Source organism: Mycolicibacterium fallax (assembly GCF_010726955.1).
Classification (GTDB): Bacteria; Actinomycetota; Actinomycetes; order Mycobacteriales; family Mycobacteriaceae; genus Mycobacterium; species Mycobacterium fallax.
The window spans coordinates 1,481,446-1,539,116 of record NZ_AP022603.1; the positions used below are offsets into that span (position 1 = coordinate 1,481,446).

44 protein-coding genes, 1 tRNA gene and 1 pseudogene (2 of these 46 only partly in view) are annotated in these 57,671 nt (G+C 72.5%); 13 read left to right on the forward strand and 33 right to left on the reverse strand.

All coding sequences use genetic code 11. From position 1 onward, the window contains the following. Positions 1–1,598, reverse strand: the 5' portion of a protein-coding gene (locus G6N10_RS07020) for an ABC transporter ATP-binding protein (protein ID WP_234810689.1). Its footprint begins 496 nt before the window's first position; 1,598 of the gene's 2,094 nt are visible here — the first part of the coding sequence; it begins with the start codon at positions 1,596–1,598; the stop codon falls past the left edge of the window. Positions 1,599–1,733: 135 nt separating this feature from the next. Between G6N10_RS07020 and G6N10_RS07025 the strand changes: the two genes are divergently transcribed. Further along, positions 1,734–2,183, forward strand: a complete 450-nt coding sequence (locus G6N10_RS07025; RefSeq protein WP_085100551.1) for a MarR family winged helix-turn-helix transcriptional regulator — start codon at positions 1,734–1,736, stop codon at positions 2,181–2,183. Positions 2,184–2,546: 363 nt separating this feature from the next. Here the strand turns inward: G6N10_RS07025 and G6N10_RS07030 are convergent, their stop codons facing one another. Then, positions 2,547–3,044, reverse strand: a complete 498-nt coding sequence (locus tag G6N10_RS07030; RefSeq protein WP_109750638.1) for an LppP/LprE family lipoprotein — start codon at positions 3,042–3,044, stop codon at positions 2,547–2,549. A 46-nt stretch (positions 3,045–3,090) separates the two neighbouring features. Next, entirely contained in the window at positions 3,091–3,324 is a 234-nt protein-coding gene (locus G6N10_RS07035) for a hypothetical protein (RefSeq protein WP_085100548.1), read from the reverse strand. Between the two features lie 152 nt (positions 3,325–3,476). Between G6N10_RS07035 and G6N10_RS07040 the strand changes: the two genes are divergently transcribed. After that, positions 3,477–3,549: transfer RNA gene (locus tag G6N10_RS07040), tRNA-Asn, on the forward strand. 53 nt (positions 3,550–3,602) lie between these two features. Here the strand turns inward: G6N10_RS07040 and G6N10_RS07045 are convergent. The 3 genes from G6N10_RS07045 to dnaG all read right to left on the reverse strand — a co-directional run bounded on the left by G6N10_RS07045 (position 3,603) and on the right by dnaG (position 7,898). Continuing rightward, the gene (locus G6N10_RS07045; protein ID WP_085100545.1) at positions 3,603–5,513 is read right to left on the reverse strand and encodes an acyl-CoA dehydrogenase family protein; all 1,911 of its coding nucleotides are present in this window, start codon (positions 5,511–5,513) and stop codon (positions 3,603–3,605) included. 37 nt (positions 5,514–5,550) lie between these two features. Continuing rightward, positions 5,551–5,853, reverse strand: coding sequence for a DUF7155 family protein (locus G6N10_RS07050; protein WP_085100542.1), 303 nt, complete (start codon positions 5,851–5,853; stop codon positions 5,551–5,553). A gap of 98 nt (positions 5,854–5,951) precedes the next feature. Beyond that, positions 5,952–7,898 carry a DNA primase gene (gene dnaG, locus G6N10_RS07055; protein WP_085100539.1) on the reverse strand — a complete coding sequence of 649 codons (1,947 nt, stop codon included), beginning with the start codon at positions 7,896–7,898 and terminating at the stop codon, positions 5,952–5,954. Positions 7,899–7,965: 67 nt separating this feature from the next. Between dnaG and G6N10_RS07060 the strand changes: the two genes are divergently transcribed. Then, positions 7,966–8,484 (forward strand): hypothetical protein, encoded by a 519-nt coding sequence (locus tag G6N10_RS07060; RefSeq protein ID WP_085100536.1) that lies wholly within the window; start codon positions 7,966–7,968, stop codon positions 8,482–8,484. Between the two features lie 62 nt (positions 8,485–8,546). Here the strand turns inward: G6N10_RS07060 and G6N10_RS07065 are convergent, their stop codons facing one another. Beyond that, positions 8,547–9,806: a deoxyguanosinetriphosphate triphosphohydrolase gene (locus tag G6N10_RS07065; RefSeq protein ID WP_085100533.1), complete on the reverse strand. Its 1,260-nt coding sequence runs from the start codon at positions 9,804–9,806 to the stop codon at positions 8,547–8,549. Positions 9,807–9,842: 36 nt separating this feature from the next. On the opposite strand from G6N10_RS07065, the gene G6N10_RS07070 reads away from it, so the two are divergent. Next, complete coding sequence (locus G6N10_RS07070) at positions 9,843–11,858, forward strand: TPM domain-containing protein (protein ID WP_085100529.1); 2,016 nt, start codon at positions 9,843–9,845, stop codon at positions 11,856–11,858. 11 nt (positions 11,859–11,869) lie between these two features. Here the strand turns inward: G6N10_RS07070 and G6N10_RS07075 are convergent, their stop codons facing one another. Then, positions 11,870–13,267, reverse strand: a complete 1,398-nt coding sequence (locus G6N10_RS07075; RefSeq protein ID WP_085100814.1) for a glycine--tRNA ligase — start codon at positions 13,265–13,267, stop codon at positions 11,870–11,872. A gap of 155 nt (positions 13,268–13,422) precedes the next feature. Here G6N10_RS07075 and G6N10_RS07080 point away from each other — a divergent pair, with 155 nt between their 5' ends. Both G6N10_RS07080 and G6N10_RS07085 read left to right on the forward strand, forming a co-directional pair. Continuing rightward, complete coding sequence (locus tag G6N10_RS07080; RefSeq protein WP_085100525.1) at positions 13,423–13,767, forward strand: ArsR/SmtB family transcription factor; 345 nt, start codon at positions 13,423–13,425, stop codon at positions 13,765–13,767. Next, a complete protein-coding gene (locus tag G6N10_RS07085) occupies positions 13,764–14,156 on the forward strand; it encodes a Fur family transcriptional regulator (protein WP_085100522.1) in 393 nt (130 codons plus the stop codon). The genes G6N10_RS07080 and G6N10_RS07085 overlap by 4 nt, the downstream gene beginning before the upstream one ends. 12 nt (positions 14,157–14,168) lie before the next feature. Here the strand turns inward: G6N10_RS07085 and G6N10_RS07090 are convergent, their stop codons facing one another. Genes G6N10_RS07090 through recO form a run of 3 tightly spaced genes read right to left on the reverse strand, consistent with a single transcriptional unit; the run spans position 14,169 to position 16,264 of the window. Next, the gene (locus G6N10_RS07090; protein ID WP_085100519.1) at positions 14,169–14,579 is read right to left on the reverse strand and encodes a hypothetical protein; all 411 of its coding nucleotides are present in this window, start codon (positions 14,577–14,579) and stop codon (positions 14,169–14,171) included. A 4-nt stretch (positions 14,580–14,583) separates the two neighbouring features. Continuing rightward, the gene (locus tag G6N10_RS07095; protein ID WP_085100516.1) at positions 14,584–15,471 is read right to left on the reverse strand and encodes a decaprenyl diphosphate synthase; all 888 of its coding nucleotides are present in this window, start codon (positions 15,469–15,471) and stop codon (positions 14,584–14,586) included. Then, the gene (gene recO, locus G6N10_RS07100) at positions 15,413–16,264 is read right to left on the reverse strand and encodes a DNA repair protein RecO (RefSeq protein WP_085100811.1); all 852 of its coding nucleotides are present in this window, start codon (positions 16,262–16,264) and stop codon (positions 15,413–15,415) included. The genes G6N10_RS07095 and recO overlap by 59 nt, the downstream gene beginning before the upstream one ends. 107 nt (positions 16,265–16,371) lie before the next feature. Here recO and G6N10_RS07105 point away from each other — a divergent pair, with 107 nt between their 5' ends. After that, positions 16,372–17,787, forward strand: coding sequence for an amidase (locus G6N10_RS07105; RefSeq protein WP_085100513.1), 1,416 nt, complete (start codon positions 16,372–16,374; stop codon positions 17,785–17,787). Positions 17,788–17,799: 12 nt separating this feature from the next. Here the strand turns inward: G6N10_RS07105 and era are convergent, their stop codons facing one another. The 7 genes from era to hrcA all read right to left on the reverse strand — a co-directional run bounded on the left by era (position 17,800) and on the right by hrcA (position 24,825). Then, positions 17,800–18,711 (reverse strand): GTPase Era, encoded by a 912-nt coding sequence (era, locus tag G6N10_RS07110; RefSeq protein ID WP_085100510.1) that lies wholly within the window; start codon positions 18,709–18,711, stop codon positions 17,800–17,802. After that, on the reverse strand, positions 18,708–20,018 hold the full coding sequence (locus tag G6N10_RS07115) for a hemolysin family protein (RefSeq protein ID WP_085100507.1): 1,311 nt from the start codon (positions 20,016–20,018) through the stop codon (positions 18,708–18,710). Before G6N10_RS07115 ends, era begins: the two co-directional genes overlap by 4 nt. A gap of 7 nt (positions 20,019–20,025) precedes the next feature. Continuing rightward, positions 20,026–20,574, reverse strand: coding sequence for an rRNA maturation RNase YbeY (gene ybeY, locus G6N10_RS07120; protein ID WP_085100504.1), 549 nt, complete (start codon positions 20,572–20,574; stop codon positions 20,026–20,028). After that, positions 20,571–21,599: a PhoH family protein gene (locus tag G6N10_RS07125; protein ID WP_085100502.1), complete on the reverse strand. Its 1,029-nt coding sequence runs from the start codon at positions 21,597–21,599 to the stop codon at positions 20,571–20,573. Before G6N10_RS07125 ends, ybeY begins: the two co-directional genes overlap by 4 nt. A 224-nt stretch (positions 21,600–21,823) precedes the next feature. After that, positions 21,824–22,579 carry a 16S rRNA (uracil(1498)-N(3))-methyltransferase gene (locus G6N10_RS07130; protein ID WP_085100499.1) on the reverse strand — a complete coding sequence of 252 codons (756 nt, stop codon included), beginning with the start codon at positions 22,577–22,579 and terminating at the stop codon, positions 21,824–21,826. 4 nt (positions 22,580–22,583) lie between these two features. Continuing rightward, a complete protein-coding gene (gene dnaJ / locus G6N10_RS07135; protein ID WP_085100808.1) occupies positions 22,584–23,738 on the reverse strand; it encodes a molecular chaperone DnaJ in 1,155 nt (384 codons plus the stop codon). A gap of 37 nt (positions 23,739–23,775) precedes the next feature. Next, positions 23,776–24,825 carry a heat-inducible transcriptional repressor HrcA gene (gene hrcA, locus G6N10_RS07140; protein ID WP_163742310.1) on the reverse strand — a complete coding sequence of 350 codons (1,050 nt, stop codon included), beginning with the start codon at positions 24,823–24,825 and terminating at the stop codon, positions 23,776–23,778. Between the two features lie 120 nt (positions 24,826–24,945). On the opposite strand from hrcA, the gene G6N10_RS07145 reads away from it, so the two are divergent. Then, the gene (locus G6N10_RS07145) at positions 24,946–25,290 is read left to right on the forward strand and encodes a type II toxin-antitoxin system VapB family antitoxin (RefSeq protein WP_085100493.1); all 345 of its coding nucleotides are present in this window, start codon (positions 24,946–24,948) and stop codon (positions 25,288–25,290) included. Here the strand turns inward: G6N10_RS07145 and G6N10_RS07150 are convergent. The 10 genes from G6N10_RS07150 to hemW all read right to left on the reverse strand — a co-directional run bounded on the left by G6N10_RS07150 (position 25,276) and on the right by hemW (position 47,504). Next, positions 25,276–26,382, reverse strand: a complete 1,107-nt coding sequence (locus tag G6N10_RS07150; RefSeq protein WP_085100490.1) for an AI-2E family transporter — start codon at positions 26,380–26,382, stop codon at positions 25,276–25,278. The two genes, G6N10_RS07145 and G6N10_RS07150, sit on opposite strands and share 15 nt — an antisense overlap. Before the next feature lie 57 nt (positions 26,383–26,439). Beyond that, complete coding sequence (locus G6N10_RS07155) at positions 26,440–26,652, reverse strand: MbtH family protein (protein WP_085100488.1); 213 nt, start codon at positions 26,650–26,652, stop codon at positions 26,440–26,442. Continuing rightward, positions 26,630–27,931 (reverse strand): NADPH-dependent L-lysine N(6)-monooxygenase MbtG, encoded by a 1,302-nt coding sequence (mbtG, locus tag G6N10_RS07160; protein ID WP_085100485.1) that lies wholly within the window; start codon positions 27,929–27,931, stop codon positions 26,630–26,632. The genes G6N10_RS07155 and mbtG overlap by 23 nt, the downstream gene beginning before the upstream one ends. After that, the gene (locus G6N10_RS07165; RefSeq protein ID WP_234810688.1) at positions 27,928–32,301 is read right to left on the reverse strand and encodes a non-ribosomal peptide synthetase; all 4,374 of its coding nucleotides are present in this window, start codon (positions 32,299–32,301) and stop codon (positions 27,928–27,930) included. The genes mbtG and G6N10_RS07165 overlap by 4 nt, the downstream gene beginning before the upstream one ends. Further along, on the reverse strand, positions 32,298–37,481 hold the full coding sequence (locus tag G6N10_RS07170; RefSeq protein ID WP_085100482.1) for a non-ribosomal peptide synthetase: 5,184 nt from the start codon (positions 37,479–37,481) through the stop codon (positions 32,298–32,300). The genes G6N10_RS07165 and G6N10_RS07170 overlap by 4 nt, the downstream gene beginning before the upstream one ends. Then, positions 37,474–40,503, reverse strand: a complete 3,030-nt coding sequence (mbtD, locus tag G6N10_RS07175) for a mycobactin polyketide synthase MbtD (RefSeq protein ID WP_085100479.1) — start codon at positions 40,501–40,503, stop codon at positions 37,474–37,476. Before mbtD ends, G6N10_RS07170 begins: the two co-directional genes overlap by 8 nt. Next, a complete protein-coding gene (locus G6N10_RS07180; protein ID WP_085100476.1) occupies positions 40,500–41,831 on the reverse strand; it encodes a beta-ketoacyl [acyl carrier protein] synthase domain-containing protein in 1,332 nt (443 codons plus the stop codon). Before G6N10_RS07180 ends, mbtD begins: the two co-directional genes overlap by 4 nt. Next, positions 41,821–42,537 (reverse strand): thioesterase II family protein, encoded by a 717-nt coding sequence (locus tag G6N10_RS07185; protein ID WP_085100473.1) that lies wholly within the window; start codon positions 42,535–42,537, stop codon positions 41,821–41,823. Before G6N10_RS07185 ends, G6N10_RS07180 begins: the two co-directional genes overlap by 11 nt. Beyond that, the gene (locus G6N10_RS07190) at positions 42,534–46,127 is read right to left on the reverse strand and encodes a non-ribosomal peptide synthetase (protein ID WP_085100470.1); all 3,594 of its coding nucleotides are present in this window, start codon (positions 46,125–46,127) and stop codon (positions 42,534–42,536) included. Before G6N10_RS07190 ends, G6N10_RS07185 begins: the two co-directional genes overlap by 4 nt. A gap of 180 nt (positions 46,128–46,307) precedes the next feature. Beyond that, a complete protein-coding gene (hemW, locus tag G6N10_RS07195) occupies positions 46,308–47,504 on the reverse strand; it encodes a radical SAM family heme chaperone HemW (RefSeq protein WP_085100467.1) in 1,197 nt (398 codons plus the stop codon). Between the two features lie 326 nt (positions 47,505–47,830). Between hemW and G6N10_RS07200 the strand changes: the two genes are divergently transcribed. From G6N10_RS07200 to G6N10_RS07210, 3 genes are read left to right on the forward strand one after another with little or no spacing between them, the layout of a single operon-like run. Then, a complete protein-coding gene (locus G6N10_RS07200) occupies positions 47,831–49,510 on the forward strand; it encodes a nitrite/sulfite reductase (RefSeq protein WP_085100464.1) in 1,680 nt (559 codons plus the stop codon). After that, entirely contained in the window at positions 49,510–50,235 is a 726-nt protein-coding gene (locus G6N10_RS07205) for a phosphoadenylyl-sulfate reductase (RefSeq protein ID WP_085100461.1), read from the forward strand. Before G6N10_RS07200 ends, G6N10_RS07205 begins: the two co-directional genes overlap by 1 nt. After that, positions 50,214–50,948: a sirohydrochlorin chelatase gene (locus tag G6N10_RS07210; RefSeq protein ID WP_085100458.1), complete on the forward strand. Its 735-nt coding sequence runs from the start codon at positions 50,214–50,216 to the stop codon at positions 50,946–50,948. The genes G6N10_RS07205 and G6N10_RS07210 overlap by 22 nt, the downstream gene beginning before the upstream one ends. On the opposite strand, the gene G6N10_RS07215 is transcribed toward G6N10_RS07210, so the two are convergent. The 5 genes from G6N10_RS07215 to G6N10_RS07235 form a co-directional block, all read right to left on the reverse strand. Further along, positions 50,912–52,012, reverse strand: coding sequence for a sulfate/molybdate ABC transporter ATP-binding protein (locus G6N10_RS07215; RefSeq protein ID WP_085100455.1), 1,101 nt, complete (start codon positions 52,010–52,012; stop codon positions 50,912–50,914). The genes G6N10_RS07210 and G6N10_RS07215 overlap by 37 nt on opposite strands. A 22-nt stretch (positions 52,013–52,034) precedes the next feature. Next, on the reverse strand, positions 52,035–52,847 hold the full coding sequence (gene cysW, locus G6N10_RS07220; protein ID WP_085100452.1) for a sulfate ABC transporter permease subunit CysW: 813 nt from the start codon (positions 52,845–52,847) through the stop codon (positions 52,035–52,037). Further along, the gene (gene cysT / locus G6N10_RS07225; protein ID WP_085100449.1) at positions 52,844–53,692 is read right to left on the reverse strand and encodes a sulfate ABC transporter permease subunit CysT; all 849 of its coding nucleotides are present in this window, start codon (positions 53,690–53,692) and stop codon (positions 52,844–52,846) included. The genes cysW and cysT overlap by 4 nt, the downstream gene beginning before the upstream one ends. Further along, complete coding sequence (locus G6N10_RS07230) at positions 53,689–54,720, reverse strand: extracellular solute-binding protein (protein ID WP_085100445.1); 1,032 nt, start codon at positions 54,718–54,720, stop codon at positions 53,689–53,691. Before G6N10_RS07230 ends, cysT begins: the two co-directional genes overlap by 4 nt. 252 nt (positions 54,721–54,972) lie before the next feature. Beyond that, a complete protein-coding gene (locus tag G6N10_RS07235) occupies positions 54,973–55,251 on the reverse strand; it encodes a hypothetical protein (protein WP_085100442.1) in 279 nt (92 codons plus the stop codon). 201 nt (positions 55,252–55,452) lie between these two features. On the opposite strand from G6N10_RS07235, the pseudogene G6N10_RS07240 reads away from it, so the two are divergent. Together G6N10_RS07240 and cysK are read left to right on the forward strand one after the other, a co-directional pair. Continuing rightward, positions 55,453–57,360, forward strand: a pseudogene (locus G6N10_RS07240) (glycoside hydrolase family 15 protein); the annotation flags it as partial. A 128-nt stretch (positions 57,361–57,488) separates the two neighbouring features. Beyond that, on the forward strand, positions 57,489–57,671 hold the beginning of the coding sequence (cysK, locus tag G6N10_RS07245; RefSeq protein ID WP_085100436.1) for a cysteine synthase A. 753 nt of this gene lie beyond the right edge of the window; 183 of the gene's 936 nt are visible here — the first part of the coding sequence; it begins with the start codon at positions 57,489–57,491; its stop codon lies beyond the right edge, outside the window.

Below are 57,671 nucleotides of genomic sequence, written 5' to 3' on the forward strand. Positions count from 1 at the left end.
GTGATCAGGCCGGCCATGATCCAGGCCAGCGTCGATTTTCCGGAGCCATTGCCGCCGTGGATGAGCACGCCGTCGCCGGCGGCCACGGAGAAGTCGATGTCGCGCAGCGCGGTCTTGGCCCAGGGGGTGCCCGCGCCGTAGGCGTGGGTGATGCCGCGGCATTCCAGCACGGTCTGTCCGCTGCCGGCGGCCGGGGCCGCCGCGGCGGGCACCGAGGCGGTCTGCACCATGGTGGTGTTGTCCACCGAGTCCGACAGGCTGATGATCCGGTCGGCGGCGTCGGCCTCGCCGGTGTAGTGGGTGATCTGCACGACGCTCATCGCATGGCGGGTGGTGAGCCCGGACAGCACGCCCATCAAGGCGTCCCGGCCGGCCTGATCGACCATCGAGGTGACCTCGTCGGCGATCAGCAGCCGCGGCTCCCGGGCCAGCGCCCCGGCGAACGCCAGGCGCTGCAGCTCACCGCCGGACAGCCCGCCGGTGTCGCGGTCGGCCATCCCCGACAGCCCGACCTCGGCCAGCAGCCCGTCGACGTCGACGCGCTGACCCGGCGGCAGCCCCCACACCACGTCGTCGGCGACCCGGGTGCCGAGCACCTGGGTTTCCGGGTGCTGCAGCACCACCGCGGTGCCGCCGGCCGCACCGAGGGCCACCGCTCCGGGGCGTTCGACGGTGCCCGCGGTCGGTTCGCGACCGGCCAGGATCAGCATCAGGGTGGTCTTGCCCGAGCCGTTGGCGCCGGTGACGGCGACGTTCTCCCCGGCGGCGATCTCCATGTCGATGGGGGCCAGGGCGTCGTGCTCGGCGCCGGGATAACGGAACCGAACCCCGCGCAGGGTGATCGGCACCGGGCCGGGCGGACCCGGCGGCGGGGCGTCGAGCTTGTGCACGTCGGGGATGCCGCGCAGCCGTTCCAGCACCCGCGACAGCGCCCACCAGCCGATCAGCGTCACCATCATGATGGTGAACACCGCATAGCCGCCGACCAGCAGCGGCCAGTAGTTCACCGCGGTCGCGACGAAGGCGCGCAGCGGGTCGGCGGGCGCCCGGATCGCCTCGGCCAGCGCGCTGGACTGCGAGCCGCCTGACCGGTTGGCGGCCCAGTCGGCGGCCTTGGCCATCGCCTCGAGGAATCGGGCGGTGCCCTCGAAGTTCGCGTTGATGGTGGCGAAGATGAGTTCCCGGATCCGGGACAGCGCGGCCAGTGCGGCGACCGCGAAGCCACCGAAGCCGACGCCGGCGACGAACGACGCGGCGATCACCGTCGGGGTGCCGCGCCCGCGGCGCTTGACGATGCCGGTCAGCCCGCCGATGTAGGCGCTGATGACGACGGTCATCATCCCGCCGACCCCGGCGACCAGGAAGGCGATCCCAGCCCCGGCGAACGCCGCCGCGAGCAGCACCCGCAGTCGGTAGCGGTAGGACAGCAGGCCCATCGGGACCATCCCCAGCAGTGCGACCGACTGAGCGAACGGGACGACGACGGCGATGACCGCGCAGGCCGCGCAGAGCGCGGCGGTGACCGCGGCCTGGGCAAGTTCGGCGGGGGTCAGCGACCGCGACGGGCGGCGCTGGGCCGTCGAGCTGTCTGCGATCACCGGCCCAATTCTGCCAGCCCAGAACGACCGCGGCACACGCCCCCGCCCGGCGGACCGCCCCGGCCGGTCGCCTACGGTGAAGAAATCATCGCCGCGACGGTTGATGTACATAGTTTTTCTATGTAGTTTGTGAGCATGACGTTCGATCGAACCGCGTCGCAGCGGGAGCTGGGCCCGCGGCTGCTGTCGGCGGTGACTCGACTGAACCGGCTGGCCACCCAGCGCACCCGACTACCGCTGCCCTGGGCCCAGGCCCGGCTGCTGTCGACCATCGAGAGCTCCGGGTCCGCGCGGATCTCCGACCTCGCCGCGCTGGATCACTGCTCGCAGCCGACGATGACCACCCAGGTCCGCCGCCTGGAGGACGCCGGCCTGGTCACCCGCACCGCCGATCCCGGCGATGCCCGCGCGGTGCTGATCGCCATCACCGACGCCGGGGTCGCCGCGCTGGCCCGCGCCCGCACCGACCGCGCCGCCGGCATCGACCCGCTGCTCGATCAGCTCGACGACGCCGAGCGCGAGGTGCTCGCCGAGGCGACCGAGATCATGGACCGGCTGCTGAAACTGGCCTCGCAGCGCTCGTAGCGGGTGCGGGTGTGCACGACGGGTGCGCTGGGTGCGCGTCGTGGTGCCGGTGGTGAGCGTGGTGCGCGTCCCACCGCGCTGCGCGTGTGCGTCGAGGCCGCCTGGTACGCATGGTGCCGGTGGTGAGCGTGGTGCCGGTGGTGCGCGTCCCACCCGGCCGCCGCGCTGGTGTGTGAAAATATTTTCACTCTCGGCCGCGAAAGTGAAAATATTTTCACACAGCTAGGTGGCGCGGCCCGGTGAAGTGGCGCCGTGAAGTGGCGCCGTGAAGTGGCGCCGTGAAGTGGCGCCGTGAAGTGGCCCGCCCGGTGAGGTGGCGGGCCCGGGTGCAGTGCCCGGCCGGTGAGGTCCCCGGCGCGGGACCTAGTTGACCGGCACCGGATCGAGCGACTTGAGCCGGCCGTCGTCGCCCACCGTGAAGCGCACCGTGCCGATGCCGGTCGGGCAGCAGTTGGGTTCGTCGCCCTGCAGCCACTGGTACTGCAGCGTCACGGTGTCATCGCCGGCGGCCAGCACCGTCAGGTAGGGCTTCGGGTCCGGGGTCGGGGTGCCCAGATAGTTGTTGCGGTCGAAGAACAGCACCTGGCCCGGCGACGACGCCGTCGCGCCGCTGGGACTGACCTGCACCCAGTGCAGCCGGCAGTCCCGGCTGTACCCGCGGCCGGTCTCGGTCCAGCTCGCCTCCCCCGGCGCCGCCGCGAGCCCGTCCATCGCCCGGTTGATGGTGTCGGCCGACGGGGCGTCGGCGGCGGTGCAGCTGTCCGGCGGGGTGGGCTCGGGACCCGACGGGCTCCACCCGCAGCCGGTCAGCGTCAACAGCACAACCGCGGCAAGTCCGACGAGGACACGCAACACACCCATGCCGATCAGCCTAGGAGCTGACCGGCGGACCGTCGAGGGTTGCGGCTCATTTCTCCTTGGGCGGTTCGATGACGGTGATGTCGTCGATCTCGGTGATGGTGGCCATCGGGTCCGGGGACACGCTGCGGGCGATCTTGCGCCGCCCGGCGTCGACGACCGACTTGGTGGCCGGATTGGTCGTTACCGCCTTGTACGCGCCGACGATCTGCTCATATCGGCGACGTCCGGCCTTCGTGCCGAGCACGTAGCCGACGCCCAGCACGGCGACATATCCCAACAAACCACTGCCTCCAGACGACGATCGACGCTGTCCATCCTGCCTGACGATCGCCCGGCAACGCATCCCGGGCCGAGCCCGGTCGATGCCGTTTGGCGTTCCGCGGCGTCGGTGCGCTAGAGTCAACCCTCGTTCCGCGCTTGCGCGGACGGCCTTCCCCTGTAGCTCAATTGGCAGAGCTCCCGACTGTTAATCGGGCGGTTGATGGTTCGAGTCCATCCGGGGGAGCTTTCTTTTTCCGCAGGTTCCCCGAACCGCCCGGCCGGGCGCGAGCAGTCCGACTACTGCCCCGGCGTCAGCATCTCCACCCGCCGGCACTGCTCGGGCACCCCGAAGCCCTCGACCAGCACCTCGGCATGCGGGCGCAGGGTCCGGCAGCGTTCGTTGATCCCGCGGGTGACGGCCTTGGCCCGCTCGGTGGACAGGAAACGGTGCTCCATGAACCAGGCCTTGTCGTCCTCGATCACCGACAGCGCATACAGGTCGCAGACCATCGACAGGATCCGGCGGGCGTCGTCGTCGGGGCAGCAGTCGATCCCGGCGATGAACGCCTCCAGGATCACCCGGTCGATGTGCGCCGAGGCGGCGTGCAGCACGTGGTCCTGCACGGCGTTGAAGGCGTCGAACTCCGACATCTCCTTGGATTTGCCCTGCAGCCGCCGGGCCACCGAGGCCAGCAGGTACTCCTCGCGGTCCTCGAACATGGCCAGCTGGGTGCCCCGGTTGAACAGGCTGCCCTCCTCCTCGTTGTCCTGGCGGGTGTCGAGGATGGTCTGCACGATGGTTTCGGCCGCGGTGCGCTTGAGCACCCGTTCGCCGGCGTAGTTCGCGGCAAAGCGCACCCAGCCGGCCGGGCTCATCGACTTGATGTCGTCGGCGTAGCCGGTGAGCAGTTCCTTGGCGACCAGTTGGGTCAGCACGTGGTTGTCACCCTCGAAGGTGGTGAACACATCGGTGTCGGCCTTCAGCGCGATCAGCCGATTCTCGGCCATGTAGCCGGCGCCGCCACAGGCCTCGCGGGCCTCCTGGATCGCGCGGGTGGCGTGCCAGGTGTTGGCGGCCTTGAGGCCGGCCGCGCGGGCCTCCAGCTCACGCTGCTCCTCGGGGTCGGGATCCGCGGCGGTCTGCAGGTCATGGCACTTGCTCACCAGCTCGTTCTGGGCGAACTGCAGCGCATAGGACCGGGCGATCAGCGGCAGCAACCGGCGTTGATGCACCAGGTAGTCCATGATCAGCACCTCCTGGTCCTGTCCCGGAGCCTCGAACTGCCTGCGCGACAACGCATATCGGGTGGCGATGTCCAGGGCGACGCGAGCGGCCGCCGCGGCGCTGCCGCCCACCGTGACCCGGCCGCGGATCAGCGTCCCGAGCATGGTGAAGAACCGCCGGTCCGGGTTCTCGATCGGCGAACTGTAGGTTCCGTCGGCGGCGACGTCGGCGTAGCGGTTGAGCAGGTTCTCCCGCGGCACCCGGACCTGGTCGAACATGATCCGGCCGTTGTCCACCCCGGGCAGCCCGCCCTTGTACTCGCAATCCGAGGTCGTCACCCCGGGCAGGTCTGCGCCGTCGGCGCCGCGCAGCGAAACCACCAGCGCGTGCACCCCGTGACACTTCCCGTCCGGGGTGATCAGCTGCGCGAAAACCACGGCCTCCCGGGCGGATTCGGCCGCGCCGCCGATGTAGTCCTTGCGCGACGACGGCGTCGGGGAGTTGATCACGAACTCCTCGGTGGCCGGGTCGTACTCGGCCGTCGTCTCGAGGGACTGCACGTCGCTGCCGTGGCCGGTCTCGGTCATCGCGAAGCACCCCAGCAGGTCCAGATCGATGATCCGTCGCACGTAGGCCCGGTGGTGCCGCTCGGTGCCCAGGTTCTCCACGGCACCGCCGAACAGTCCCCACTGCACCCCGGCCTTGACCATCAGGGACAGGTCCGCCATCGCGACCATCTCGATGCCCGCGATGGCGGCGCCGACCTCACCGGTGCCGCCGTGCGCCGTGCCGAAGCTGTCCGCGGCCGCACCGGTGTCGGTCATCAACCGCAGCTGCTCGTTGACCCTGCTCCGCGCGATCATGGTGTTGGGCGTGTAACGCGGACGGAAGACCTCGGTGGCCAGTTCGGCGCGCATTCGGTTCTTCACCTCGCGCCAGCGGCCGTCGAGGGTGTTGCGCAGGTGCTCAGCGATGGTGGCCATACCCGAAGTTAACCCGAATCGGGCCGGGGCCAAACCGCTATCCGATCGGGATCGTGCCGCCGACCGAGCTGCCCGGCATGATCGGGCCGGAGTAGATGCCGCCGTTGCCCAGGCCGATGCCCGGGGTGCCGACGGTGATGCCGCCGCTGTTGGAGTTCGACCGGCCGATGCAGGTTCCGGTGCCCTTGGCGCCCAGCCAGGCCAGGCACTTGCCACCCGGCTGCGCATCGTAGGCCGGGGTATCGCTGCTGCTCAGCGCCGCGATGGCGGGACCCGCGACGGCAGCGGCCGCCAGCGCCGCAACCGCGACGAGACGACGAGCGGCGAACTTCGCGGCCATCGGAGCTTCCTTCCGGTCGAACAGAACGGCCCTCAGCCTAACCGCTGCCCACCGATTCGTCGCGGCGTTGGCCACAGCGGGGCCCGTCTACGCCGGGCTCAGGCGGTCAGATCGTCCCCGGAGGCCTGCTGCAGCAGGCTGCGCCGGTAGGACTCCATCGCCACCAGGTCACCGAACAGCTCGTGATACTCCTCGCTGTCCTCGATCGGCGACATCCGCTGCAGCTTGGACTTCATCTCGGCGATCTGGCGTCCCACCCAGACCTCCTGCAGGCGCGCCAGCACCCCGGAGATGTAGCGCGGCAGCTTCGCCTCGTCGACGTTGATGCTCTCCACCCCGAGCTCGCTGACCAGCGCGGCGGCCGCCGGCGCGGCGGTCTGCGCCCGAACCTGCTCGATCCAGGTCGGCCCGGACTCCCCCGCGGAGCTGCCGCCGGCGGCCACAATCGCGGTGCGGACCGCCAGGTAGCCGGGGTGGGTGAAGCTGTCGGCGTCCAGCGAGTCGAAGACCGGGCCGGCCAGACCCGGGTACTGCAGCGCGGACTTGAGCGCCTCGCGCTGCGGCCACAGCGTCGGATCCCGCGGGTCCGGGCGCCCGGCGGACGGACCGGCCGGACGCTCGGCGACGGTGCCGTCGCGGGCCTCGGCGCGGCCGCCGGCCCGGCCCCGGCCGGACCCGGCGCCCCGGCCGGACGCGGCGGCGCCGGCGCCGCCGCGGGCCACGTCGCGGACCCGCCGGATCACCTGGGCGACGTCGTCCCAGCCAACCCAGCCGGCCAACTGGCGGGCGTACTCGTCGCGCAGCGTCGGATCCTTGATCTGGGCCAGCATCGGCACGCAGCGCCGCAGCGCCGAGACCCGGCCCTCCACGGTGTCCAGGTCGAATTCGGTCAGCGCGGTGCGGATCGCGAACTCGAACAGCGGGGTCCGGCGGGCCACCAGGTCACGCAGCGCCACCTCGCCGTGCGCCAGTCGCAGGTCGCAGGGATCCATCCCGTCGTCGGCCACCGCCACGTAGGACTGCCCGGCCAGGTTCTGCTCGCCGCCGAACGCCTTGAGGGCGGCCGCGCGGCCCGCGGCGTCCCCGTCGAACACATAGATCAGTTCACCGCGGAAGAAGCTGTCATCCATCATCAGCCGGCGCAGCATCGACAGGTGCTCGTCGCCGAAGGCGGTGCCGCAGGACGCGACCGCCGTCGTCACCCCGGACAGGTGCATGGCCATCACGTCGGTGTAGCCCTCCACCACCACCGCCTGATGCCCCTTGGCGATGTCGCGTTTGGCCAGGTCGATGCCGAACAGCACGTTGGACTTCTTGTACAGCACCGTCTCGGGGGTGTTGACGTACTTGGCCTCCATCGGGTCGTCGTCGTAGAGCCGGCGGGCCCCGAAGCCGAGCACCTCCCCCGACGAGCCCCGGATCGGCCACAGCAGTCGGCGGTGGAAACGGTCCATCGGGCCGCGCCGGCCCTCCCGGGACAGGCCCGCGGCCTCCAGTTCCTTGAACTCGAATCCCTTGCGCAGCAAGTGTTTTGTCAGCCGGTCCCAGCCCGAGGGGGCATAGCCGCAGCCGAACTGGTGGGCCGCGGCGGCATCGAAGTTGCGGTCGGTGAGGTACTTGCGCGCGGTGGCGGCCTCCTCCGAGCCGAGCTCGCCGGCGTAGAACTCGGCGGCGGCGGCGTTGGCGGCGATCAGCCGGCTGCGGCTGCCCCGATCGCGCTGCACATTGGTCGCCGAGGCACCGGTGTAGGTGATGGTGTGCCCGACCCGGTCGGCCAGCAGTTCCACCGCCTCGACGAAGCTGACGTGCTCGATCTTCTGCAGGAAGGCATAGACGTCGCCGCCCTCCCCGCAGCCGAAGCAGTGGAAGTGCCCGTGGTTGGGCCGGACGTGAAACGACGGGGACTTCTCGTCGTGGAACGGACACAGCCCCTTCATCGAGTCCGCGCCGGCCCGGCGCAATTGCACGTAATCGCCGACCACGTCCTCGATGCGGACCTTCTCACGGATCGCCGCGATGTCGCGATCGGAGATACGGCCTGCCATGGCGACAGTCTAGGACCCGGGCCCGGATCGGAAACCGCCGTGCTGAACACCCCCTACGCTGTCGAGGATGACCTACCCCGCCGCGCCCCCGGCGCCGCCGCTGCCCCGCTGGTGGCGGTGGGCGATGACGGTGCCGACGGTGGCCGCCGGACTGGCCATCCTGGCACTGCTGGCGGCGGTGCTGGGGCTGGGTGAACCGCTGCTCATCCTGCTGTTCGCGGGCTGCGCGCTGGTCGGCTGCGGGCTGGCCTGGCTGATTCTCACCATCCTCGGGCTGCTGCGCCACCCGGGGCGACGCCATCGCGTGCTGACCCGCGCCCTGCCCGCGGTGCTGATCGTCGCGGTCGCGCTGCCGGCCCTGGCCGCCGTCCCACGCCTGCGGTGGTCACTGTCGCGCGCCGCGATGGAGCGCGCCGCCACCGAGTGCCCGCAGACCTCGTCGCCGCGCTGGGTCGGCACCATCCGGCTGGCGAAGATCCATCGGATGGCCGGCAGCTGCTACCTGTTCGAGGCCGGCTCGTTTCTGACCGAGACCGGTTGGGTGCTGCTGCCGGCGGCGCCCCCGAACCGCCGGGGACCGGCATGACCTACCGGCACCTGGAGGGCCACTGGTACCGGTTCTCCTGGGATCCGTTCTGAGTCCGGCGCTCAGCTGATCAGGATGTGCTCCAGCCGGGTCTCGGTGTACGACGCGATCTGGTCGACGATCACCCGGTGCCGGGCACCGTCGTCGGCGGCGTCGTCGAACATCGGCACCAGCAGCGGATCCAGCCCGCGCGGCGCCTGCGAGACCAGAAATTCATAGACCGCGGCGATCCGTTCACGCTGCACCCGCTGGATCGCCAGGTGCCGCGGATCGCTCATGATGAACTGCAGCGCAAGGGTTTTGAGCGCCGCGACCTCGGCGCGCACCACCGGCGGAACCTCCAGATCGGCGTCGTAGCGGCGCAGCGGGCCCGGCCCGACCACCTCACGGGTCGCGCCGATCGCGGCGTTGGCGAACCGGCCGACCAGCTCCGAGGTCAACCGCTTGAGCGCGCCGGCGGCCCGCTGGGTGCCGTCGTAGCGGCCGACCCCGGCGACCACCGGCATCTTCGAGAGCCGGTCGGCGGCGGCCAGCAGGTCGTCGTAGTCGGCGCCGTGCGTGGAGTCACCCAGATCCGCCAGCGCCGCGGCGGCGTCCGGGTCGGCCAGCACCCGCAGGTCGATCCGCCCGGAGATGACGCCGTCCTCCACGTCGTGCACCGAGTAGGCGACGTCGTCGGCCCAGTCCATCACCTGTGCCTCCAGGCACGGCCACGCCGACGGCGCCCCGTCGCGCACCCAGCGGGCCGCCGGCAGGTCATCGTCGTAGAAGGCGAACTTGGTCGGGCCGGCGCGGCCCGGCTCGCGCGGCCACGGGTACTTGGTGACGGCGTCCAGGGCCGCGCGGGTCAGGTTCAGCCCCGCCGAGCGGCCGTCCGGGCCGAACACCTTGGGCTCCAGCCGGGTCAGGATGCGGAAATTCTGCGCATTGCCCTCGAAGCCGCCGTAGTCGACGGCCAGCCGGTTGAGTTCACGTTCGCCGTTGTGACCGTACGGCGGGTGCCCGATGTCGTGGGCCAGCCCGGCCAGGTCCACCAGGTCCGCGTCGCAGCCCAGCCCGACCGCCATGCCGCGACCAATCTGGGCCACCTCCAGGGAATGGGTCAGCCGGGTGCGCGGGGTGTCGCCCTCGCGCGGGCCGACGACCTGGGTCTTGTCGGCCAGCCGGCGCAGCGCCGCGCAGTGCAGCACCCGGGCCCGGTCCCGGGCGAAGTCGCCGCGCCGCTGATTTCCGGTGCCGGGCAGCCCGGCGGCCTTGGGCGCCTCGGCGACCAGCCGCTGCCGGTCGGCGTCGGTGTAGTGATCCTGGATGTCGGTGTTCACAGTGGCCTCAGTCTGCCAGCGGCCTAGATTTGTCCCATGCCTATCCCCCGACTGCTGGGTGCCCTGCTGGCCGTGCTGATGACCGCACTGCTGATCGCGCCGAGTGCCTCAGCCGAACCGCCGCTGCGGACGCAGACCCAGATCACCGATTCCGCCGGAGTGCTCTCGGCCGCCGACCAGGTCCGGGTGCAGGCGTCGCTGGACCGGCTGTTCGACAAGACCGGCATCAAGCTGTGGGTGGTCTACGTCGACGACTTCGACGGCAAGGGCTGGATGGCCTGGGCGGAGCGGACCGAGCGGCTCTCGGACTTCGGCAACGACGACGCGCTGCTGGCGATCGCGGTCAAGGACCGGGCCTTCGCGTTCAACGTCGACCCGGCGCTGACCAACAACAGCTCCAAGCTGCGCGACGACGTGCGGCGCGACCGCGTCGAACCGGCGCTGCGCGGCGGCGACTGGGCCGGCGCGGCGATCGGCGCGGCCGACGGCCTGGCCGCCGGGAAATCCGCCGGCACCGGCGGCGCCGGGATGTCGCTGACCTCGGTGCTGGTCATCCTCGGGATCCTGGTGCTGCTGGCCGCCCTGACCTGGGGGTGGCTGCGCGTGCGGGGCCGACGCCGTCGTCGCGACGAACTGGCCGCCGCCCGGCGGGTGGACCCGACCGACCCGGCCGCGCTGGCCCCGCTGTCCCTGGACGCCCTCGACGGGCTGTCCCGCGACATCGTCGTCGACGTCGACAACGCGGTACGCACCAGCGAACACGAACTCACCCTGGCCACCGACGAGTTCGGCGCGACCCGCACCGCGCCGTTCCGCGACGCCGTCGAGACCGCGAAAACCGCGCTGGCCCAAGCGTTCACCGTGCGCCAGACCCTCGACGACAGCGTTCCGGAGACGCCGCTGCAGCAGCGCGATCTGCTGAACCGGGTGATCATCGCGGCCGCGCGCGCCGACCGGGAGCTCGAAGCCCAGACCGCCGCGTTCGAGGAACTGCGCAACCTGCTGATCAACGCCCCGGACCGGCTCGACGCGCTGACCCGCGAGACCGTCGCGCTGACCGCCCGGCTGGAGCCGGCCGCGATCACCCTCGACGATCTGCACCGGCAGTACTCCGACACCGCGCTGGCCTCGGTCGCCGGCAACGTCACCGAGGCCCGCGACCGGGTGGCCTTCGCCGACGCCACCATCGCCACCGGCCGCGCCCAGCTGAGCCGGCCGGCCGGCGACCAGAGCGAGTTGATCGACACCATCCACGCCGCCGAGGGGGCCCTCGGGCAGGCCGCCACCCTGCTCGACGCGGTCGACTCGGCCGCCTCCGACATCAACCGGGCGATCACCGCGCTGCCCGCCGGAATCGTCGACATCGGCCGCGGCATCGACGCCGCGGCCGCCCAGCTGGCCGCACCGGACACCCCGCGCGCCGACGAGCTGCGGGCCGCGCGCGAGGCCGCCGTCGCCGCCGTCGCCGACGCCGGGGCCCGCGGCGAGGGCGACCCGCTCGGGGTGTTCGGCCGGCTGACCGCCGCCGACGCCACGCTGGACCAGATCCTGGCCGCCGTCGACGCGCAGCGCGCCGAGACCGAGCAGCAGGCCCGGATCCTGGAGCAGGCGCTGTTCACCGCGAGCTCGCGGGTCAAGGCGGTCTCGGACTTCGTCGACACCCGCCGCGGCAGTATCGGGCCCGAGGCCCGCACCCGGCTGGCCGAGGCAACCCGTCAGCTGGAGGCCGCCCAGGCCAAGCGGGCCGGCAACCCCGGCGAGGCGATCGCGCACGCCAACGGGGCCTCCACGCTGGCCGCCCAGGCCCAGGCGCTGGCCAACGACGACGTGCGGGCCAGCCAGCAGCACTACTACGGTGGCGGCGGCCGGCCGGGATCCGGCGGCTCGGACATCGGCTCGATGATCGGCGGCATCATCATCGGCAGCATGATGCGCGGCGGCGGTGGCAGCTGGGGCGGTTCCTGGGGCGGGGGCCGGTCGGCCGGGCGGCCGGGCTCCTACGGCGGCGCGTCCCGCTCATCGGGCAACCGGTACAGCGGCGGGCGGTTCTAGCGGCTCGTCGTCTAGCAGCCCTTCAGCCGGGCGGCGAGGTAGTCCGACACCGACCCGAGCGCGACCCGCTCCTGGGTCATCGCGTCGCGCTCGCGGATGGTGACCGCCTGGTCCTCCAGCGAATCGAAGTCCACGGTGATGCAGTACGGGGTGCCGATCTCGTCCTGGCGGCGGTACCGGCGGCCGATCGCACCGGCGTCGTCGAACTCGATGTTCCAGTACTGGCGCAGTTCGGCGGCCAGGTCCCGGGCCTTCGGCGACAGGTCGGCGTGCCGGGACAGCGGCAGCACCGCGGCCTTGACCGGGGCCAGCCGCGGGTCCAGCCGCAGCACGGTGCGCTTGTCCACCCCGCCCTTGGCGTTGGGGGCCTCGTCCTCGTGGTACGCGTCGACCAGGAACGCCATGAACGAGCGGGTCAGCCCGGCTGCCGGCTCGATCACGTACGGCACGTAGCGGGTGTCGGCGGCCTGGTCGTAGTAGGACAGGTCGTTGCCGGAGTGCTTCGAATGCGTGGTCAGGTCGAAGTTGGTGCGGTTGGCGATGCCCTCCAGCTCACCCCAGCCGCTGCCGGCGAAGCCGAACATGTACTCGATGTCGACGGTGCCGTCGGAGTAGTGCGACAGCTTCTCCCGCGGGTGGTCGTACAGCCGCAGGTTGTCCCGGTTGATGCCCAGGTCGACGTACCACTGCAGGCGCGTCTCGATCCAGTACTTGTGCCACTCCGGCGCGGTGGACGGCTCGACGAAGAACTCCATCTCCATCTGCTCGAACTCGCGGGTGCGGAAGATGAAGTTGCCGGGGGTGATCTCGTTGCGGAAGCTCTTGCCGATCTGGGCGATGCCGAACGGCGGCTTCTTGCGCGAGGTGGTGACCACGTTGGCGAAGTTGACGAAGATGCCCTGGGCGGTCTCCGGGCGCAGGTAGTGCATGCCCTCCTCGGATTCGATCGGTCCGAGGTAGGTCTTGAGCATCATGTTGAACTCGCGCGGTTCGGTCCACTGCCCCTTGGTGCCGCAGTCCGGGCAGACGATCTCCGCCATCGGCACGTCGTCGGGATCGGTGATGGCCGCCTTGGCGCCCTTGCGCGCCAGGTACGCCTCCTGCATGTGGTCCTGGCGGTGCCGCTTGTGGCAGCTCAGGCACTCCACCAGCGGGTCATGGAAGACGTCGACGTGGCCGGAGGCCACCCACACCTCGCGCGGCAGGATGATCGAGGAGTCCAGGCCGACGACGTCGTCGCGGCCGGTGACCATGGCGCGCCACCACTGCCGCTTGACGTTCTCCTTGAGCTCCACCCCGAGCGGGCCGTAGTCCCAGGCTGACTTCGTTCCGCCGTAGATCTCCCCGGACGGGTAGACCAGGCCGCGGCGCTTGGCCAGGTTGACGACGGTGTCGATGACGGACGCCACGATGCTCGGCACTCCTTAGTCAGGGGATGGCAACCCGATCAGCGTAGACGAGCCCGGTTCGGGCCGGCACCGGCGCGCCGCCTTTGACATGCACACCCGTGCATGTTTCAGTAGAGTTGAAAACGATTTCCATTAGCACCGGAGGTGCCGCGGCGATGACGACCGAACACGGACCCGGCCACGGCACCGCGGTTTCCGAGGCCGCCGCGCCCGACCCGGCGCTGCTGGAGGCCGCGGGCGATCTGCTGCGCGCCCTGGCCGCCCCGGTGCGGATCGCCATCGTGCTGCAACTGCACGAGCGCCCGCGCCGCGTGCACGAGTTGGTCAACGCGGTCGCGGTCCCGCAGCCGCTGGTCAGCCAGCACCTGCGGGTGCTCAAGGCCGCCGGGGTGGTGTCGGGCCGGCGGTCCGGCCGCGAAATGGTCTACCACCTGGTCGATCACCACCTGGCCCACATCGTGCTCGACGCCGTCGCGCATGCCGCCGAGGACCACCCGTGACCGCCGCCCGGGTCCGCTCCACCCGGCAGCGGGTGGCGATCGGCGCCCTGCTGGAGCGCACCGAGGAGTTCCGCTCGGCGCAGGAACTGCACGACGAGCTGCGCCGAGCGGGCGAGAACATCGGGCTGACCACCGTCTACCGCACCCTGCAGGCGATGACCGAGGCCAACCAGGTCGACACGCTGCGCACCGACACCGGCGAATCGCTGTACCGGCGCTGCTCCGAGCACCACCATCACCACCTGGTCTGCCGGGCCTGCGGCGCCACCGTCGAGGTCGACGGGCCCGCGGTCGAGGCCTGGGCCGCCGACGTCGCCGCCCGGCACGGGTTTACCGAGGTCACCCACACCCTGGAGATCTTCGGGACCTGCGCCGGCTGCCGGGACTGATCCGGCGCCGGGTCAGCCCAGCAGTTCGCGGCGCAGATCGGCGCCGGCGGCCAGCACCATCAGGATCAGCGTGCGCAGCGCCTCGGCGGACAGTCCCGAACCCGGGAAGTTGTACCGCAGCAGCACGTCGACGACGGTGCCCGCCGCGTCCGGATCGGGGCGCTCGACCGCCGTGACGGTGCCCAGCATGGTCGCGGCGGCCTGCCGCAGCACCGTGTCGCGGGTCTCGGCGGTGTCGGGCAGGTCCCAGGCCAGCGGCTGATTCAGCGACACCATCTCCAGCCCGTCGGCGACGGTCAGCACCCGCAGCGCGGCGACCGCGCCGGCCACCGCAACGGTCAGCGAGCCGTCCGGCTCGGCGGTCACCGTGGCGACCTCGCCGAGCACCTCGGCCAGGGTCTGCGTCAGCTCGCGGTGGGCCACCGGCTCAGGCCCGGCCGAAGCGCCGATTGCGGTGCACGTACTCCTCGCAGGCCGCCCACAGGTCGCGCCGGTCATAGTCCGGCCACAGCTTGTCCTGGAAGACGTACTCGGCGTACGCCGACTGCCAGAGCAGGAAGTTGCTGGCCCGCTGCTCGCCGGAGGTCCGGATGAACAGGTCCACGTCCGGAATGTCGGAGCGGTTGAGGTAGCGGGCGACGGTGTCCTCGTCGACGCGTTCCGGGTCGATCTTGCCGTCGGCGGCCAGCCGGGCGATCTGCCTGGCCGATTCGGCGATCTCGGCGCGACCGCCGTAGTTCACGCAGTAGTTGACGGTGATGACGTCGTTGCTCAGCGTCATGTCCTCGGCGATCTGAAATTCCTTGATCACGCTGCGCCACATCCGCGGCCGCGAGCCCACCCAGCGCATCTTGACGCCCATGATGTCCAGGGCGACCCGGCGGCGGCGCACCACCTCACGGTTGAAGCCCATCAGGAAGCGCACCTCCTCGGCACTGCGCCGCCAGTTCTCGGTGGAGAACGCGTACACCGAGAGGTGCTTGATGCCCAGCTCGATGGCCCCGCAGGTGATGTCGATGAGCACCGCCTCGCCCATCTTGTGCCCCTCGGTGCGGGTCAGACCGCGCTGCTGGGCCCAGCGGCCGTTGCCGTCCATCACCACGGCGACGTGATTGGGCAGCTGACCGGCCGGAATCAGCGGCGCCGAGGCCTTCGACGGGTGCTGCGGCGGGCGCAGCGGACCGCCGCCGGGCACCGTGGGCAACTCCGGGAACAGCACCGGCCAGGTCGAGACATCCGGGAATACCGGGTAGTCCTCAGGCGCCGGCGGCAGCTGCGGAAACCGCGTGGGTTCCCGGTCCCGTTTCAATGCCATGCGCCATATCCTGCCGGACGGATCCGCCATCGCGCAGATCGCCCCGGTCGGCGCGTTCTCCCCGGGTGCGCTCCACCAGCGGCAGGGTGCGCAGCTTGCGTTCCAGATGCCACTGCAGATGCGCGGCCACCAGGCCGCTGGCCTGGCTGCGGTGCGCGGCGGTGACCGGCTCGGTGGCCGCCCAGTCCCCGTCGTGCAGCGCCGCCATCAGCTCCAGCACCTGCAGCGGCGGGGTCGAGGATCCCGACGGCCGGCAGTGCACGCACACGCTGCCGCCCGCGGCGATGTGGAACGCCCGGTGCGGGCCCGGGGTGGCGCAGCGCGCGCATTCGTTGAGCGCCGGCGCCCACCCGGCGATCGACATCGCCCGCAGCAGGTAGGCGTCGAGCACCAGTTCCTTGGGCCGCGACCCGTCGGCGATGGCGCGCAGCGCCCCGACGGTCAGCCGGTGCAGCGCCGGCGCCGGCGCGCGTTCCTCACCGGCGAGCCGCTCGGCGGTCTCCAGGATCGCGCAGGCGCAGGTGTAGCGGCCGTAATCGCTGACGATGTCGGTGGCGAACGCGTCGATGGCCTGCACCTGGGTGACGATGTCCAGGTTGCGCCCGGGATGCAGCTGCACGTCGATGTGGGCGAACGGCTCCAGCCGGGCCCCGAACTTGCTGCGGGTGCGCCGTACCCCCTTGGCGACGGCCCGGACCAGGCCGTGTTCGCGGGTCAGCAGGGTGACGATGCGGTCAGCCTCGCCGAGCTTGTGCTGGCGCAGCACCACCGCCCGATCCCGATACAGCCGCATGGGCAGACAGTCTCGCACCGGGATCGGACAATCGCCGGGATGCGCGCCGGTGGCCTCGGTCACGATTGCCGACCGGACCCCGCCGGCTGGCTAGGCTCGCAGGCATCATGGCAGCGACCAGTTTCCCCACCGTGCACCAGCAGCTGTATCAGCTGGCGGGCGGTCGGCTGACCTCGGTGGAGCTGACCCGCCGCGCGCTGGCGGCCATCGAGGCCAGCCAGCCCCAGCTCAACGCGTTCAAGGTGGTGCTCGCCGAGCCCGCGCTGGCCGCGGCCGCCGACGCCGACGCGCGCCGCGCCCGCGGCGACAGCGGGGCCCTGCTCGGGATCCCGATCGCGGTCAAGGACGACGTCGACGTGGCCGGGGTGCCGACCGCGTTCGGCACCGACGGCTGGGTGCCCCCGGCCGCCGCCGACGCCGAGGTCATCCGCCGGCTGCGCGCGGCGGGCGCGGTGGTCGTCGGCAAGACCAACAGCTGCGAGCTCGGCCAATGGCCGTTCACCAGCGGACCCGGCTTCGGGCACACCCGCAACCCGTGGAATGCCGAGCACACCCCCGGCGGGTCCTCCGGCGGGGCGGCGGCCGCCGTCGCGGCCGGCCTGGTCGCCGCGGCGATCGGCTCCGACGGGGCGGGCAGCGTCCGGATCCCGGCGTCCTGGACCAACCTGGTCGGCATCAAGCCGCAGCGCGGCCGGATCTCCACCTGGCCGCTGGCGGACCCGTTCAACGGCATCACCGTCAACGGGGTGCTGGCCCGCACCGTCGCCGACGCCGCGCTGGTCCTGGACGCGATCTCCGGGTCCGCCGACGGCGACATCCACCGCCCCGAACCGGTCTCGGCCTACGACGGGGTGTCGCAGGCGCCGGGCCCGCTGCGCGTGGCGGTGTCCACCCGGTTCCCGTTCACCGGGTTCCCGGCGCGGCTGGACGACGAGATCGCCCGGGCTCTGCACGCCGTCGCCGATCAGCTCGGGGAACTCGGCCACCAGACCGTGCTGGGCAACCCGGACTACGGGTTGCGACTGTCCTGGAGTTTCCTGGCCCGCTCCACCGCCGGACTGCTGCCGTGGCGGGATCGGCTCGGCGCCGGCATTCGGTGGGACCGCCGCACGCAGTCGAATTTCCGTATCGGACAGGCACTCTCGCAGCGGGTGCTGGATCGGGCCCGTCGCCAGGAGCCGGCGCAGCGGCGCCGGATCGGCCGGATCTTCGATCTGGTCGACGTGGTGCTGGCGCCCACCACCGCGCTGCCGCCGCCGCGGGTGGACGCCTTCGACAACCTGAGCCCGTCGGCCACCGACCGGGCCATCATCGCCGCCTGCCCGGTGTGCTGGCCGTGGAATGCGCTGGGCTGGCCGTCGATCAACATCCCGGCCGGGTTCACCGCCGCCGGGCTGCCGATCGGCGTGCAGCTGATGGGCCCGGCCAACAGCGAGCCGCTGCTGGTGTCCCTGGCGGCGTCGCTGGAGGCGATCGGCGGTTGGGCGAACCGGCAGCCCGAACCGTGGTGGCAGACCCGCTGACCGGGCCCGGGATCAAAACCCCAGTCGGCCAAGCTGTTTGGGATCGCGCTGCCAGTTCTTGGCGACCTTGACCCGCAGGTTCAGGTACACCTTGGTGCCCAGCAGCTTCTCGATCTGGGTGCGCGCGGCGGTGCCGACCTCCCGCAGCCTGGCTCCGCCCTTGCCGATCACGATCCCCTTCTGGCTGTCCCGCTCGACGTAGATCACCGCGTCCACGTCGACCAGCGGCTGGTCCTCGGGCCGGCCGGCCCGCTGCTGGACCTCCTCGATCACCACTGCCAGCGAGTGCGGCAACTCGTCGCGCACGCCCTCCAGGGCGGCCTCCCGGATGAACTCGGCCATCAGGGTTTCCTCGGGCTCGTCGGTGAGTTCACCGTCGGGGTAGAACGCCGGACCCGGTGGCAGCATGCCGGCCAGCACGCCGATGACGACATCGACCTGTTCCCCGGTGGTCGCCGAGACCGGCACGATCTCCTTGGCGTGCTCACCGAATTCCGCGGCCACCGAAGTCAATTGGGCGGCCACCCGGTCCCGGGACACCTTGTCGATCTTGGTGACCAGCACCACCAGCGCGGTGCGCGGGGCGACGTCGCGGATCTGCTGATAGATCCACCGGTCCCCCGGCCCGATCGGCTCATCGGCCGGGATGCACAGCCCGATCACGTCGACCTCGGAGTAGGTGTCGCGGACCAGGTCGTTGAGCCGCTTGCCCAGCAGGGTGCGCGGGCGATGCAGCCCGGGGGTGTCGACCAGGATGATCTGGAAGTCGTCGCGGTGCACGATGCCGCGGATGGTGTGCCGGGTGGTCTGCGGCCGGTTGGAGGTGATCGCAACCTTGGCCCCGACCAGCGCGTTGGTCAGCGTCGACTTCCCGGTGTTCGGCCGGCCGACCAGACACACGAAACCGGAACGGAATTCACTCATCGGGACTCCTCATTCTCATCGGGGATGGCGGCTGCGGGCACCCGGTGGACCAGCACCGTGCGCACCCGCACCCGACCCCGCTGATCCCAGCCCCCTTCGGCGCGCAGCCGCAGCCCGTGGGTGATCACCTCGGCGCCGGGCAGCGGCACCCGGCCCAGGTCGACGGCCAGCAGCCCGCCGACCGAGTCGACCTCCTCGACCAGGTCCTCGTCGAACTCCACGTCGAACAGTTCCCCGAGGTCCTCGACCGGCAGCCGCGCCGACACCCGGTAGCGGTCGGTGCCCAGCCGCTGCACCGGGGCGGTCTCGCCGTCGTCGTACTCGTCGGCGATCTCCCCGACGATCTCCTCCAGGACGTCCTCGATGGTGACCAGCCCGGCGATCGCGCCGTACTCGTCGACCAGCAGCGCCATGTGGTTGCGGGTGCGCTGCATCTCGTGCAGCAGATCGTCCAGCGGTTTGGTGTCGGGCATGAACACCGCCGGGCGCATCACCTCGGCGACGGCGGTGTCGCGGCCGCCGGTGGTGGAGGTGTAGGTGCGCTCCACCAGGTCCTTGAGGTACACCACGCCGAGCACGTCATCGACGTTCTCCCCGATCACCGGGATGCGGGAATGCCCGCTGCGCACCGCCAGCGTGGTGGCCTGCCCGGCGTGCTTGTCCCGCTCGATCCACACCATCTCGGTGCGCGGCACCATCACCTCGCGGGCCACCGTGTCGCCCAACTCGAACACCGACTGGATCATCCGGCGCTCGTCGTCGGCGACCACACCGCGCTGCTGGGCCAGGTCGACGACCTCGCGCAGTTCGATCTCCGAGGCGAACGGCCCATTGCGAAAGCCCCGGCCCGGGGTCAGCGCGTTGCCGAGCAGGATCAGCAGCCGGCTGATCGGCATCAGCAGCACCGAGATCGCCTGCAGCCCAACGGCTGAACCCAACGCGATGGTGTAGGCGTTCTGCCGTCCGACGGTCCGCGGGCCGACCCCAATCAGTACGAAGCTGCTGACCGACATGACCACCGCCGCCAGGATCAGCGCCGGGCCCAGTGGCAGGTGCTGGGCCAAATAGCCCACCAGCAACACGGTGGCGGTGATCTCGCAGACGATCCGCAGCAACACCACCAGGCTGGTATGCCGGGGCCGCTCGGCGATCACCGCGGCCAGCCGCACCGCCCCGGGGCGCTCCTCGCGGACCATCTCGGCGATCCGCGCCATCGACACCGTGTTGATGGCGGCGTCGATGGCCGAGAACAGCCCGCCCAATATGACCAGTACGATCGCGCCGAGCAGCGGCGCAGGCCCGTTCACCGCCCGCTCACAGGCCTTCGGGCCGGCGGTGGAAGTCGCTGGAGCGGTCCAGCAGCCGGCGGTCGCGCTCGACCTGCCGGTCGCGGCGGTGCCGCGCGGCCTGCTCGATGTACCAGTCCTCCAGCAGTTCGCGCTGCAGCGCGAACATCTCCTTCTCTTCCTCCGGCTCGGCGTGGTCGTAGCCGAGCAGGTGCAGCACACCGTGCACGGTGAGCAGGGCCAGCTCGTGGGCCAGCGGGTGCCCGGCCGCGGCGGCCTGGTCGGCGGCGAACTGCGGACACAGCACGATGTCGCCGAGCATCGACGGGCCCGGATCGGGCGCGTCGGGACGGCCGCCGGGCTCCAGCTCGTCCATCGGGAAGCTCATCACGTCGGTCGGGCCCGGCAGGTCCATCCAGCGCACGTGCAGGTCCGCCATCGCCTCGATGTCCAGCAGGATCATCGACAGCTCGGCGCCGGGGTTGACGTCCATCCGGGCCAGCACGAAGCGGGCCACACCGATCAGCTCGTCCTCGGCCACCTCGATGCCGGATTCGTTGGACACCTCGATGGTCACGGCCTGGCCTCCCGGCGGTTGCGCGGCGCGTGCCGACGCTGCGTGCGGTTGGCCGGGCCCTCGGCGCGCGCGTAGGCGTCCACGATGTCGGACACCAGGCTGTGGCGCACCACGTCGGCGCTGGTCAGCTCGGCGAAATGGATGTCGTCGATGCCGTCGAGGATATCCACCGCGGCGCGCAGCCCCGAGCGCGCCCCGCCCGGCAGGTCGACCTGGGTGACGTCGCCGGTGACAACGATCTTGGAGCCGAAGCCCAGCCGGGTGAGGAACATCTTCATCTGCTCGGCGGTGGTGTTCTGCGCCTCGTCGAGGATGATGAACGCATCGTTGAGGGTTCTACCCCGCATGTAGGCCAGCGGCGCCACCTCGATCACCCCGGCGCTCATCAGCTTCGGGATGGCCTCGGCGTCCATCATGTCGTGCAGCGCGTCATACAGCGGGCGCAGGTAGGGGTCGATCTTCTCGCTCAGGGTGCCGGGCAGGAACCCGAGCCGCTCGCCGGCCTCCACCGCCGGGCGGGTCAGGATGATCCGGTTGACCTGCTTGGACCGCAGCGCGTGCACGGCCTTGGCCATCGCCAGGTAGGTCTTGCCGGTGCCGGCCGGGCCGATGCCGAACACGATGGTGTTGGCGTCGATGGCGTCGACATAGTGCTTCTGGTTCAGGGTCTTGGGCCGGATGGTCTTGCCGCGCCGGCTCAGCACGTCCAGGCTCAGCACCTCGGCCGGGGAGGCGTCCCCGGCGTCGGTGACCATGCCCACGCTGCGGCGTACCGCGTCCGGGGTGAGCGGATGTCCGCCGGCGACCAGCGCGATCAACTCGGTGAGCACCCGGTCGGCCAGCGCAACATCGGCGGCGGGGCCGGTCACGGTGAAGGTGTTGCCCCGCACGTGCAGGTCGGCGGCCAGCTGCTGGTCAAGTACCCGCAGGTTCTCGTCGGCGGAGCCGAGCAGCGCGACCACGAGATCGGCGGGCACGTCGATGGTGGTGCGCACGGTGCTGCTATTCGGTTCGCGGGGCGTCACGGTGGCGACTTTTGCCTGTCTTTCGGGGTTTTCCGGTCAGTCAAGTCTACCGCCGGGACCCCACGCGCATCCCGGTGGACCGTGCGCCGGCCGGCGATCGAGCCGTCGCGGCCGAGGGTCTGCACAGATGTCCGCTGGGAGCGCAGCGAAGTGGATAATCCAGCTGGACCCCCTGATTTCACCCCATTTGTGCAGGCTCGAGCCGAGCATCGGCCGCCGCGGCGCTACCGGCCTTGCCCGCGGAGATCCCAGCGGCCGGTCAGCACCCCCAGCGCACCGAGTGCGACCGCCGCGGCAGTCGAGGTGCGCAGCACCGTCGGTCCCAGCCGGACCGGGCGGGCACCGGCGGCGGTCAGGGTGGCCAGCTCGTCGGCGCCGATGCCGCCCTCCGGGCCGACAATCAGGGTGATCGCGCTCGCCGCGCCGGGATCGAGGTCGGCCAGCGGAACCGCGGACTCCTCGTGCAGCACCAGCGCCAACGCATCGGACGAAGCGATCCGGGCGGCCAGCTCGGTCGTGCCGAGCACCCCCTCGACCGGCGGGACCCAGGCCCGGCGGGACTGCCGGGCGGCCGCGCGGGCCACCGCCGACCAGCGCCGCAGCCCCTTGTCGGCGCGTGGTCCGTCCCAGCGGGCCACGCAGCGGGCGGCCTGCCAGGCCACGAACGCGTCGGCGCCGGCCTCGGTGGCCAGCTCGACGGCCAGCTCGGAGCGCTCCGATTTCGGCAGCGCCTGCACCACGGTGACCGGTGGCTGCGGGGCCGGGACGAACCGGGGGTGCTCAACCAGCGCGGTCAGGTCCTTCTTGTTGACCTCGGTGACCACGCAGTCGGCGACGGCGCCTGCCCCGTCGCCGAGCACGATCGCCTCGCCCACCCGAATGCGCCGCACCGAGGCGGCGTGGAAGCCCTCATCGCCGTCGAGCAGCACCGAGCCGCCCGCCCCGGGCAGCGCCGGAACGTAGAAGACCGGTTTGGACACGGCCTCAGCGGCCGCTGAAGGTCTCGCGCAGCCGGCTGAAGATGCCGCCGCCGTTGTGCCCCGACGCCTCGGTCTGGGTCGAGGTGACCGCGGTGTCCTCGCCGCGGTTGTGCTTGAGCTCGGTCAGCAGCTCGACGTCGCGCGGATCCAGCCGGGTGGGCACCAGCACGTTGACGTGCGCGTGCAGGTCCCCGCGCACCCCGGAACGCAGGTGCGGCATGCCGTGCCCGCGCAGCGTCAGCACCGAGCCGGGCTGGGTGCCCGCGGCGACGGTGAACTCGGTCGGGCCGTCCAGGATGGCGTCGACGGTGACGGTGGCGCCGAGCGCGGCGTCAACCATCGGGACGTCGATCGTGCAGTGCAGGTCGTCACCGTCGCGGACGAAGATGTCGTGCGGCTTCTCGTGGACCTCGACGTACAGGTCACCGGCCGGGCCGCCGCCGGGACCGACCTCGCCCTGGGCGGCCAGCCGGATCCGCATGCCCTCGCCGACGCCGGCGGGCACCTTGACGCTGATCTCCCGGCGGGCCCGCACCCGGCCGTCGCCGCCACAGCTGTGGCAGGGGTCCAGGATCACCTCGCCGACCCCGCGGCAGGTCGGGCACGGCCGCGACGTCATCACCTGGCCGAGCAGCGAACGCTGCACGCTCTGCACCTCGCCGCGGCCACCGCAGGTGTCGCAGCTGCTGGGCCGGGAATCGCCGTGGGTGCCGCGGCCCTGGCAGCGGTCGCACAGGATGGCGGTGTCGACGGTCACCTGCTTGGTCACCCCGGTCGCGCATTCGGTGAGATCGAGCCGCACCCGCAGCAGCGAATCCGAGCCGGGCCGGACCCGGCCGATCGGCCCGCGCGAACCGGTGCCGCCGCCGAAGAACGCCTCGAACACGTCCCCGAGCCCGCCGAAGCCGGCGAAGCCGCCGCCGCCACCACCGGCGCCCGCGCTCTCCATCGGGTCGCCGCCGAGGTCGACGATGCGGCGCTTCTCCGGGTCGGTGAGCACCTCGTAGGCGACCGAGATCTCCTTGAACATGGCCTGGGCCTGCTCGTCGGGGTTGATGTCGGGATGCAGTTCGCGGGCCAGCTTGCGGTAGGCGCGCTTGAGCTCCGCATCGCTGGCGTCCTTGGTCACCCCGAGCAGACCGTAGTAATCCCGTGCCACGCTTTTCTCCACGCCCTCGCAATACCGGGCCCGGCACTCAACGAGTGCCCAGAACCTCACCGATGTACAACGCAACGGCGGCGACGCTGGCCATGGTGCCCGGATAGTCCATCCGAGTCGGCCCAAGCACACCCATGCCGCCGTAGACGGTGTCCATTGTGCCGTATGTCGTGGTCACCACCGACGTGCCGGCCATCTGTTCGGCCCCGGACACCACTTCGGTCTCGTGGCCGATCCGCACCGTGACCTTGCCGGCGTCCTGGGAGGCGGCCAGCAGCTTGAGCACCACCACCTGTTCTTCCAGGGCCTCCAGCACCGAGCGCAGCGACCCGCCGAAGTCGGCGGTGTTGTGGGTCAGGTTGGCGGTTCCGCCGGTCAGCAGCCGCTCCTCGCGGTGCTCGACGAGGGTTTCCACCAGCACGGTGGCCGCCCGGCCGACCGCGTCGGCCAGCGGCGCCCCGGCCGCATCGGCCAGCTGGCCGGCCAGGTCGGCGACGGCGATCGACGCCGCGGACAGCCGCTTGCCCTCCAGCGCCTTGCCGAGCAGGTCGCGCAGCTGGGTCAGCTGGTGGTCGTCGAGCGGGTTGCCGAGTTCGACGATCCGCTGGTCGACCCGGCCGGAGTCGGTGATGAGCACCAGCAGCAGCCGGGCCGGGGTCAGCGCGACCACCTCCAGGTGCCGGACCGTCGAGGCCGACAGGATCGGGTACTGCACCACCGCGACCTGACGGGTCAGCTGCGCCAGCAGTCGCACCGCTCGGCGCAGCACGTCGTCGAGGTCCACCCCGAAATCCAGGAACTCCAGGATCGCCCGGCGCTCCGGATTCGACATCGGCTTGACCACCTCGAGCCGGTCGACGAACTCGCGATAGCCCTTCTCGGTGGGGATGCGCCCGGAGCTGGTGTGCGGCTGGGTGATGTATCCCTCGGCCTCCAGCACCGCCATGTCGTTGCGGACAGTGGCGCTGGACACCCCGAGGTTGTGCCGGTCGACGAGGGTCTTGGAGCCGATCGGCTCGCGGGTGGAAACGAAGTCGGCGACGATGGCCCGCAGCACCTCGAAACGACGATCGTCGGTACCGCCCACCGGATCCTCCTTCGCTCCCCCGCCGCCCAGTTGACCAGTTTACGGCCGCGGCGGGATCCGGCGACCGACACGGGCTAACCTGAGCGCCATGTCCCAGCACCCCGGCCGCGCGGTCCCGCGATGATCTTCAAGGGTGTGCGGGAAGGCAAACCGTATCCCCCGCACGGCCTCGACCACCGCGACTGGGCCCGGATTCCACCCCGCCAGATTCGGCTGGACGAGTTGGTGACCACCACGACCGTGCTGGCGCTGGACCGGCTGCTGTCGGAGGACTCCACCTTCTACGGCGACCTGTTCCCGCACGCGGTGAAGTGGAAGGGCAACGTCTACCTGGAGGACGGGTTGCACCGCGCGGTGCGGGCGGCGCTGCGAAACCGCACCGTGCTGCACGCCCGGGTGTTCGACATGGATTCCGCCGCGGCACCCGCCGGCCCGCCCGACTCGCCGGCGCTACCCCGGCGCTAGCCCGGGTTCGGGGGCGACGCGCAGCCGCCGCAGCGCCGTCACCGATTTGACGGTGGCCGCCAGCACCGGTGCGCCCATCACCATGCCGAGCAGGCCCGCGAAGGTGCCGCCGATCATGGTGGCCAGCAACACCGCGATGGGGTGCAGCGACAGCGAGGAGCCCAGCGCCCAGGAGTTGACCGCGCTCTGGATGGCGCCGTTGGACAGCAGGAACGTCACCCCGATGATGAGCGCTGCGGGTGGACCGCCGGAACCGAGCGCGATCAGCACCGCGAACGCCCCGGTGATCCACGCCCCGACGAACGGGACATAGGACAGGAAGAAATACAGCACGAAGATCGGCACCGCCAGCGGGACGCGCAGCAGCAGCAACGGGATCATGAAGATCGGGGCGGTGACCAGCGCGGTGATCGCCGTGCCCTTGAAGTAGCCGCGCACCGACTGCCTCGACAGCGCGACCACCTCACCGACCTCGACCGGGTCGAACCCGCCGACCCGCGCCAACCAGGACGGGAAGCGGTCCGCGTCGCGCAGCGTGAAGAACAGGAAGAACAGCGCGAAGAACACGCCGATGACCAGCGACACCGCGCCGTAGAAGGTGCTGGTCACCATCCCGACGGCGCCCTGGCCCAGCTCGGCAAGGTGTTCCTCCAGCCGGGCCCGGGCCTGCTCGAGCCAGTGCGCGTCCAGGTCCAGGCTGCGGATCCAGTCCAGCAGCGCCGACCAGCCGCCGAGCAACTGCCGGTGGATCTCCGGCCACTGCGCGACGAAGCCGGACACCACGATCGCGATGGTGCCGACGGCCACCCCGACCGCGACGGTCAGCGTCGCCGCCACCGCCGCGACGGCGGGCAGGCCCAGCCGCTTGAACGCCGCGGTCAACGGCTCCAGCACGATGGTCGCCAGCACCGCCACCACCAGCGGAACCAGGATGCCGCCGGCGGCGCCGAGCGCCATCGCCAGCACGACGACCAGCCCGACGATCCCCAGCGCCGACCAGCTGAACACTCCCGCCCGGCGCAGCAGCGTGCCGGCCGGTCCGGTAGGTTCGGCGGGCGCGGCCAGGTGGCGGACGGTGTCATCGACGGTCATGGCCACCGATCCTTGCACCCCGAACCGGGATCACCCGCGACGGCACCCCGCGCCCGCTCAGCCGGTCAGCGACTGGCGCAGGCTGAGCGGCCGGATGTCGGTCCAATTCTGTTCGACGTAGGCCAGGCAGTCGGCGCGCGGTGCCGCGCCGAAGGCCACCGTCCAGCCGGCCGGCAGGTCGGCGAACGACGGCCACAGGCTGTGCTGTTCCTCGTCGTTGACCAGCACGTGGAACAGACCGTCCTCGTCATCGAATGGGTTGGTACTCATTGGTTCTCCTTGGTAGCGGATCGGGCCGGGTCAGCTCGGCGCCGAGCACCCGGTCGGACAGCAGACCCAGGCAGCTCAGGTTGGGAAAGCCCGGCCCCTGATTGAGCCCGGACAGGTTGGGCAGGAACAGTTTCGGGCTCAGCTGCCCGACCGACAGGTCGTATCCGATGGATTCCTGCAGGCGCTCGCCGGTCATCGGGCCGCCCAGGCTGAGCTCGATCAGGTCCAGCGCGTCCTGGGTGAACAGCTCGGTGAACCACAGCGTGTCGGCACCCGATCCGTCGATCACCAGGTCGAATCCGTGCACGGTCTCCAACGATTCGCCGGCCCGGTCGCTGTGCAGCGTCAGCCGGATCTGGTCGTCGCGGGCCACCGCGTGGGCCACCCGGCCGCGCAGGTGCCGGATCCGGTCGTCGGCCAGCAGCGCGTCCTGCACCCGGGCGGAGAACACCCCGCGGTCGGTGCGCGCGATGGCGTCCCGACGTTCGGCCAGGGTCAGCCCGGCCCAGTGGGTGGGGTCGGAGAACAGCGTGTTCTCAAAGAATCCCTCGCCCCGGGTGAACAGGGTGACCTGGGGCGCGATCACGGTGATCGTCGAAACCCGGTGTGCGAAAAGCTCGTTGAGGATCGCCGCGGCGGTCTCCCCACCGCCGATCACCGCCACCCGCTCGGCGCCGATCCGCTCGTGGGCGGCCGCCCGGTGCCAGAACTGGGCGATCGAGAGCACCCGCGGATTGCCCGGCAGGATGGACCGCTCGGCCTGGCCCGGGCCGGTCGCCATGATCGCGTCGGCCAGCACGGTGCCCGGGCCGTCCTCGGAGTCGGTGCTCAGCGCCCAGCCGTCGCCGTCGATGCCGATGCCGGTGACCTCGCCGCGCAGCACCCGCATCCCGACCTGGTCGGCGACCCAGCCCAGGTAGCGGGCCCAGGTGCGGTGCGGCGGGGCGGGCCTGCCGCGGTCGATCCAGTCGGCGAACTGGCCGGTGCCGACCAGGTAGGACTGCCAGCTGTAGCGCATCATCTGCTCGTCGAGCTCGGCGTTGCGCCGCGGCACCAGCGCCGAACGGTACGGGAACCCGACGTCCTTTTCCGGGCCGGTGCCGAGCCGGTGGTTGCCGTCGGTCCAGCCGCCGCCGGGCTGCCAGTTGGCGGCCACCGCGCTGCGTTCGACGGTCAGCACCTCCGGCGCCGGCACCCCCATGCCGCGCAGCACGGCGGCCTTGGCCGCCACCGCCACGGCCTTCGGCCCGGCGCCGATGATGGCCAGGGTTGCCGTCATGAGACCACCTCTCCGAGCGCTTCCTGCCACAGCGATTGCAGGACGTCGATGTCACGATCGTCGAAAATATCTGGCAGCCAACGCCATTGGGTTGCCAGCACGGGCGCCTCGGTGCCGGCCGGGTCCAGCATGATCGCGGCGATGACGGTCAGTTCGTGGTACACCGCGAGGTTGCTCTCGGGCAGCAGCGAGGCGCCGTTGAGCAGGCTGCGATCCTGGGTGGCGGCACCGCCGGAGCCGATCTCGGTGCGGCCCAGGTAGTTCAGCATCAGCTGCGGCTCCCGGTATTCACCGAGCCGCCGGCCGGTGTCGGCGCGCAGGTAGCGCAGCAGTCCGAAATCGATGCCATCCCCGGGAATTTCCGGTGGTCCGGTCTGCGGGGACACCCGCAGCGGATGGATGGCGCTGAGCAGCCCGAGAGTCTCCGCGGTGTCGGTCCGGCCGCCGGGGTCGACGACGGCGTCCGCGCGGCCGTGGGTCTCCAGGGCCAGCAGCGGCGTCGGTGTCGGCTCGCCGCGGCGCACCCGCCAGGCCGTCACCATCCGCGCTGCGGCGGCCGCCAGCAGGTCGGGCACCGCCCGCCGGTGCGCCAGCAACCCGGCGGTCAGCTCGGTGCCGCTGATCGACAGCGCGATCCGCAGGTCGGCGGCCCGGTCGTGGTCCGGGCGCAGCCGACGCCGGCCCAGCGCCGGGTCCGGCCCGTCCAGCTGGGCCGCCCAGAACTCGGCGCTGTCCAGGGTGCGGGCACGCTCGTGCAGCAGCGCCGACCAGCGCCGGTAGCCGGTCTGCTCGGGCACCGCGGCGATCGGGTGTCCGCCGGCCAGGGTGTGCCAGTGCGCGTCGAGTTCGCCGATCAGGATCCGCCAGGACGCCGGGTCCAGCGCCAGCACGTGGCCGGTCAGCACCAGCACGCCGGGATCGTCGGGGGCGTGCAGCCAAGCCGCGTGCAGCAGCCGGCCCCGCTCGGGATCCAGCGCCTGCACGGCCGCGTCGGTCTGGGCCAGCACCGCGGTGCGTAGATCCCCGCTGACCAGCGTCTCGGTCAGCGTCGGGCCCGCGGCGTCGGGGACCAGGGTCATCGCGTCGCGGTCGAGCCGGCAGCGCAGCACCTCGTGCCCGTCGACCACGGCGGCGAGCATCGCGGTCAGCCGCGCACCGGTGACCCCGGCCGGCAGCCGGATGGCCTCGGTCTGCGCGAGCCGGCGCGGGTCGCCGTGCCGGTAGAGCCAGTGCAGGCTCGGCAGCACCGGGATCGGGCCGGTCCCGGCCGCGGTGTCGGGCCCGGTGGGCGGCTCGGCCCGGTCGGCCTCGGCGTCGATCGCGGCCGCGAGCTCGCGGATCGAGGAGCACTCCAGCATCAGCCGGGCCCGCAGCGGCACCCCGCGGCGGCGGGCGGCCTGCACCACCGACAGCGCGACGATGCTGTCCAGCCCCAGCGCCAGCAGGTCGGCGGCCACATCGACGGCGCTGACCTCCAGCAGCTCGGCGACCACCCCGGCCAGCACCGTCTCGGTCGGGGTCTCCGGGACCGCGGCGGGCGCGTCGTCGGGGCCGTCGGAGCCCGCCAGCGCCCGGTCGTCGACCTTGCCGTTGCCGGTCAGCGGCAGTTCGTCGAGCACCACGATGCGGTGCGGAATCAGGTAGCGCGGCAGCCGGGCGGTGAGCAGGCCGCGCAGCTCGGCGACCGGCAGTTCGGCGCCGCCGGTGCCCACGTAGCCGATCAGCCGGGGCCCGCTGCGGTAGCTCCGCACCGCCACGTGCGCGGTCCGCACCACCGGATGGGTCAGCAGGGCCGCGGCCACCTCGCCCGGTTCGACGCGGTAGCCGCGAATCTTGACCTGCTCGTCGCGCCGGCCCAGGTAGTGCAGGGTGCCGTCGGCGCAGCGGCGCACCACATCCCCGGTGCGGTACATCCGGGCGCCCGGGTTGGCCGGGTCGGCGACATAGCGGGTGGCGGTCTCGGCGGGCCGGCCCAGGTAGCCGCGGGTCAGCTGCTGACCGGACAGATACAGTTCGCCGGCCGCCCCGTCGGGCACCGGGCGCAGCCAGGAGTCCAGGATCTGCATGCCGGTGCCCGCGGTGGGCCGGCCGATGGTGGGCGCGGGGTGCGCGGCGATGTCGGCGACGACCGCCTCGACGGTGGTTTCGGTGGGCCCGTAGCAGTTGAAGGCCGCCATCCCGGTGCGCCGGCAAACCTCGCCGATCGCCGCCCAGCCGGCCATGCCGACCGCCTCGCCGCCCAGCGCCAGCACCCGCAGCCCGACCTCGTCGAGCAGCCCGACGTTGTGCAGCTGGGCGAACATCGACGGGGTGGTGTCGATCAGGTCGATCCGGTGCCGGTCGATCAGCGCGACGAGCCGCTCCGCGTCGCGCTGCGCGTCGTCGCCGACGATGTGCACGCTGTGCCCGTCGAGCAGGCCGGCCAGCGGCTGCCAGGCCGCGTCGAAGGTGAACGACCAGGCGTGCGCGATCCGCAGCGGCCGGCCGGCCCGCGCCGCGGCCGGGCGCAGCACCCGCTCGGCGTGGTCGCGCGCGTAGCCGAGTACCGCCCGGTGGGTGCCGATGACGCCCTTGGGTTTTCCGGTGGTGCCGGAGGTGAAGACGGCGTAGGCGGCGTGCTCCGGGTGCACCGCGGCAGGCCGGTACTCGGCGGCCGGCCGCGGCGCCGGCCCGTGCTCGTCGATGACCAGCTCGGCGCCGGCCTGCGCCAGGATGTCGGCGACCCGGTCGGCGGGCATCGACGGTTCCAGCGGCACGATCATCGCCCCGGCGGCCAGGATGGCCAGCATGGCGATGACGTAGTCCGGGCCGCGGCTCAGGTTGATCGCCACCGGCGCCTCGGGCGCCGCGCCGCGATCGGCCAGGGTGGCCGCCAGCGCCAGCACCGCGCGGTCCAGCTGCCGGTAGCTCAGCTGCCCGCCGTCATAGCTCAGCGCGGTGGCGTCCGGCTGCGCGGCGGCGACGGCGGCGAACCGCGAGTAGATCCCGCCATCGTTGCCCGGCGCCGCGGCGGGCACCGCGGCGGCGGCCGCCGTCGCGGCGGTCTCGGCCGGGGTCAACGCGCCGATCTCGCGCAGCGGCCGGTCCCAGCCGGCGAGCAGTGCCTCGGCGGTGCCGATGATCCGCTCGCCCAGCTCCCGCGGCTCGACCGGACCCAGTGCGCCGTCGAGGGTTTCCACCAGCACGGTCAGCTCGCCGTCGGTGACGTGCGCGGCGATGGTGACCGGGAAGTGCGACAGGCTCTCCAGGGCGGCCGGCCGGAAGGTGGCGCCGTTGGCGTGGAATTCGGCGCCGGTGCCCAGGGCGCCGGGCGGGAAGTTCTCGTAGACCAGCAGGGTGTCGAAGAGTTCCCCGACGCCGGCCAGTGCGCGCAGCTCGTTGTGCGCCAGGTAGCTGTGGTCGCGCAGGGTGGCGGCGGTGTGCTGCAGTGCCAGGCACTGCTCCCCCGCCGTCCGGGCCGGGTCCAGCCGGATCCGCAGCGGGACAGTGTTGACGAACAGCCCCACCATGGTCTCCACCCCGCCGAGCACGTCGGGGCGCCCGGACACGGTCATCCCGAACACCACGTCGCTGCGGTCGGTGTACACCGAAAGCACGGTGGCCCAGGCGAGTTGGATCACGGTGTTCAGCGTGACCCGGCGGCCGCGGGCCGCCTCGGACAGCGCGGTGGTGGCCGCGGCGTCGAGCCGGATCTCGGCGCGGCCGGGCAGCCCGGGCCGCGGTTCGGTGTCGGTCAGCGCCGGGGTGAGCAGGGTCGGCTCGGTGATGCCGGCCAGGTGCCTGCGCCACAGCGCCCGGCTGGCGTCCTGGTCGCGGGCCGCCAGCCAGCCGATGTAGTCGCGGTAGGGCCGCGGGGCCTGCGGCAACGCCGCCGGGTCGCCGCCGTTGCGGTACAGCGTGATCAGCTCGCCGACGAACAGCGGCAGCGACCAGCCGTCGATGATGATGTGGTGGGCCAGGACCGTCAGCCGCCAGCTCGGGCCCACCTCGATGAGCAGGAACCGGATCGCCGGGCCCTGCGCCAGGTCGAACGGCCGGGCGCGTTCGGCGGCCTCCAGCCGGGCCGCCTCGGCGTCGTCGGCCGCCCGGTGTTGCGTCCACGGGACCTCGACGCCGGCCGGCACCACCGCCACGGTGCGGCTCAGGTCGCCGCGGAAGAAGCTGGCCCGCAGGTTGGGGTGGCGGGCCAGCATTGTCGCCGCGCAGTCCCGCAGCAGCGCGACGTCCAGGTCGCCGGTGACCTCGGCGGCCATCGCGATGACGTACGGGTCGGGCCGGCCGCCGGTCTCCGGGCCGGCCAGGGTGGTCATCGAATACAGCCCGTGCTGCAGCGGGCTGAGCGCGATGACGTCTTCGATGGCCGCGGTCACGGCGTGCCGCCCCAGGACGCGGTGAGCGAGGCCAGCTCGTCCTCGGACAGCCCGGAGGCGGCCATCGGTTCGTGGTGGGTGTCCCCGTCGGGGTCGGCTGCCCCGGGCGCCGCGGCCCGCGCGTCGACGGCGGCGGCCAGCTCAACCAGTACCGGGTGCTCGAAGACCATCCGCGCCGTGAGCGCCAGCCCGGCGTCGCGGGCCCGCGAGGCCAGCTGGACGGCCAGGATGCTGTCCCCGCCGAGGGCGAAGAAGTCGTCGTGGCGTGCGACGCCGGCGACGTCGAGCACCTCGGCGAGCAGGCCGGCCAGCGCCCGCTCGGTGTCGGTGCTCGGCGGTTCGGCCCGCCGGGGTGCAGCCGGTGCGCTCGCCGCCGCGGGGCCGGCGGGGCCGAGGATCTCCAACTGCCCGTCGGCGTCCCAGCGGGCCCGCCATCCGGTGCGGTACAGCCGGGAACCGGGCGCACCGGGGACCGGGTTGGCGACCAGCCGGGCGGCGGTGTCGGCGGGCCGGGGCAGCCGGGCCTGCGCGAACAATGCACCCGCGCAATAGAGTTCGCCGGCCACCCGCACCGGGACCGGGTTGAGCAGTTCGTCCAGGACGTAGCCGCCGCCCGCCCCGGCGCCGAACGTCAGGATCTGTTCGCGTTCGGCGTCGGTCAGCACGTCGATGTCGGACAGCCGGACGGCGGGGTTCGCGGCGAACGCCGCGAGCACCCGGGTCAGCCAGTCGGCAAACCGCGCAATGGTGTCCGGCCGGTACAGCTCGCAGCGGTAGATGGCGTGGCAGCGGTAGCCGTCGTCGCCGGCGAAGAAGCTCAGCTGCAGGTCGGCGTGCGCGGCGTCGAAGTCGGGCTCCAGCGCGGTGAACCTGGTCGGGGCCACCCCGGGCCCCGAGCCGGGATCGATCACCCGGTCCGCCGGCAGCGCGTCGCGCAGGTGCACCACGACACCGAACAGCGGGTTGCGCGACAGTGACCGGACCGGGCTGACCGCGTCGACGACCTGGTCGAACGGCAGGTCCTGATGCTGGTAGGCGTCCAACGCCATTTCCCTGGTGCGGCGCAGGATTTCGCGCACCGTCGGGTTGCCGCTCAGGTCGTTGCGCAGCACCAGGATGTTGATGAAGAAGCCGATCAGCTGGTCCAGTTCGGGGGCGGTGCGCCCGGCGACCGGGCTGCCGATCGGGACGTCGAGGCCGGCGCCGGCCTTGTGCAGCGCCACCGCGACCGCGGCCTGCAGCACCATGAACTCGGTGACACCGAGGTCGGTGGCCAGTGCGGCCAGCCTGGCCCGGACGCCGGCGCCGATGTTGAAGGTGATCGAATCGCCCGCGGTGTCGAGCACCGGTGGTCGCGGGAAGTCCGGGGCGAGCCCGGCCTCCTCCGGCAGATCGGCCAGCTGCGCGATCCAATAGTCGCGCTGCGGGTCCAGCACACCGGCGGCGGCCTCGAACAGCTCGCCCTGCCAGCGGCCGTAGTCGGCGTACTGCACCGGCAGCGGCGCCCAGTTCGGCGCCGCCCCGGCGCAGCGGGCGCGGTAGGCGACCAGCAGGTCGGTGAACAGCACGCCGGCCGACCAGTGGTCACCGGCGATGTGATGCAGGGTCAGGGCCAGCACGTGCTCATCGTCGGCCCGCAGGATCGCCGCCCGCAGCGGCCACTGGTTCTCCAGGTCGAAGACGTGGGCGCGTTCGGCCGCCAGCTGCTCGGCAACCCAGTCCGCGCCGCTGCCGTCGGCGACCCGGACCGCCGCGCCGGCCGCCGGGTGCACGACCTGGTGGGGCACGCCGTCGATCTCCCGGTAGCTGGTGCGCAGGATCTCGTGCCGGTCCACCACGTCCCCGACGGCCCGGCGCAGCGCGTCGAGGTCGACCGGCCCGGTCAGCCGGGCGGCGAACGGGATGTTGTTGAGCGTGGAGGGGCCGTCGACCCGGTAGCTGAACCAGGTCCGCAGCTGCGCCGAGGACAGCGGCATCGGGCCGCCGCGCGGGACCGCGACCAGCGGAGGCCGGGGCGGGCCCGCGGTGCCCGCGGCCAGCGCGTCGATGTGCCCGGCGAGTTCGGCCACCGTGGGGTACTCGAAAACGTCCCGCACCCCGATCTCCACGTCGCAGGACGTGCGCACGCAGGCAACGAGTTTGGTGGCCAGCAGCGAGTGGCCGCCAAGATCGAAGAAGGAGTCGTCGGCGCCGATCCGGTCGCGGCCGAGCAGCTCGCCGAACAGTTCGGCGACCCGGTGTTCGGTGCCGGTTGCCGGATCCCGGTAGGCGGTGGCCGCGGGGATGTGCGGGTCGGGCAGCGCGGCGCGGTCGATCTTGCCGTGCGCGGTGATCGGCACCTGCTCGAGCACCAGGTAGCCGGCGGGCACCATGTACTCCGGCAGCGCGGCGGCCACCCGGGTGCGGATCCGGTCGACCTGCACCGACTCCACCGGCGCTCCGGCGACCGGGGTGAGGTAGCCGACCAGGCTGCGGCCCAGCTGCGGCAGGTCGCGCACCAGCACCACGGCCTGGCCGACGCTGGGGTCCACCGAGATCGCCGCGGCGACGTCGCCGAGTTCGATGCGGAAGCCGCGGATCTTGACCTGCTCGTCGGCGCGGCCGACGAACTCGATGTCGCCGTCGGCGTTGCGCCGGGCCAGGTCACCGGACCGGTACATCCGGGCCCCCGCGACATGCGGGTCGGCGACGAAGCGTTCCGCGGTCAACCCGGGCCTGCGGTGGTAGCCGTGGGCCAGATGTGTTCCGCCGATGTAGATTTCGCCGATCACCCCGACCGGAACCGGTTGCAGCGCGTCGTCGAGCAGGTACATGGCGGTGTTGATCTTCGGCTTGCCGATCGGCACGATCCGGGTGCCCTGTTTGCCCTCGACCCGGTAGCGGCTGGCGTTGACGATGGTTTCGGTGGGGCCGTAGAAGTTGTGCAGCAGCGCGTCGAAGGTGGCGTGGAACTTGTCGGCCACCTCGCCGGGCAGCGGCTCCCCACCGATCGGGACCCGGCGCAGGCTGCGCCACTGGCTGACGCCGGGCAGCGACAGGAACAGCGCGAGCAGTGACGGCACGAAATGCATTGCGGTGACGCCCTCGTCGCGCAGCAGATCGGTCAGGTAGCCGATGTCGTTGAGACCGCCGGGCTTGTGCACGATGATCCGGGCGCCGCAGGCCAGCATGCCGAACACCTCGGCGATGGAGATGTCGAAGCTCGGCGAGGCGACCTGCAGCATCCGGTCGGCGGCGTCGACCTGGTATTCGCCCTTGAACCAGACGAAGTATTCGGCGATCGGCCGGTGCGGTACCGGCACGCCCTTGGGTTGGCCGGTGGTGCCGGAGGTGTAGATCAGGTAGGCGGTGTTCGCCGGGCCCAGCGGGCGGACCCGGTCGGTGTCGGTCGGGTTGTCGGTGCGTTCGCCGTCCAGCTCGCCCAGCGGTTCGGTGATGACGAGTTTGGCGTCGCAGTCGGCCAGGATGAACGACAACCGGTCCGCCGGGTAGCCGGGGTCCACCGGGAGGTAGACCGCACCGGCCTTGACCACCCCGAGCGCGGTGATGATCAGTTCGGGGGATTTGTCCAGCAGCACCGCGACCCGGTCCTCGGCCCCGATGCCGGCGCCGATCAACCGGTGCGCGACCCGGTTGGCGGCCGCGTTGACCTCCCGGTAGCTGTAGCTGCGGCCCTCGTAGACCATCGCCACCGCGTCCGGGGTGCGCTGCACCTGCGCCTCGATCAGCCCGCCGAGGGTCTGCGGCTCGGTCTGGAACGGCTCGCCGAGGGACTGCCGGCGCAGCCACGCCGCGCCGGTCTCGTCGAGCAGCGGCAGCCGGGACAGCGGGGTGTCCGGGGCGGCCAGCGCCCCGTCGACCAGCACCGCGAAGTGCTCGAGCAGCTGTGCGGCCAGCGCGGGTTCGAGCACCTCCAGGAGGTGTTCGGCCTCGACCAGCACGCCGGCGCGGTCGAATTCGATCATCAGGCCCAGCGGCAGCTGGGTGAGGTTCCCGCGCAGTTCGGCGCGCCTGCTGCGCACCCCGGGCGGGCAGAATCCGCCGTCGTCGAGCTCGCGGAACCCGAAGCTGAGCCGGGTCAGCCGTTCGGCGCCGTGCCTGCGGTCGGGGTTGAGCTCGCGTACCACCCGGTCGAGGTTGATCCGCTGGTGGGCGAAGGCCCCCGCCGCGGTGTCGCGGGTCTGCGTGAGCAGGTCGCGGAAGGTCATCGTGGCGGTGGGCCGCAGCCGCATCGCGACGGTGTTGCCGTGATAGCCGATGGCGTCGTCGGCGTCGGCGCCGCGGTTGAGCACCGGCGCGACGATCAGGAAGTCCTCGGCGTGGCTGACCCGGTGGATCAGCGCGCCGAACATGGCCAGCAGCACCATGTACGGGGTGGCGCCGGTCTCCCGGGCCAGCGCGGCGACCCGCTGCGCGGTGGCCGGTGCCAGCCGGGTCGCGGTGCGGGCGCAGCGCCAGCCGGTCGGGACGGCCGAGCCGTTGGCGCCCGGCAGTTCCAGCGGTTCGGGCGGGTCGGCCAGCACCGATCGCCAATAGGCCAGGTCCGCCGCGGTGGTGTCGGGGTCGGCGGGGGCGGCCGCCCGGTGCGGGGCGGGGGTCAGTTCCTCGCCGCAGTAGGCCCGGGTGAGGTCGGCGAAGAACACCCGCCAGCTGCCGTCGTCCCAGGCGATGTGGTGCGCGACGAGCAGCAGCAGGTGGTCGGCCGGGCCGGTGCGGACCAGGGTCAGCCGCAGCGGGGCGTCGGCGGCCAGATCGAAGGGGGTGGCGAATTCGCGTTGGGCCAGCACCTCCAGCCGGAGTTGCCGGGCCTGCTCGGAGAGTTCGGTGAGGTCGTGGACCGCCCAGCCGGGGCGCAGGTCCGCCTCGATCCGCGGGCGCGGTTCACCGCCGGGGTCCGGGTGGTAGGTGGTGCGCAGCACCGGGTGGCGGTGGGCGACGGCGTCGACGGCCTGGTGCAGCCGGGCCGGGTCGAGGGTGCCGGTCAGCCGGTAGGAGACGCAGATGTTCAGCAGGGCGCCGCTGGGGTCGGCGGCCTGGGTGAACCACATCCGCAGTGCGCCGTCGCTGAGCCGGTCCGGCGGCGCGGTCGCCGGGGCGGCGGCCGGCGCGGTGAGCCCGCGTTCGCCGAGCCGGCGGCGCAGCAGGGCGAGCCGGTCGTGGTCCAGGGAGGTTTCAGTCACGCGGTGTGTCGCTTTCTGTGCCGTTGGCGCCGCGGCTCGCCGCGGCGCGTAGATCGCCGACCAGGTCGGCGCCGGTGATGCCGCCCAGCAGGCGGGCCAGCGGGACGGTGTGGCCGCAGCCCCGGGTGAGGCGCTTGCGCAGTTCCAGGGCCAGCAGCGAGTCCACCCCGAGGTCGAACAGCGCCGCGCCCAGGTCCACCGCGCCGGGGCCCGGCAGGCTGCAGACCGCCGCCAGCTCGGCGCGTACCAGCGCGGCGGGGTCGGTGCCCGCGGCCGGGCCGGGGGTCGGTGCCGCGGCCGGTTCGGGGGCCGGCGCGGGGGCCGGCTCGGGGGCGCAGCCGAGGAAGATCCGCAGCCGGTCGGGGTCGGCGACCAGGATCAGCGGGTCGACCCGGTAGTCGCACAGCCCGGCGTCGACGGCGGCCGCGGGGGCCATCGGCCGCAGCCCGGAGCGCTGGATTCGGGCGGTCTCGGCGGCGTCGACGATGCCGCCGGCCGGGGTCTGCCACAGCCCCCAGCGCACCGAGACGCAGCCGATGCCCGCGGCGCGCAGCCGGGCGGCGGCCACGTCGAGCAGCCGGTTGGCCGCCGCGTAGGCGGCGTGGCCGTGGCCGCCGCACACCGCCGACATCGACGAGCACAGCAGCACCCGGGCGTCGCGGGCCAGCGGCCAGCATCGGGTCAGCTCGGCCAGCCCGGTGGTCTTGGCGGCCAGGGTGTGGGCGAAGGCGGTGTCGTCGAGGTCGGCCGCCGGGCCGAAGGTCGCGGCGCCGGCGGCGTGTACCACCAGGGTGGCGCCCGTGCCGGCGTGCGCGGCGGCGGCCGCGCGCAGCGCGTCGGGGTCGGTGAGGTCAGCGGACACCGGGCGGATGTCGGTGCCGTAGCGGGCGGTCAGCGCGGCGCACCAGTCCGGGTCGGCGGGGCGCCGGCTCAGCAGCACGATCCGGCGGGCGCCGCGCTCGGCGAGCTGCTCGGTGAAGCCGCGGGCGACGGCGCCCGAGCCGCCGGTGATCACCACCTCGTCCAGCAGGCCGGTGTCGGTCGGCAGCGCCGGCGCGTGCAGCGCGGGGCCGTCGAATGCCCCGAGTTCGCGCCGATAGCAACGGGTTTGGCCGGCGCCGTCGACCCGCAGCGCGACCTCGCCGGGGGCCCCGAGCAGCGCACCCAGCACCGCGGCCGGCGCCGGGGGCTGCTCCGGCAGGTCGAGGTGGGCGAAGTTCAGCTCGGGGTGTTCCAGGCCGAGGCTGCGGTGGATGGCGGCCAGCGCGGCGGGCAGCGGCAGCAGCGGGTCGGCGCCGGTGACCTGTTCGGCTCCGGCGGTGACCAGCCAGATGTTGCGGCAGGCCGGCCCGATCGCCGCCGGGTAGTCCAGCAGTCCGCCCGCCACCAGGTGCTCCAGCACACCGACGGCGTGCTCGGGATCGGGCTCGGGGTGCCGGGGCGCCAGCAGCACGAGCGTGTCGGCGTCGGTGGGTTCGGCGGCGACGGCGCCCGGGTGGCTGCCCAGCGCCGCAGCGAGCCGCTCGGCGAGGGCGGGTTGGGCGGCGGCTGGCTGGGCGTCGGCCTGTTGGGCGACGGCAGCGCCCACGCCGAGCTCGAGCACCGCGATCCGCCGCGGGCCCTGCGCCGGCGCCGGCTCGGCGGGGGCCGGCAGCCAGCGTTCGGCGGTGATGGTCAGTGCCGGGACCGGCGGCAGCGGCCGGCGCTGCGCCCACAGCCGGTCGGCGCGCATCGGGGCGTTGGGCAGGCCGGGCAGCCGGCGCGGACCGGGCGCCGGGTACCAGCGGTGGCCCGGGTCGGCGACCGCCACCCGGGCGAGGTTCGCCGAGAACTCATCGGCCGGCTCGGTGTCGCGGCGACCGGTGCCGACCAGCAGCGCGCCGTCACCGGCCTGCGCGGCGACCGCGTGCAGCAGCGCCGGGTGGCTGGAGATCTCCACGAAAACCTCGGCGCCGCGGCGGATCGCGGTGGCCACCGCCCGGTCGAAGCGAACCGTGTTGCGCAGGTTGGCATACCAGTAGTCGCCGAACGCGGTGCCCGCGGCGACGACATCGCCGGTGCTGGCGCCGATCACCTCGACGGCGGCCTCGGCGAACTCGCCGGCGGGCAGGTTGGCCCGGACCCAGTCGCCCAGCGGTTCCAGCACGCTGGTGTGCACCGGGAAGTTGACGGTGATCTCCCGGCCCAGCCTGCCGCGCCCGCGCGCGGTCGCCACCGCGGCGGTGACCGCCGCCCGGTCACCGGAGACCGCCACCGCGCCGTCGGCGTTGATCACCGAGAGTTCCAGCCAGCCGGGTGTTTCGGCGATCAGCGCCATCGCCTCGGCGGCGGTCATGCCGAGCGCGGCGACCGCGTACCGCCCGGGCAGCCGGTCCACCACGCCGGCCCGCGCGGCGACGACTCCGACCGCGTCGGCCAGCGTGAGCGCGCCCGCGACGTGCGCGGCGGCGATCTCGCCCAGGCTGTGGCCGACGACCAGGTCGGCGCGCACTCCCCCGGCGCGCCAGGCCTCGGCCAGCGCGACGGCGTGGCTGAACTGGGCGCCCTGCACCTCGATCTCGGTGTAATGCTGCGGATCGGTGCCCATCAGGTAGCGGCGCGGCGTCGGGTGCCCGGCGGCGGCGAACGCCTCGCAGCAGCGGTCCACCGCCGCCCGGTAGCCCGGCAGCGCGTCGGAGGCGGCGCCCATGCCGGGATGCTGGCCGCCCTGGCCGGGGAAGACGAACGCGACCCGCGGTGCGGCCGTGCGGGCCGAGCGCGCCACCCGGGGATGCTCGGTGCCCGCGGCGGCCGCGGCCAGCGCCTCGCGCAGTTCACGGTGGTCGCGGGCCCGGATGACCGCGCGGTGCCGGCGGATCCGCCGGGTGCCCAGCAGCGCGGCGGCGACCTCGGCGACCGTTGCCGCGCCGCGGTGCGCGCCGAGGTAGCCGGCGATGGCGGCGGCGTCGGCGGCCAGCAGGTCCTCGGCGTGCGCGCTGAGCAGCACCGGGATCCGGCCGTCGGGCAGGGTGGGGATGCTCACCAGCCGCCCCGCTCCGGCATGGCGACGATCAGGTGGGTGTTGGTGCCGCTCATCCCGAACGCCGACACCCCGGCGATCCGCCTGCCGTCCCGGGCCGGCCAGTCGGTCAGTTTCTCCGCCAGCCGGATACCCTGTGCGTCCCAGTCGATTTCGCTGCTGCGCTGATCGACGTGCAGGGTCGGCGGGATGGCGCGGTGCTGGGCGGCCACCAGGACCTTGGCCAGGCCCAGCGCCCCGGCGGCGGCCTGGGTGTGGCCGATGTTGGACTTGACCGAGCCGAGCCGCGGCCCGGTTCCCGGTGCGGTGGCCCCGTAACTGGCGGCCAGCGATCGCAGTTCGGTGCGGTCCCCCAGCCGGGTGCCGGTGCCGTGGCCCTCGACCAGATCGACGTCGGCGGGACCGATTCCGGCGCGCTGCAGGGCCCGCTGCACCAGCCGGCGCTGCGCGGTCTCATCGGGTGCGGTCAGCCCCGGGGTGCGGCCGTCGGAGTTCAGCGTGCTGGCCAGCACCTCGGCCAGCACCGGCAGGCCGTCGCGTTCGGCGTCCGAGCGCCGGGTGATCAGGAACATCGCGGCGCCCTCGGCCCACACGGTGCCGGCGGCGTGCGCGCTGTAGGGCCGGCAGTGACCGTCTTCGGCCAGCGCGTGTTGCTTGGCGAATTCAACGAAGTAGCCCGGTGATCCGAGGACGGCGACCCCACCGGTCAGTGCCAGGTCGCAGTCCCCGGCCCGCACCGCGGCCACCGCGGTGTGCAGGGCCGCCAGCGCCGAGGAGCAGGAGGTGTCGATGGTCAGCGCGGGTCCGGCCAGGTCGAGCAGGTAGGCGATCCGGCCGGAGATCACCCCGAGCGAGGTTCCGGTGATCAGATGCCCGCTGTGCTCGGAGTATTCGGCCAGCGGTGGCCCGTATTCCAGGGCGGAGGCGCCGATGTAGCAGCCGACCTGCCGGCCGGCCAGGTCGTCGGGGTTGATCCCGGCGTTCTCCACCGCCCGCCAGGCCAGCCGCAGCGCGACCCGCTGCTGCGGGTCCATCGCACTGGCTTCGCGCGGCGAGATGCCGAAGAACTCGGCGTCGAATTCGGCTGCGCTGGAAAGGAATCCGCCGAGGTTGGGAATCGGGGTGAAGCCGTCTCGACGGGAACCGGCGAACAGCCCGGCCAGGTCCCAGCCGCGGTCGGTGGGGAATGCGCACAGCGCCTCGCGCTGCTCGGCCAGCAGCGTCCAGTACTGCTCGGGGGTCTGCACGCCGCCGGGTGCTTCCAGCGCCATGCCCACGATGACCACCGGGTCGCCGGCGTGGTCGGCGCCCGGGGTCAGGCTAGCGGGCATCGGCGCCGACCATTCGGGTCACCGCGCCGAGGTGGTCGTTGAGGTAGAAGTGCCCGCCGGGTAAGTGCGAGAGGGTGAACGCCCCGGTGGTGTGCTCGGCCCAGCCGGTCAGCCAGTGCGGCCGGATCCGGTGGTCGTCGGTGCCGCCGACGGCGTGGATGTCGGCGCCGATCCGGGCGCCGGGGGTCGGGCGGTAGCCGGCCAGTGCGCGGTAGTCGGCCTTGACCGCCGCGATCAGCAGTTCGGCGAAGTCCTCGTCGGCCAGCAGCCGGGGGTCGGTGCCGCCCAGGTCGGCGAGGTCGGCGAGCACCTCGGCGTCGGCGCTCGGCAGCGGCAGCGTTTCGGGCACGGTGGCCGGCGCCTGGCCGGCCGAGGCCCACAGGCCCCGCACGTCCAGGCCGTCGCGCTCGGCCAGCCGGGCGAACTCGAAGGCCACCACCGCGCCCATGCAGTGCCCGAACAGCCGCAGCGGCCCGACCGCCGACCAGTCCCCGGCGGCATACATCTGCGCGGCCAGTTCCTCGACGCTGCCGGGCGCCGGGTCCGCGAGCCGCTCGGCGCGCTGTGGGTACTGCACGATGAATGCCCCGGTGCCGTTGTCGGACAACGCTTTTGCCAGCGGCCGGTAGGCCGCCGCGGCCCCGCCGGCGTGCGGGAAGATCACCACGGCGCCGGTGCCGGGGAACTGTTTGACCCAGGGCTTCATGACCGGTCCGCTCCGTCCAGCGCGGCGGCGACCTCGTGCTGCGCCATCGCGGCGACCTCCAGGTACACCTCGGCGACCTGGCTGAGCCGGTCGCCGTCGGGGTCGCGGTCGGTGAGCAGGGCGGCCAGCGCGGCGACGGTGCGGGCGGCGAACACGTCGGCGACCAGCGCGGTCGGGGTGTCCAGCCAGGTCCGGATCCGGGCGATCAGCGCGGTGGCCAGCACCGAGTCGCCGCCGAGGGCGAAGAAGTCGTCGTCGGCGCCGATATTCACGGCGCCGATATTCGCGCCGAGCAGCCCGGTGACGATGTCGGCCAGCGCGCGTTCCACCGGGGTGCCCGGGGCCCGCCGGTCGGCGGCCGGCTCGGCGGCCCGGCGGCGCAGTTCGGCGGTCAGCGCGGCCTCGGCGGCGGTGCGGTCGGTCTTGCCGCCGACGGTGTAGGGCAGCGCGTCGACGGTGACGATCACGTCCGGGACCATGTGCGGCGGCACGAATCCGGTCACCGCGCGGATCAGCCGCGCCGGGCTCAGGTCGGGGTCGGTCACCCGGACCAGCGCGCTCAGTTGTCCGCCTGGGCGGCCGTCGGCGCCCGGCAGCACCGCGGCCACCGCGCCGTCGACGCCCCGGATGCGCTGCAGCGCGCCTTCCACCTCGCCCAGTTCCACCCGGTAACCGCTGATCTTGACCCGGTGGTCGGCGCGGCCGAGAAACTCCAGCGAGCCGTTGGGCAGGTAGCGGGCCAGGTCGCCGGTGCGGTACCAGGTGCCGCCGTCGTGCTCGACGAACCGCTGCGCGGTCAGGTCGGGCCGGCCGCGGTAGCCGGTGGCCAGCCCGCGCCCGCCCACCCAGAGTTCGCCGGGCACCCAGTCCGGGCAATCGCTGCCGTCGGCGGCCACCACCCGGCAGGCGTTGTTCGGCAGCGGCCGGCCGAACGGCACCGCCGACCACTGCAGCGGCAGCTCGCCCGGTTCGCAGACGGTGTTGTGGATGGCGGTCTCGGTGGCACCGCCCAGGCCGGCGACCCGCACGCCGGGGGCTTGGCGGCGCAGTTCGCGGACCAGTTCCGGGCGTACCCAGTCGCCGCCGGTGGGGACCACCCGCAGGGTGGACAGCCGGCCGGAGTCGATCGCGACGAGCATCTCCAGCCAGCCGGTCAGCCAGTGCAAAACGGTAACACCGTGCTGCTCGATCGCCGCCGCCCAGGCGTCCGGGTCGCGGCGCTGCGCCTCGTCGACGACGACGATCGAGCCGCCGGCGCGCAGCATGCCGAAGACGTCGAGCACGGAGATGTCGCCCTCCAGGGTGGACAGCGCCAGGGCGCGGTCGGCGGGACCGATCTGGAAGTACCGGTTGATGAACTCGACGGTGTTCATCGCCGCGTGGTGGCTGACCTCCACCCCCTTGGGTTCGCCGGTGGAGCCGGAGGTGAACAGCAGGTAGGCCACCGCGGCGGGGTCGACGGGTGCCGGGGTGGTCGCGGCCGCGCGCGGCAACCCGGCGGCGATGGCCTGCCCGACGGTCATCACCGGGACGGCGCCGGCCGGCACTGCCATGGCCGGCACTGCGCTCGGGTCTGCGGGCGCGGTGCCGCAGCTCAGCACCGCCGCCACGGCGCCGGTCGCCAGGATCCGGGCGGCCCGCTCGGCGGGCTGATCGGCGCCGATCGGCAGATACGCGGCGCCGGCGGCGTGGATGCCGAGCAGCGCCGGGATCTGGTCGGCGGTCTTGGGACCCAGCACCGCGACGGTGTCGCCGGGCCGAACACCGGCCTCGCGCAGCGTCGCGCAGACGGCCAGGGCCTGCTCGCGCAGCTGGGCGTAGCTGAGGTTGCCGCTTTTGCTCAGCACCGCCGGGGCGTCCGGGAGGGCCGCGGCCGCCCGGAAGAACCCGTCGTGCAGGGCATCGCCGCTGGGGGCCACCCGCACCGAGTTGAGCGCGTCGCGGATCGCCCACTGCCCGCCCGGCACCGCGGTCGGGTCCGGGGCGTCCCAGGCCGCGTCGTCCTCGGCGAGTCGGGTCAGCTCGGCGCTGTGGTGGGCGAACATCGCGTCGATCACGCCGGAGCGGAACGCCTCCTCGCGGACGTCCCAATTCAGCAGCAGCCCGCCGTCGAACTCGGTGGCCTGGGCGTCCAGCAGGACCTGCGGGCCCTGGGAGATGTGCCAGACGCAGGGTCCGAAGGCCGCGGTGACCGGCTCGGCGAACAAGTCGCCGAGGCCAAGTGCGCTGGTGAACACGAACGGCGCCAAGGTCGGTACGCCGCGGTGCCGGGTCAGATCGCGCAGCACCGACAGCCCGGAGTAGCCGGCGTGCGCGACGGCGGTGTGCAGGGCCTGCTGCACCACCCGGGCGCGGTCGGCGGGGGTGCGCGCGCCGGTCAGGTCGATGTCGAGCATCAGCGAGGAGGTGAAGTCGCCGACCAGCCGGTCGACGTCGGGATGCAGCGGCTCGCGGCCGAAGGTCGGCAGGTTGAGCAGGAACCGGGGGCTCTTCGACCAGCGGGCCAGGGTGCCGGCGTAGGAGGCGGCGATCGCCATCGCCGGGGTGATGCCGCGGCGCTGGGCGGCCGCGAACAGCCGCTGCCGGGTCGGCGGGTCGATCAGCCGCCAGCGCCGGGTGGTGCGGCGCGGATCGGTCTGCTCCGACGGCGGGACCAGCGGCGGCGACGGCGGCTCGGGCAGCTCGGCGATGCGCTCGGCCCACCAGCGCCGGTCCGCCTCGGTGTCGGTGGCCGCGGCGGTCAGTTCGTCGCGGTAGCGGCGATAGCTGTAGCCGAGTTCGGGCAGCGTCTCGCCGCGGTAGTACCGGGCCAGATCGGCCATGAAGGTGCGGTAGCTGACCGCGTCGGCGGCGGACATGTCCAGGTCGACGTGCAGCCGGGTGCGGCCCTGCGGCAGCAGGGTGAGGGTGAGTTCGAGCACCTCGCCGCGCAGGATCTGGTGCGACTTGCGGTCGCGGAGTTCGGCCAGCCGCTCGTCGGCGGCGCCGGCATCGAGGTTGCGCAGGTCGTTGACGGTGACCGGCAGCGGGCGATCGCCGATCCGCTGGGTGCCGTCGGCGAGGATCTCGACCCGCAGCATCGGGTGCCGGGCGGCCAGCGCGGTGGCGGCGGCCCGCAGCCGCTCGGGGTCGACGCCGTGGCCGTCGAATTCGACGTAGAGGTGCGGTGCGACCCCGCCGAGGCTGTGCTCCTCGTTGCGGCCCAGCCACAGCGCGTGCTGGATCGGTGCCAGCGGGAACGGGGAATCGTCCTCGGCCGGGCCGGGTTCCGGCGGCCGGGGGGCATCGGGAGTGCCGGCCCGCTCCGTGCCGGCCCGCTCGGTGCCGGCCCGCTCGGTGCCGGCGCGCTCGGTGCCGGCCCGTTCGGTGACCAGCCGACTCCAGGCGGTCACGGTGGGGTTTTCGGCCAGCGCGGCGAAGTCGACATCGATGCCGTCGCGGCGCCAGCGCCCGGACAGCGACATCATCCGGATCGAATCGAGGCCGGCGGCGATCAGGTCGGCGTCGGGGTCCAGGGTGGCCGGGTCGACACCGAGAATCTCGGCGACCCGGGCAGCCACGTCGGCCGAGTTCGTCGCACCGCGACCCACGATTCTGCCCTCCAAATAATAATCCGAGGCTACCCTAACTTCGCTGAGGCTACCCTAGGCTGCCGCGCCGGCGGAGGCCCACCCGGCCCGAACCTCGACAGGCCGGTACCGCGGCCCGCTCCGATCCCTTGACAAACCCGAATCATGTTGTCGCAGAGGAGTATTCGCCCGAATTCCGGCTCAGTCGAGCAGGTCACGCACCACGGCGTCGGCCAGCAACCGGCCGGCGTCGGTCAGCGCCAGGCGCTGCTCGACCAGCCGCAGCAAGCCCGCCGCCACCGCGGCATCGGCCCGCCGCCGCTCGGCGGGATGCAGCACCGCGACCGGCAGTCCGTCGCGCAGCCGGATCCGCAGCAGCACCTGCTCGACGTGCCGGTCGGTCTCCCCGAGTTCCTCGAAACCGGCCACCGGCGCCGCGCCGGAGGCCAGCGCCTCGGCGTAGCCGTTGGGGTGTTTGACGTTCCACCAGCGCAGCGCCCCGACGTGGCTGTGCGCGCCGGGGCCCGCACCCCACCACTGCCCGCCGTTCCAGTAGCCGAGATTGTGCCGGCATTCGCCGCCGGGCCGGCTCCAGTTGGACACCTCGTACCAATCCAGCCCCGCCGCGGTCAGCCGGGCGTCAAGCAGCTCGTAGCGGTCGGCCACCACATCGTCGTCGACGGCGGGCATCTCGCCGCGGCGCACCCGACGGGCCAGCGCGGTGCCGTCCTCGACCACCAGCGCGTACGCCGAGACGTGGTCGACGTCGGCGGCCAGCACCGCGTCGATCGAGCGGGCCAGGTCGTCGTCGGTCTCCCCCGGGGTGCCGTAGATCAGATCCAGGTTGACGTGCGCAAAGCCGGCCGACCGGGCCTCCAGCGCGGCGGCCGGGGCCCGGCCCGGGGAATGCACCCGGTCCAGCAGCCGCAGCACGTGCGGGGCCACCGACTGCATGCCGAGCGACACCCGGGTGTAGCCGGCCGCCCGCAGCGCCCCGAAGAACGCCGGGGAGGTGGACTCCGGATTGGCCTCGGTGGTCACCTCGGCGTCGCCGGCCAGCACAAAGTGCGTCCGCACCGCGGCCAGCACGTCGGCCAGCCCGGCGCCGCCGAGCAGCGAGGGGGTGCCGCCGCCGACGAAGACGGTGTCGAGAACCGGCACACCGCCGGCGGCGTCGAGCCGCCCGGCGGCCAGCTCCAGCTCGCGGCGCAGCGCCTCCAGCCAGCCGGCCGGGGTGTTGCCGGCCGGGGTGTCGCCGCCGGCCGCGGCCAGCTCGCCCGGGGTGTAGGTGTTGAAATCGCAGTAGCCGCAGCGCGCGGCGCAGAACGGCACGTGCAGATAGAGGCCGAACGCCCCACCCGGGGCCGGCGCCAGCGGCGGCAGCGCGGGTGCGGTCATGCCCGCCAGTCTCCCAGACCCGGCCACCGGCGCCCGGCCGGCGACGGTCCCGATGAGCCTGCTCACCCAGATTGGCAGGTGAGAGGCACTCCGTGGCACAATGAGCGGGTGTCCGCCGTAATCAGCCGAGCTCCCGGGGCTGTCTTGACGCTGCGCCGGCACGTCGATCACATGCGCATCACCAGCTGTTGCTGTCAGCGTTACCGCTGATCCCGGAAGAGCCGCACACACCGCCCGAGTAGCTGGCACCCCGGATCCGCGCTGCCGGATCAGCCCCGATCGCGAGCGCGTTTTCCGCATGCCAGCCCCCAACAAAGGGAGCACACATGACCGACACCGTTTCCCGGCCCGCCCGGCCGGCCCGTACCCGCGACGAGGCCCAGTGGGCCGTGAGCGGCCAGGAACCGCAGAACCACGTCGAGGAGTTCAAGCGCGAGGACGACGCCCTCAACGTCCGCGACCGCATCCTCAACGTGTACTCCAAGCAGGGTTTCGACTCGATCACCATGGACGACCTGCGCGGCCGGTTCCGCTGGATGGGCCTGTACACCCAGCGCGCCGAGGGCTATGACGGCACCTTCACCGGCGACGACAACGCCGACCTGCTGGAGGCGCCGTACTTCATGATGCGGATCCGCACCGACGGCAAGGCGCTGTCGACCCGGGCGCTGCGCACCATCGGGCAGATCTCCATCGACTTCGCCCGCGACAGCGCGGACATGACCGACCGGGAGAACATCCAGTACCACTGGCTGCGGATCGAGGACATCCCCGAGGTTTGGCGCCGACTCGAAGAGGTCGGGCTGCAGACCATGGAGGCCTGCGGCGACTGCCCGCGCGGCATGCTGGGCTCCCCGCTGGCCGGCGATTCCCTCGACGAGGTGCTCGACGCCTCCCCCGCGCTCGACGAAATCGTCCGCCGCTTCGTCGGCAACCCGGCGTTCTCGAACCTGCCGCGCAAGTACAAGACCGCGGTCTCGGGCCTGCAGGACGTCGCGCACGAGATCAACGACGTGTCGTTCATCGGGATGAACCATCCCGAGCACGGCCCCGGCCTGGACGTCTGGGTCGGCGGCGGGCTGTCGGTCAACCCGATGCTGGCCCAGCGGCTCGGCGTCTGGGTTCCGCTGGATGAGGTGCCCGAGGTCTGGGAGGGCATCACCAGTGTCTTCCGCGACTACGGTTACCGCCGGCTGCGGTCCAAGGCCCGGATGAAGTTCCTGGTCAAGGACTGGGGCGTGGAGAAATTCCGCGAGGTGCTGGAGACCGAATACCTGCACCGCAAGCTGATCGACGGCCCCGCCCCGGAGCGGCCCGCGCACACCATCGACCACGTCGGCGTGCAGCGGATCAAGAACGGCCTCAACGCCGTCGGCGCCACCGCGATCGCCGGCCGGGTGACCGGCACCGTGTTGACCAAGCTCGCCGACCTCGCCGAGGCCGCCGGGTCGGACCGGATCCGGTTCACGCCGTACCAGAAGGTGATCATCCTCGACGTCGCCGACGACAAGGTGGAGGCCCTGACCGCCGGCCTCGATGAACTCGGGCTGTCCACCCGCCCGTCGAACTGGCGCAAGAACCTGATGGCCTGCACCGGCATCGAGTACTGCAAGCTGTCCTTCGCCGACACCCGGGGCCGCGCGCAGTACCTGGTGCCGCAGCTGGAGGAGCGGCTGGCCGACCTCAACGCCACCCTGGACGTGCCGGTCACCGTCGGCCTCAACGGCTGCCCGAACTCCTGCGCCCGGATCCAGGTCTCCGACATCGGGTTCAAGGCGCAGATGGTCGACGAGGGCAACGGCCCAGAGGAGGGCTTCCAGGTGCTGCTGGGCGGCAGCCTGGGCCGCGACAGCGGGTTCGGCCGCAAGCTGCGCGGACACAAGGTGCTTGCCAGCGAGCTGGTCGACTACATCGAGCGGGTGGTGCGCAACTTCACCGTGCAGCGCACCGACGGCGAACGGTTCGCCCAGTGGGCGGTTCGGGCCGACGACGAAGCGCTGCGCTGATGTCGCCCGAGGCCGAGCTGCGCGCCATCGCCGACCGCGGGGCGGCCGAGCTGGCCGGGGCCAGCGCCGAGGAACTGCTGCGCTGGACCGACGCGACGTTCGGCCCGGGCGCCGCCGCCGTCGACCCGGCCCGCTCCGGGTATCTGGTGGCGTCGAACATGCAGGACGCGGTGCTGGTGGAGATGGCCGCCCGGGTTCGGCCCGGGGTGGACATCCTGTTCCTGGACACCGGGTACCACTTCGCCGAGACGATCGGCACCCGCGACGCCGTCGAGACCGTCTACGACGTGCACATCGTCAACGTCACCCCGGAGCTCACGGTGGCCGAGCAGGACGACCGGCACGGCCGCGAGCTGTTCGCCCGCGACCCGGCCGCGTGCTGCCGGATGCGCAAGGTCGAGCCGCTGTCCAAGGCACTGCGCGGCTACGCCGCCTGGGTGACCGGGATCCGCCGGGTGGAGGCGCCGACCCGCGCCAACGCCCCGCTGATCTCGTTCGACGAGGGCTTCGGGCTGGTGAAGATCAACCCGCTGGCCGCCTGGTCCGACGAGCAGATGCAGGACTACATCGACGCCCACGGGATCCTGGTGAACCCGCTGGTCGACGAGGGCTACCCGTCGATCGGGTGCGCGCCGTGCACGGCCAAGCCGGCGCCCGGGGCCGACCCGCGCAGCGGGCGCTGGGCCGGGCAGGCCAAGACCGAATGCGGCCTGCACGTCTCGTGAGATCACCCGCACTGGTGCTGACCGCGCACGGCAGCGCCGACCCGCGCTCGGCCACGGTCACCCACGCGGTGGCCGGCCGGATCCGCCGGCTGCGCCCGGACCTCGACGTCCGGGTGGCGTTCTGCGAGCAGAACGCCCCGAACCTCACCGAGGTGCTGGCCGGGCTCGACGGCCCGGCGGTGGTGACCCCGCTGCTGCTCGCCGACGCCTACCACGCCCGGGTCGACATTCCGGCCCTGATCGCGGCCTCCGGCGCGGCCGACGTGCGCCAGGCCCCGGTGCTGGGCGCCGACCCGGCCCTACTGGCGGTGCTGCGGCAGCGTCTCACCGACGCCGGGGTGTCCCGGCACGACGCCGAGGTGGGGGTGATCGTCGCCGCGGTCGGCTCCTCGCACCCGCGGGCGAACGCCCAAACCGCACTGATCGCCCAGGCGGCCGGCAGCGGAACCCGTTGGGCGGCAAGCACGGTCGCGTTCGCGACCCGGCCGGACCCGTCGCTCGCGCAGGCCGCGGCGCGGCTGCGGGCCGCCGGCGCGCGGCGGCTGGTGATGGTGCCGTGGTTTCTGGCGCCGGGCCGGATCACCGACCGGGTCGCCGAGTTCGCCGACGCGCACCGGATCGCGATGGCCGAGCCGCTCGGCGCCCACAATCTGGTCGCCGCCACCGTGCTGGACCGCTACGAGGTGACGGTCGGCGCCGACGTCACCGTCTGAACCTCACCGGCGATCGGCGGCACCCGGGTGGCCCGCACGTAGACGCTCTCGCCCGCCTTGATCTGCATCGCCTCGGCGTCGCCGCGGGTGATCTGCGCGATGAACGGTGCGCCGGTCAGCGCGCTGGTCATCTCCACGCGCACCTCGAAGCCCAGGTACACCACCCGGTCCACCACCGCCCGGGTGACCCCGGCGCTCTGCGCGGTCCCGTCGCTGGCTGCGATCGCCAGCTCGGGGTTGCGCCCGACCCGGATGTCGTGCGGGCGGACCAGCACCCCGTTGAGCGAGGACACCGTGCCCAGAAAGCCCATCACGAAGGCGTTGGCGGGGGTGTCGTAGACCTCGGCGGGTGAGCCGACCTGCTCGACCCGGCCCTTGTTCAGCACCGCGATCCGGTCGGCCACGTCGAGCGCCTCGGCCTGATCGTGGGTGACCAGCACCGTGGTGACGTGCACTTCGTCGTGCAACCGGCGCAGCCAGGCCCGCAGGTCGTCGCGAACCTTGGCGTCCAGCGCTCCGAACGGTTCGTCGAGCAGCAGCACCTCGGGGTCCACCGCCAGCGCGCGGGCCAGCGCCATCCGCTGCCGCTGGCCGCCGGAGAGCTGGCTGGGGTAGCGGGTCTGGAAGCCGGCCAGCCCCACCACCTCCAGCAGGTTGTCCACCTTTTCGGCGACCTCGGCCTTGGGACGCTTGCGGATCTTCAGGCCGAAGGCGACGTTCTCCCGCACGGTGAGGTGCTTGAACGCGGCGTAGTGCTGAAAGACGAACCCGATCCCGCGTTTCTGCGGCGACACCCCGGTGACATCGCGGCCGTTGATGGTGATGGTGCCCGAATCCGGGTGGTCCAGCCCGGCGATCGCGCGCAGCAGCGTCGATTTACCCGAGCCGCTGGGCCCCAGCAGCGCCGTCAGCGACCCGTGCGGAACCACGAAGTCGACGTTGTCCAGCGCGGCGAAGCCGCCGTAGTGCTTGTTGGCACCGGTCACCGTGATCGCGTGCGGCGCGGCAGCGGCGTGCTGTGCGGCAGCGTCGTGCTGCGCGGCAGCGTCGTTCTTTCCTGTCATCGCTCTCTCCTGTGACCGAGCCCTATTTTGCGGCGCTCTTGCGGCGGGCGTCCAGAATGATCTGCACCACCAGCACCAGTACCGCGACCGCCATCAGCAGCGTGGACAGCGCGTAGGCGCCGTACTCGTTGCCGAGGTTGTAGCGGTCGGCAACCAGCAGCGTCAGGGTCTGCGACTGACCGGGAATGTTCGAGGCGACCATGATCACCGCCCCGAATTCACCGAGCGTGCGGGCCACCGTCAACACGATGCCGTAAGTCAGGCCCCACCGGATCGACGGCAGGGTGATCCGCCAGAAGGTCTGCCACCAGGTGGCCCCCAGGGTGGCGGCCGCCTCCTCCTGATCGGTGCCCAGTTCGTGCAGCACCGGCTCGACCTCGCGGATGACGAACGGCACGGTGACGAAGATCGACGCCAGCACGATGCCCGGCAGCCCGAAGATGATCTTGATGCCGAAGTCGTTCTCCACGAAGCCGAGCAGGCCGGAGGAGCCCCACAGCAGGATCAGCGCCACGCCGATCACCACCGGTGACACCGCGAACGGCAGGTCGATCACCGCCTGCAGCAGCGGCTTGCCGCGAAACCGGTTGCGCGCCAGCACCAACGCCGTCGGCACCCCGAAGACGACGTTGAGCGGCACCACGATCGCCACGACCAGCAGGGTGAGCTGCAGCGCCGAGATCGCCGCCGGGGTGGTGATCCAGTCCCAGAACTGCCCGAGCCCGGGCTCGAAGGTGCGCCACAGGATCAGCCCGACCGGGACGACCACCAGCACCCCGATGTAGCACAGCGCGGTGCAGCGCAGCAGCAGTCGCACCGCCGGCGACGGCGTCACCGCGCCAGCTCCTCGCGACGCGCGGCCCGCGAACCGATCGCCCGCAGCACCAGCAGCACCGAGAACGAGATGCTCAGCAGCACGATCGAGATGGCCGCCGCGCCGGTGCGGTCGTCGTTCTCGATCAGCGCCCGGATCCACTGCGAGGACACCTCGGTCTCGCCGGGGATCGCGCCGCCGATCAGCACCACCGAGCCGTACTCCCCGATCGCCCGGGAGAACGCCAGCCCGGCCCCGGACAGCAGCGACGGCAGCAGCGCGGGCAGCACCACCTTCGCGAAGATCACCCGGCCGTTGGCGCCCAGCGAGGCGGCGGCCTGCTCGACCTCGCGGTCCAGCTCGATCAGCACCGGCTGCACCGACCGGACCACGAACGGCAGGGTGACGAACAGCAGCGCGATCCCGATGCCCCAGCGGGTGTGCTGCAGGTGCAGCCCGACCGGGCTGCCGGGACCGTACAGCGCCAGCATCACCAGGCTGGCGACGATGGTGGGCAACGCGAACGGCAGGTCGATGACGGCGTCGACCAGGCGTTTGCCGGGGAAGTCGTCGCGGGTCAGCACCCAGGCGACCAGCAGCCCGAACACCGTGTTGATCAGCGCCACCGCGACCGACACCGACAGCGTGACCTTGAAGGATTCGACCGCGGCGGTGGAGGTGACCGCGGCCCAGAACGCCGGCCAGCCCCCCTTGGCGGACTGCCAGACGATGGCCGCCAGCGGCAGCAGCACGATCACCGACAGCCACAGCGTGGCCGCACCGACCCGCAGCGAGGTGCCGCCGCGGCGCACCGCGCGGCCGGGCACCGGGATCGGCGGCCCGGCGGCGGCCTCGGTGCCGGTCATCCGGTGGCTTTCTTATAGATCCCGGCGATGGTGCCGTTCTCCTTGTCGAACAGCGCCGGATCCACCACGTCCCAGCCACCGAGATCCTCGATGGTCCACAGCCGCTGCGGCATCGGGAAGTCCCGGCTGAACTCCCTGGCGATGGTGGGATCGACCGGCCGGAACCCGGCCTCGGCCCACAGTCGCTGACCCGCCTCGGTGTAGAGGTAGTTGCGCAGCGCGACCGCCTGCTTCTGGTGCAGGCCGGTGCTGATCACCGCGACCGGGTTCTCGATCTTGAAGTTCTGCTCCGGGATCAGGTAGTCGACGGCGTCACCGCGGCGCTTGGTGTGGATGGCCTCGTTCTCGTAGCTGATCAGCACGTCCCCGGTGCCGCGCAGAAAAATGTCGGTGGCCTCGCGCCCGGAGGCCGGGCGGGTCCGGACGTGCTCGGTGACCAGGGCGGTGATGTAGTCCAGGCCGGCCCGCGGGTCGGCGCCGCCGCGACTTTTCGCCGCGTACGGCGCCAGCAGATTCCACTTCGCCGAACCCGAGCTCAGCGGGCTGGGGGTCACCACCTCCACCCCCGGCGCCAGCAGGTCGTCCCAGCCGCGGATGTTCTTGGGGTTGCCGGGCCGCACCACCAGCGCGACGACCGAGCCGAACGGGATGCCGCGGGTCACCCCGGAGTTCCAGTCGGCGGCCACCTTGTCGGCCTTCACCAGCCGGGCGATGTCGGGTTCGACGGAGAAGTTGACGATGTCGGCGCTCTTGCCGTCGACGACGGAGCGGGACTGGTCGCCGGAGGAGCCGTAGGAGGTGGTGACGCCGACGCCCTGGCCCTCCGGCGTCGCGGCGAAGGCCGGGATGATCGTGCTCCAGCCGGGCTCGGGCACCGCGTAGGCGACCAGCGTCAGCATCGTCTCGGCGTCGCCGCGACCGCCGCCGGGCACGTCACTGGCGCCGCCGCCGCAGCCCGCGAGCAGGGTTGCCGCGGCGGCGAGTGCGACGGCGATGCGCCGTCGGGGGGCGATCCGGGCTGGGGTCATGCGGACAGGCCTTCCGGTGGTCTGGGCGGGGACCGTCGCGGTCCCGCGGGCACGGAAGGGTGAGGGTGGCTGCGGCGCCGCGCACCGGGCATCGCCGTCACCCGACCGTGCGGTCAGGTTCAGCGGCAACAGGAGAAGTCGGCAACGACGAGGGCCTGCGGGCCCGCGCGGTGATCTGCCGATTGCATGGGCCGAAGATTACCAGAGCGTCGCGGGCCGCGCGGAGTCCGCGCTGTCCCGTCGATCCGCTGGTCAACAGCTGATCAACCAGGCCACCACGACCAACAGGAGCAGGGCGATCAGGGCCAGGGTGACCCGGGACCGGGGCATGCCATTCACGACCGAGGCACCTTCCGTCGACCGGATGCTGTGCAGCAACCGGATGCCATTACCGAGGGCGACGTCCGCCAGCACCGCCAGCCCGTAGGCCAGCGCCAGCACCACCGGCATCACGACGACGACCTGCAGCAGGAAACCGCGGCCGGTCAGCCACAGCTCGACGCCGTCCCACCAACTCACAATGCCGCCCATCACGGTCCACCCTACGATCCGGGCACAACCGGGCGCTGCCCGGCCGCTGGGCTGGACGCCATCGGGCCGACAACCGATCATGAAGTGATGAGCGCAGACACCGAGACCCGACCGGTCAACGACGACGGGGCCGAACAGATCAACGGTGTTCCCGGCGTGATCCCGGGGTTGGTGCCGGACGACCAGTCCGCCGGACCGACCCGGCACCCCTTCCCCCCGATCGCCGACTACGGCTTCCTGTCGGACTGTGAGAACACCTGCCTGGTGTCCTCGGCCGGCTCGGTGGAGTGGCTGTGTGTGCCGTGCCCGGACTCCCCCAGCGTCTTCGGATCGATCCTGGACCGCAGCGCCGGGCACTTCCGGCTTGGCCCGCACGGGGTGACGGTGCCCTCGGCGCGGCGCTATCTGCCCGGCGGGCTGATCCTGGAGACCACCTGGCAGACCCATACCGGCTGGCTGGTGATCCGCGAGGCGCTGGTGATGGGCCCCTGGCACGACCTGGAGTCCCGGTCCAAGACACACCGCCGGACCCCGATGGACTGGGACGCCGAGCATGTCCTGCTGCGCACGGTGCGCTGCGTGTCCGGCACCGTCGAGTTGACGATGAACTGCGAGCCCGCCTTCGACTACGCCCGCATCCCGGCGGTCTGGGAGTACTCCGGTCCGGCCTACGGGGAGGCCGTGGCCCGGGCCGCCCGCCATCCCGAGCAGCACCCGCAGCTGCGGCTGACCACCAACCTGCGGCTGGGCATCGAGGGGCACGCCGCCCAGGCCCGCACCCGACTCAGCGAGGGCGACCAGATCTTCGTCGCGCTGGGCTGGTCGGATCACCCGGCGCCGCAGACCTACGAGGAGGCCGCCGCGCGGATGTGGCGGACCGCCGAGTGCTGGCGGCAGTGGATCAACATCGGCGACTTCCCCGACCACCCGTGGCGGTCCTATCTGCAGCGCAGCGCGCTGACGCTGAAGGGGCTGACCTATTCACCGACCGGCGCGCTGCTGGCCGCCGCCACCACGTCGCTGCCCGAGACGCCGCAGGGCGAACGCAACTGGGACTACCGCTACGCCTGGATCCGCGACTCCACCTTCGCGCTGTGGGGCCTGTACACCCTGGGCCTGGACCGCGAGGCCGACGACTTCTTCGCGTTCATCGCCGACGTGTCCGGGGTCAACAACGGCCAGCGGCACCCACTGCAGGTGATGTACGGCGTCGGCGGCGAACGCAGCCTGGTCGAGGAGGAGTTGCCGCACCTGTCCGGCTACGACCACGCCCGGCCGGTGCGAATCGGCAACGGTGCCTACAACCAGATCCAGCACGACATCTGGGGCACCATGCTCGATTCGCTGTACCTGCACACCAAGTCCCGCGATCAGGTGCCGGCCAGCCTGTGGCCGATCCTCAGGGAGCAGGTCGAGGAGGCGATCAAGAACTGGCGCAAACCCGACCGCGGCATTTGGGAGGTGCGCGGCGAGCCGCAGCACTTCACCTCCAGCAAGATCATGTGCTGGGTGGCGCTGGATCGCGGCGCCAAGCTCGCCGAACGCCAGGGTGAGAAGAGCTACGCCCAGCAGTGGCGGGCCATCGCCGCCGACATCAAGGACGACATCCTGGCCAACGGTGTCGACGCCCGCGGCGTGCTGACCCAGCGCTACGGCGAGGATGCGCTGGACGCGTCGCTGCTGCTGGCGGTGTTGACCCGATTCCTGCCGCCGGAGGATCCGCGGATCCGGGCCACCGTGCTGGCCATCGCCGACGAACTCACCGAGGACGGCCTGGTGCTGCGGTACCGGGTGGAGGAGACCGACGACGGCCTCTCCGGTGAGGAGGGCACCTTCACCATCTGCTCGTTCTGGCTGGTGTCGGCGCTGGTGGAGATCGGCGAGTTCCACCGCGCCAAGCACCTGTGCGAGCGACTGCTCGGCTTCGCCAGCCCGCTGCACCTGTACGCCGAGGAGATCGAGGCGCGCACCGGCCGGCATCTGGGCAACTTCCCGCAGGCCTTCACCCACCTGGCGCTGATCAATGCCGTCGTGCACGTGATCCGCGCCGAGGAGGCCGCCGCGACCGACCACGCCGGGGTGTTTCAGCCGGCCCACCCGCCGTCGTAGCCGCGCGCACCCGCTCCCGGGCACCCGCCCATCACCGGCCCTGCGGGCCTGTGATGCAGTAGTAGCCGGAGCGCCGCTGCGGGACCGAGGCAGTGGAGACGTTGCCGAAGCGAAGGGATCGAGGGTCGATGAGCAGGATTTACGACAACGTCACCGCATTGGTCGGACGCACTCCGCTGGTGCGGCTGAATCGGGTCGCCGAGGGTCTGGGCGCGCAGGTCGTCGCCAAGCTCGAGTTCTACAACCCCGCCAACAGCGTCAAGGACCGGATCGGGGTGTCCATCATCGACGCGGCCGAGCGCTCCGGCGCG

What these genes read in the sequence shown, in the direction of transcription:
- G6N10_RS07030 (WP_109750638.1), bottom strand. Translation starts at nt 3,044, where the DNA reads ATGGGTGTGTTGCGTGTCCTCGTCGGACTTGCCGCGGTTGTGCTGTTG.
- G6N10_RS07045 (WP_085100545.1), bottom strand. Translation starts at nt 5,513, where the DNA reads ATGGCCACCATCGCTGAGCACCTGCGCAACACCCTCGACGGCCGCTGG.
- hemW (WP_085100467.1), bottom strand. Translation starts at nt 47,504, where the DNA reads ATGACCGCACCCGCGCTGCCGCCGCTGGCGCCGGCCCCGGGTGGGGCG.
- G6N10_RS07025 (WP_085100551.1), top strand. Translation starts at nt 1,734, where the DNA reads ATGACGTTCGATCGAACCGCGTCGCAGCGGGAGCTGGGCCCGCGGCTG.
- G6N10_RS07155 (WP_085100488.1), bottom strand. Translation starts at nt 26,652, where the DNA reads ATGAGTACCAACCCATTCGATGACGAGGACGGTCTGTTCCACGTGCTG.
- recO (WP_085100811.1), bottom strand. Translation starts at nt 16,264, where the DNA reads ATGCGGCTGTATCGGGATCGGGCGGTGGTGCTGCGCCAGCACAAGCTC.
- G6N10_RS07200 (WP_085100464.1), top strand. Translation starts at nt 47,831, where the DNA reads ATGACCGACACCGTTTCCCGGCCCGCCCGGCCGGCCCGTACCCGCGAC.
- G6N10_RS07180 (WP_085100476.1), bottom strand. Translation starts at nt 41,831, where the DNA reads ATGCCCGCTAGCCTGACCCCGGGCGCCGACCACGCCGGCGACCCGGTG.
- G6N10_RS07060 (WP_085100536.1), top strand. Translation starts at nt 7,966, where the DNA reads ATGACCTACCCCGCCGCGCCCCCGGCGCCGCCGCTGCCCCGCTGGTGG.
- mbtG (WP_085100485.1), bottom strand. Translation starts at nt 27,931, where the DNA reads ATGACGGCAACCCTGGCCATCATCGGCGCCGGGCCGAAGGCCGTGGCG.
- G6N10_RS07050 (WP_085100542.1), bottom strand. Translation starts at nt 5,853, where the DNA reads ATGGCCGCGAAGTTCGCCGCTCGTCGTCTCGTCGCGGTTGCGGCGCTG.
- G6N10_RS07210 (WP_085100458.1), top strand. Translation starts at nt 50,214, where the DNA reads ATGCGGCCTGCACGTCTCGTGAGATCACCCGCACTGGTGCTGACCGCG.
- G6N10_RS07080 (WP_085100525.1), top strand. Translation starts at nt 13,423, where the DNA reads ATGACGACCGAACACGGACCCGGCCACGGCACCGCGGTTTCCGAGGCC.
- G6N10_RS07095 (WP_085100516.1), bottom strand. Translation starts at nt 15,471, where the DNA reads ATGGCATTGAAACGGGACCGGGAACCCACGCGGTTTCCGCAGCTGCCG.
- G6N10_RS07105 (WP_085100513.1), top strand. Translation starts at nt 16,372, where the DNA reads ATGGCAGCGACCAGTTTCCCCACCGTGCACCAGCAGCTGTATCAGCTG.
- G6N10_RS07070 (WP_085100529.1), top strand. Translation starts at nt 9,843, where the DNA reads ATGCCTATCCCCCGACTGCTGGGTGCCCTGCTGGCCGTGCTGATGACC.
- G6N10_RS07215 (WP_085100455.1), bottom strand. Translation starts at nt 52,012, where the DNA reads ATGACAGGAAAGAACGACGCTGCCGCGCAGCACGACGCTGCCGCACAG.
- G6N10_RS07205 (WP_085100461.1), top strand. Translation starts at nt 49,510, where the DNA reads ATGTCGCCCGAGGCCGAGCTGCGCGCCATCGCCGACCGCGGGGCGGCC.
- dnaG (WP_085100539.1), bottom strand. Translation starts at nt 7,898, where the DNA reads ATGGCAGGCCGTATCTCCGATCGCGACATCGCGGCGATCCGTGAGAAG.
- era (WP_085100510.1), bottom strand. Translation starts at nt 18,711, where the DNA reads ATGAGTGAATTCCGTTCCGGTTTCGTGTGTCTGGTCGGCCGGCCGAAC.
- G6N10_RS07150 (WP_085100490.1), bottom strand. Translation starts at nt 26,382, where the DNA reads ATGACCGTCGATGACACCGTCCGCCACCTGGCCGCGCCCGCCGAACCT.
- G6N10_RS07230 (WP_085100445.1), bottom strand. Translation starts at nt 54,720, where the DNA reads ATGACCCCAGCCCGGATCGCCCCCCGACGGCGCATCGCCGTCGCACTC.
- G6N10_RS07145 (WP_085100493.1), top strand. Translation starts at nt 24,946, where the DNA reads ATGATCTTCAAGGGTGTGCGGGAAGGCAAACCGTATCCCCCGCACGGC.
- G6N10_RS07235 (WP_085100442.1), bottom strand. Translation starts at nt 55,251, where the DNA reads ATGGGCGGCATTGTGAGTTGGTGGGACGGCGTCGAGCTGTGGCTGACC.
- G6N10_RS07185 (WP_085100473.1), bottom strand. Translation starts at nt 42,537, where the DNA reads ATGAAGCCCTGGGTCAAACAGTTCCCCGGCACCGGCGCCGTGGTGATC.
- cysT (WP_085100449.1), bottom strand. Translation starts at nt 53,692, where the DNA reads ATGACCGGCACCGAGGCCGCCGCCGGGCCGCCGATCCCGGTGCCCGGC.